Annotated in this window: 53 protein-coding genes (1 of these 53 cut by a window edge); 34 read left to right on the forward strand and 19 right to left on the reverse strand. The window is 62.0% G+C overall.

What is annotated here, in order from left to right; all coding sequences use genetic code 11:
* The first annotated feature begins 13 nt into the window (after nt 1-13).
* From LJE63_00225 to LJE63_00235, 3 genes are all read left to right on the forward strand, one after another.
* Nucleotides 14-613 carry a flavodoxin family protein gene (locus LJE63_00225; protein ID MCG6905016.1) on the forward strand — a complete coding sequence of 200 codons (600 nt, stop codon included), beginning with the start codon at nt 14-16 and terminating at the stop codon, nt 611-613.
* 607 nt (nt 614-1,220) lie between these two features.
* Complete coding sequence (locus LJE63_00230; GenBank protein MCG6905017.1) at nt 1,221-1,484, forward strand: type II toxin-antitoxin system Phd/YefM family antitoxin; 264 nt, start codon at nt 1,221-1,223, stop codon at nt 1,482-1,484.
* Nucleotides 1,481-1,759 (forward strand): type II toxin-antitoxin system RelE/ParE family toxin, encoded by a 279-nt coding sequence (locus LJE63_00235; GenBank protein MCG6905018.1) that lies wholly within the window; start codon nt 1,481-1,483, stop codon nt 1,757-1,759. The genes LJE63_00230 and LJE63_00235 overlap by 4 nt, the downstream gene beginning before the upstream one ends.
* 66 nt (nt 1,760-1,825) lie before the next feature.
* On the opposite strand, the gene polA is transcribed toward LJE63_00235, so the two are convergent.
* The gene (gene polA / locus LJE63_00240; GenBank protein MCG6905019.1) at nt 1,826-4,537 is read right to left on the reverse strand and encodes a DNA polymerase I; all 2,712 of its coding nucleotides are present in this window, start codon (nt 4,535-4,537) and stop codon (nt 1,826-1,828) included.
* A 208-nt stretch (nt 4,538-4,745) separates the two neighbouring features.
* Between polA and LJE63_00245 the strand changes: the two genes are divergently transcribed.
* The 3 genes from LJE63_00245 (at nt 4,746) to LJE63_00255 (ending at nt 5,942) form a co-directional block, all read left to right on the forward strand.
* Nucleotides 4,746-5,213: a CoA-binding protein gene (locus LJE63_00245; protein ID MCG6905020.1), complete on the forward strand. Its 468-nt coding sequence runs from the start codon at nt 4,746-4,748 to the stop codon at nt 5,211-5,213.
* Nucleotides 5,194-5,418, forward strand: a complete 225-nt coding sequence (locus LJE63_00250) for a hypothetical protein (GenBank protein ID MCG6905021.1) — start codon at nt 5,194-5,196, stop codon at nt 5,416-5,418. The genes LJE63_00245 and LJE63_00250 overlap by 20 nt, the downstream gene beginning before the upstream one ends.
* A gap of 65 nt (nt 5,419-5,483) precedes the next feature.
* Nucleotides 5,484-5,942, forward strand: a complete 459-nt coding sequence (locus LJE63_00255) for an iron-sulfur cluster assembly scaffold protein (protein MCG6905022.1) — start codon at nt 5,484-5,486, stop codon at nt 5,940-5,942.
* On the opposite strand, the gene LJE63_00260 is transcribed toward LJE63_00255, so the two are convergent.
* On the reverse strand, nt 5,917-7,155 hold the full coding sequence (locus LJE63_00260) for an MFS transporter (GenBank protein MCG6905023.1): 1,239 nt from the start codon (nt 7,153-7,155) through the stop codon (nt 5,917-5,919). The two genes, LJE63_00255 and LJE63_00260, sit on opposite strands and share 26 nt — an antisense overlap.
* A gap of 181 nt (nt 7,156-7,336) precedes the next feature.
* Between LJE63_00260 and LJE63_00265 the strand changes: the two genes are divergently transcribed.
* The 7 genes from LJE63_00265 (at nt 7,337) to nrfD (ending at nt 15,049) form a co-directional block, all read left to right on the forward strand.
* On the forward strand, nt 7,337-9,076 hold the full coding sequence (locus LJE63_00265; GenBank protein MCG6905024.1) for a cobalamin-dependent protein: 1,740 nt from the start codon (nt 7,337-7,339) through the stop codon (nt 9,074-9,076).
* 242 nt (nt 9,077-9,318) lie between these two features.
* Nucleotides 9,319-9,843: an RsbRD N-terminal domain-containing protein gene (locus tag LJE63_00270; protein MCG6905025.1), complete on the forward strand. Its 525-nt coding sequence runs from the start codon at nt 9,319-9,321 to the stop codon at nt 9,841-9,843.
* A gap of 195 nt (nt 9,844-10,038) precedes the next feature.
* Nucleotides 10,039-11,067 (forward strand): sulfate reduction electron transfer complex DsrMKJOP subunit DsrM, encoded by a 1,029-nt coding sequence (gene dsrM, locus LJE63_00275; GenBank protein ID MCG6905026.1) that lies wholly within the window; start codon nt 10,039-10,041, stop codon nt 11,065-11,067.
* A gap of 3 nt (nt 11,068-11,070) precedes the next feature.
* On the forward strand, nt 11,071-12,720 hold the full coding sequence (locus LJE63_00280) for a (Fe-S)-binding protein (protein ID MCG6905027.1): 1,650 nt from the start codon (nt 11,071-11,073) through the stop codon (nt 12,718-12,720).
* Nucleotides 12,713-13,102: a sulfate reduction electron transfer complex DsrMKJOP subunit DsrJ gene (gene dsrJ, locus LJE63_00285; GenBank protein MCG6905028.1), complete on the forward strand. Its 390-nt coding sequence runs from the start codon at nt 12,713-12,715 to the stop codon at nt 13,100-13,102. The genes LJE63_00280 and dsrJ overlap by 8 nt, the downstream gene beginning before the upstream one ends.
* On the forward strand, nt 13,102-13,884 hold the full coding sequence (locus LJE63_00290; protein MCG6905029.1) for a 4Fe-4S dicluster domain-containing protein: 783 nt from the start codon (nt 13,102-13,104) through the stop codon (nt 13,882-13,884). The genes dsrJ and LJE63_00290 overlap by 1 nt, the downstream gene beginning before the upstream one ends.
* 7 nt (nt 13,885-13,891) lie before the next feature.
* Entirely contained in the window at nt 13,892-15,049 is a 1,158-nt protein-coding gene (nrfD, locus tag LJE63_00295; protein ID MCG6905030.1) for a polysulfide reductase NrfD, read from the forward strand.
* Between the two features lie 130 nt (nt 15,050-15,179).
* On the opposite strand, the gene LJE63_00300 is transcribed toward nrfD, so the two are convergent.
* A complete protein-coding gene (locus tag LJE63_00300; protein MCG6905031.1) occupies nt 15,180-15,983 on the reverse strand; it encodes a formate dehydrogenase accessory sulfurtransferase FdhD in 804 nt (267 codons plus the stop codon).
* 279 nt (nt 15,984-16,262) lie between these two features.
* On the opposite strand from LJE63_00300, the gene rplU reads away from it, so the two are divergent.
* From rplU to LJE63_00340, 8 genes are all read left to right on the forward strand, one after another.
* Complete coding sequence (gene rplU / locus LJE63_00305; protein MCG6905032.1) at nt 16,263-16,571, forward strand: 50S ribosomal protein L21; 309 nt, start codon at nt 16,263-16,265, stop codon at nt 16,569-16,571.
* 270 nt (nt 16,572-16,841) lie between these two features.
* On the forward strand, nt 16,842-17,096 hold the full coding sequence (rpmA, locus tag LJE63_00310) for a 50S ribosomal protein L27 (protein ID MCG6905033.1): 255 nt from the start codon (nt 16,842-16,844) through the stop codon (nt 17,094-17,096).
* The gene (obgE, locus tag LJE63_00315) at nt 17,093-18,103 is read left to right on the forward strand and encodes a GTPase ObgE (GenBank protein MCG6905034.1); all 1,011 of its coding nucleotides are present in this window, start codon (nt 17,093-17,095) and stop codon (nt 18,101-18,103) included. Before rpmA ends, obgE begins: the two co-directional genes overlap by 4 nt.
* Nucleotides 18,087-19,229 carry a glutamate 5-kinase gene (proB, locus tag LJE63_00320; GenBank protein MCG6905035.1) on the forward strand — a complete coding sequence of 381 codons (1,143 nt, stop codon included), beginning with the start codon at nt 18,087-18,089 and terminating at the stop codon, nt 19,227-19,229. Before obgE ends, proB begins: the two co-directional genes overlap by 17 nt.
* Before the next feature lie 73 nt (nt 19,230-19,302).
* Nucleotides 19,303-19,971, forward strand: coding sequence for a nicotinate-nucleotide adenylyltransferase (gene nadD, locus LJE63_00325; GenBank protein ID MCG6905036.1), 669 nt, complete (start codon nt 19,303-19,305; stop codon nt 19,969-19,971).
* Nucleotides 19,968-20,366, forward strand: a complete 399-nt coding sequence (gene rsfS, locus LJE63_00330) for a ribosome silencing factor (GenBank protein MCG6905037.1) — start codon at nt 19,968-19,970, stop codon at nt 20,364-20,366. The genes nadD and rsfS overlap by 4 nt, the downstream gene beginning before the upstream one ends.
* Complete coding sequence (gene gpmI, locus LJE63_00335) at nt 20,359-21,903, forward strand: 2,3-bisphosphoglycerate-independent phosphoglycerate mutase (protein MCG6905038.1); 1,545 nt, start codon at nt 20,359-20,361, stop codon at nt 21,901-21,903. The genes rsfS and gpmI overlap by 8 nt, the downstream gene beginning before the upstream one ends.
* A 44-nt stretch (nt 21,904-21,947) precedes the next feature.
* On the forward strand, nt 21,948-22,502 hold the full coding sequence (locus LJE63_00340; GenBank protein ID MCG6905039.1) for a type I restriction enzyme HsdR N-terminal domain-containing protein: 555 nt from the start codon (nt 21,948-21,950) through the stop codon (nt 22,500-22,502).
* A 17-nt stretch (nt 22,503-22,519) separates the two neighbouring features.
* Here the strand turns inward: LJE63_00340 and LJE63_00345 are convergent, their stop codons facing one another.
* Nucleotides 22,520-23,203 carry a zinc ribbon domain-containing protein gene (locus LJE63_00345; GenBank protein ID MCG6905040.1) on the reverse strand — a complete coding sequence of 228 codons (684 nt, stop codon included), beginning with the start codon at nt 23,201-23,203 and terminating at the stop codon, nt 22,520-22,522.
* Between the two features lie 497 nt (nt 23,204-23,700).
* On the opposite strand from LJE63_00345, the gene LJE63_00350 reads away from it, so the two are divergent.
* Complete coding sequence (locus tag LJE63_00350) at nt 23,701-24,768, forward strand: GGDEF domain-containing protein (protein MCG6905041.1); 1,068 nt, start codon at nt 23,701-23,703, stop codon at nt 24,766-24,768.
* A gap of 97 nt (nt 24,769-24,865) precedes the next feature.
* Here the strand turns inward: LJE63_00350 and LJE63_00355 are convergent, their stop codons facing one another.
* The 9 genes from LJE63_00355 to glpA form a co-directional block, all read right to left on the reverse strand.
* Nucleotides 24,866-26,599 carry a glutaconyl-CoA decarboxylase subunit alpha gene (locus LJE63_00355; protein ID MCG6905042.1) on the reverse strand — a complete coding sequence of 578 codons (1,734 nt, stop codon included), beginning with the start codon at nt 26,597-26,599 and terminating at the stop codon, nt 24,866-24,868.
* A gap of 28 nt (nt 26,600-26,627) precedes the next feature.
* On the reverse strand, nt 26,628-26,843 hold the full coding sequence (locus LJE63_00360) for a biotin/lipoyl-binding protein (GenBank protein ID MCG6905043.1): 216 nt from the start codon (nt 26,841-26,843) through the stop codon (nt 26,628-26,630).
* A 73-nt stretch (nt 26,844-26,916) separates the two neighbouring features.
* Nucleotides 26,917-28,032 carry a sodium ion-translocating decarboxylase subunit beta gene (locus tag LJE63_00365; protein ID MCG6905044.1) on the reverse strand — a complete coding sequence of 372 codons (1,116 nt, stop codon included), beginning with the start codon at nt 28,030-28,032 and terminating at the stop codon, nt 26,917-26,919.
* Between the two features lie 181 nt (nt 28,033-28,213).
* Nucleotides 28,214-28,606 carry a carboxymuconolactone decarboxylase family protein gene (locus LJE63_00370; protein MCG6905045.1) on the reverse strand — a complete coding sequence of 131 codons (393 nt, stop codon included), beginning with the start codon at nt 28,604-28,606 and terminating at the stop codon, nt 28,214-28,216.
* Nucleotides 28,607-28,667: 61 nt separating this feature from the next.
* A complete protein-coding gene (locus LJE63_00375) occupies nt 28,668-29,831 on the reverse strand; it encodes an acyl-CoA dehydrogenase family protein (protein MCG6905046.1) in 1,164 nt (387 codons plus the stop codon).
* A 49-nt stretch (nt 29,832-29,880) separates the two neighbouring features.
* A complete protein-coding gene (locus tag LJE63_00380) occupies nt 29,881-31,083 on the reverse strand; it encodes a CoA transferase (protein MCG6905047.1) in 1,203 nt (400 codons plus the stop codon).
* Complete coding sequence (locus LJE63_00385) at nt 31,055-31,891, reverse strand: IclR family transcriptional regulator (protein MCG6905048.1); 837 nt, start codon at nt 31,889-31,891, stop codon at nt 31,055-31,057. The genes LJE63_00380 and LJE63_00385 overlap by 29 nt, the downstream gene beginning before the upstream one ends.
* 236 nt (nt 31,892-32,127) lie before the next feature.
* Nucleotides 32,128-33,426, reverse strand: a complete 1,299-nt coding sequence (glpB, locus tag LJE63_00390) for a glycerol-3-phosphate dehydrogenase subunit GlpB (protein MCG6905049.1) — start codon at nt 33,424-33,426, stop codon at nt 32,128-32,130.
* A gap of 65 nt (nt 33,427-33,491) precedes the next feature.
* A complete protein-coding gene (glpA, locus tag LJE63_00395; protein ID MCG6905050.1) occupies nt 33,492-35,042 on the reverse strand; it encodes an anaerobic glycerol-3-phosphate dehydrogenase subunit A in 1,551 nt (516 codons plus the stop codon).
* A gap of 227 nt (nt 35,043-35,269) precedes the next feature.
* On the opposite strand from glpA, the gene LJE63_00400 reads away from it, so the two are divergent.
* On the forward strand, nt 35,270-35,845 hold the full coding sequence (locus LJE63_00400) for a manganese efflux pump MntP family protein (GenBank protein ID MCG6905051.1): 576 nt from the start codon (nt 35,270-35,272) through the stop codon (nt 35,843-35,845).
* 128 nt (nt 35,846-35,973) lie between these two features.
* On the opposite strand, the gene LJE63_00405 is transcribed toward LJE63_00400, so the two are convergent.
* Nucleotides 35,974-37,359: an aspartate kinase gene (locus LJE63_00405; GenBank protein ID MCG6905052.1), complete on the reverse strand. Its 1,386-nt coding sequence runs from the start codon at nt 37,357-37,359 to the stop codon at nt 35,974-35,976.
* A 141-nt stretch (nt 37,360-37,500) separates the two neighbouring features.
* Between LJE63_00405 and LJE63_00410 the strand changes: the two genes are divergently transcribed.
* Nucleotides 37,501-38,409 carry a CoA ester lyase gene (locus LJE63_00410; protein ID MCG6905053.1) on the forward strand — a complete coding sequence of 303 codons (909 nt, stop codon included), beginning with the start codon at nt 37,501-37,503 and terminating at the stop codon, nt 38,407-38,409.
* Between the two features lie 78 nt (nt 38,410-38,487).
* On the opposite strand, the gene cadA is transcribed toward LJE63_00410, so the two are convergent.
* On the reverse strand, nt 38,488-40,620 hold the full coding sequence (gene cadA, locus LJE63_00415) for a cadmium-translocating P-type ATPase (protein MCG6905054.1): 2,133 nt from the start codon (nt 40,618-40,620) through the stop codon (nt 38,488-38,490).
* 153 nt (nt 40,621-40,773) lie between these two features.
* The gene (locus LJE63_00420; protein MCG6905055.1) at nt 40,774-42,300 is read right to left on the reverse strand and encodes a YifB family Mg chelatase-like AAA ATPase; all 1,527 of its coding nucleotides are present in this window, start codon (nt 42,298-42,300) and stop codon (nt 40,774-40,776) included.
* Between the two features lie 224 nt (nt 42,301-42,524).
* Here LJE63_00420 and lpxC point away from each other — a divergent pair, with 224 nt between their 5' ends.
* The 8 genes from lpxC to LJE63_00460 all read left to right on the forward strand — a co-directional run bounded on the left by lpxC (nt 42,525) and on the right by LJE63_00460 (nt 52,245).
* Entirely contained in the window at nt 42,525-43,433 is a 909-nt protein-coding gene (gene lpxC / locus LJE63_00425) for a UDP-3-O-acyl-N-acetylglucosamine deacetylase (GenBank protein ID MCG6905056.1), read from the forward strand.
* Nucleotides 43,434-43,442: 9 nt separating this feature from the next.
* A complete protein-coding gene (locus tag LJE63_00430) occupies nt 43,443-44,015 on the forward strand; it encodes a DUF4390 domain-containing protein (GenBank protein ID MCG6905057.1) in 573 nt (190 codons plus the stop codon).
* A gap of 40 nt (nt 44,016-44,055) precedes the next feature.
* Nucleotides 44,056-46,293 (forward strand): HAMP domain-containing protein, encoded by a 2,238-nt coding sequence (locus tag LJE63_00435; protein MCG6905058.1) that lies wholly within the window; start codon nt 44,056-44,058, stop codon nt 46,291-46,293.
* Between the two features lie 43 nt (nt 46,294-46,336).
* Entirely contained in the window at nt 46,337-47,689 is a 1,353-nt protein-coding gene (locus tag LJE63_00440; protein ID MCG6905059.1) for a sigma-54 dependent transcriptional regulator, read from the forward strand.
* An 87-nt stretch (nt 47,690-47,776) separates the two neighbouring features.
* A complete protein-coding gene (gene rsmD, locus LJE63_00445) occupies nt 47,777-48,331 on the forward strand; it encodes a 16S rRNA (guanine(966)-N(2))-methyltransferase RsmD (protein ID MCG6905060.1) in 555 nt (184 codons plus the stop codon).
* 35 nt (nt 48,332-48,366) lie between these two features.
* Entirely contained in the window at nt 48,367-48,864 is a 498-nt protein-coding gene (gene coaD / locus LJE63_00450) for a pantetheine-phosphate adenylyltransferase (GenBank protein ID MCG6905061.1), read from the forward strand.
* 157 nt (nt 48,865-49,021) lie between these two features.
* Nucleotides 49,022-49,936, forward strand: coding sequence for a LysR family transcriptional regulator (locus LJE63_00455; GenBank protein MCG6905062.1), 915 nt, complete (start codon nt 49,022-49,024; stop codon nt 49,934-49,936).
* 140 nt (nt 49,937-50,076) lie between these two features.
* Complete coding sequence (locus tag LJE63_00460) at nt 50,077-52,245, forward strand: vitamin B12-dependent ribonucleotide reductase (protein MCG6905063.1); 2,169 nt, start codon at nt 50,077-50,079, stop codon at nt 52,243-52,245.
* Between the two features lie 15 nt (nt 52,246-52,260).
* Here the strand turns inward: LJE63_00460 and LJE63_00465 are convergent, their stop codons facing one another.
* From LJE63_00465 to LJE63_00475, 3 genes are all read right to left on the reverse strand, one after another.
* Nucleotides 52,261-52,842 (reverse strand): DedA family protein, encoded by a 582-nt coding sequence (locus LJE63_00465; protein MCG6905064.1) that lies wholly within the window; start codon nt 52,840-52,842, stop codon nt 52,261-52,263.
* Between the two features lie 3 nt (nt 52,843-52,845).
* A complete protein-coding gene (locus LJE63_00470; protein MCG6905065.1) occupies nt 52,846-53,502 on the reverse strand; it encodes a protein-L-isoaspartate(D-aspartate) O-methyltransferase in 657 nt (218 codons plus the stop codon).
* A 138-nt stretch (nt 53,503-53,640) separates the two neighbouring features.
* A complete protein-coding gene (locus tag LJE63_00475) occupies nt 53,641-54,228 on the reverse strand; it encodes a 5-formyltetrahydrofolate cyclo-ligase (GenBank protein ID MCG6905066.1) in 588 nt (195 codons plus the stop codon).
* 251 nt (nt 54,229-54,479) lie between these two features.
* On the opposite strand from LJE63_00475, the gene serS reads away from it, so the two are divergent.
* On the forward strand, nt 54,480-55,754 hold the full coding sequence (serS, locus tag LJE63_00480; GenBank protein ID MCG6905067.1) for a serine--tRNA ligase: 1,275 nt from the start codon (nt 54,480-54,482) through the stop codon (nt 55,752-55,754).
* Nucleotides 55,751-56,992 carry the 5' portion of a threonine synthase gene (gene thrC, locus LJE63_00485; protein MCG6905068.1) on the forward strand. It continues 270 nt past the right edge of the window, so the window shows 1,242 of its 1,512 coding nt (coding positions 1-1,242); it begins with the start codon at nt 55,751-55,753; its stop codon lies off the right edge, out of view. Before serS ends, thrC begins: the two co-directional genes overlap by 4 nt.

Genomic DNA, 56,992 nt, shown 5'->3' on the forward strand with positions numbered 1-56,992 from the left:
GAAGGAGACCATTATGTATGCATTGGCGGTAAACGGGAGCCCGCGCAAGGAAGGAAACACCGAACTGCTTCTGAGGGAAGTCCTCACCGAACTGAAAAATGCCCGCTGGGAAACGGAACTGGTAAAGGTTGGCGGAACGTCCATTCGCGGTTGCATTGCCTGTCAGAAGTGCTTTGAAAACAAGGACAACGAATGCTCCGTCAAGAAGGACAAATTCAACGATGTCTTTTCTAAGATGCTCAAGGCCGATGCCATGATTTTGGGCTCGCCAACCTATTTCGCGGCTGTATCGGCTGATTTGAAAGCCCTGATCGAACGGGCGGGTTATGTGGCCTATGCCAACGATCACGCTTTTTCCGGAAAAATAGGGGCGGCGGTGGTGGCGGTCCGGCGCGGCGGCGCCACCCATGTGTACGACACCATCAACCACATGTTCCAGATGTCCAGGATGATCATCCCCGGCTCGACTTACTGGAATATGGGTTTTGGCCTGGGCAAGGGTGAGGTTCTGAAAGACGACGAGGGGTTGACCAACATGCGCCATTTGGCGAAATGCATCGATTGGCTTGGCAAGGCCATTGTGCCCCATATGGGCAACTACCCACGGTCTTGACGGTTCCGCAAAAATTCCAATTTCTGCGTTGCGCTGCATCTCGAGGTCGCTGCGGCGGCATAGAGATGCACGCCTCACTCCTCGAGATTTGCACGCCTTGAAATTGAACTCTTAAGCAACTCAACCGTCAATCCCCGCAGATAGGACGTTTTTTTAAGAGGACACCCGGATTTAGACCGCCTGGTGAAGCAGGTGTTTTATGTCCCGTCGTCCCGGGCCGAGCATCGCAGCAGCCGGCGATAAAAGCCCTGTGGCTGTCTGAGCGCAAGCGAGTTCCACAGGGCCCGCCGGCTAGGAGAAGCGCAGGGCAGCCCGCAGGGCCCCGGGACGCGGGCGGCTTCTTTTGGTTCCTTTTCTTGTCCGCACAAGAAAAGGAACACAGACCAATGGGAGTTGTAAATCCCGGTCTATTGCCGGGATGCCCGGCAAAGTTCCTTTCCGACAAACACCGCACGGTCGGGGTGAAATGTTTTTTACGATAAAGTCTGATTTTTGACTTACCGCTTTCTCAAAATTGACAGCAAGCGCAATTCGTTGTTGAATGTATCTAAATTAAGATCTATATTCGGTACTAAAAACAAACCCGAATTGATCCAAAGGTGCCAAAATGAAACCCCTGAGTGTTTCCAGGAATATCGTTTCACTGTCGGAATTTAAAGCCAAAGCTTCTCAAATACTCCACGACGTACAGAGCTCGCATCATCCACTGGTCATCACCCAAAACGGCAAAGCAGCCGCCGTCCTGATTTCACCAGCCGATTTCGATTTCCTCACGGAAAAGGCCCGTTTCATCAGCGCCGTCCAAAAGGGCTTGGCGGATGTTGAAAATGACCGGATCGTGCCGGATGAAAATCTGGACTTGGAGATATGAAGCTATTTTGGACCGAAACAGCCCAACGGGACCTTCAGAAAATCCGAAGGTATATTGCCGCCGACAATCCGACCGCAGCCAAACGATGGGTCGAAAAATTGAGGAATCGCGCGGTGCAGGCCCTCACGGCGCCGCTGAGCGGCCGCAAGGTGCCAGAATTTTTGCGGGACGACATCCGAGAGCTGATCGAGGGGAACTACCGCATCGTATATCAGGTGTTTTCAGATCGTCTGGTGATCCTGACCGTTTTTGAAGGGCACGCGTTTTCCCAATAGAGCGTTTGGAGGATTCCGGCGTCGATTGATCCGTCCGCCGCCTGCTAACGGCCGCTGGGGCTCCGCTCAGTGCGCCTCGGTCCAGTTCCCGCCGTGGCTGATGTTCACCTTGAGGGGCACGCTCAAGTCCCAGACCCCTTCCATTTCCGCCTGCACCACCGCCGTGAGCGTGTCCATTTCCTCGGGGGGCACCTCGAAGACGATTTCGTCGTGGACCGAGAGCAGCATGGCGCTCTTGAGCTTGCGCCCCGCCAGGGCGGCGTCCACCCGGATCATGGCCAGCTTGATGAGGTCCGCGGCGGTCCCCTGGATGGGCGTGTTGATGGCCATCCGCTCTGCAAACCCGCGGACCACCTGATTCTTGCTGTGAATTTCGGGCAGCAGGCGGATCCGGCCGAGCAGCGTACTGGTCCTGCCGCTGACGGCGGCCTCGGCGATGGTCCGGTCGATGTAGGCCTTGACCCCGCTGTAGCGCGCGAAGTAGTGCTCGATGTAGGTCTTGGCCATTTTCTGGCTGATGTTGAGCTCCTTGGCCAGGCTGAAGGGGCTCATGCCGTAGATGATCCCGAAATTGATCACCTTGGCCTGGCGGCGCAGATCCGGGGTGATGAAATTGGGCAGGACCTCGAAAACCTCGGTGGCGGTGCGGGTGTGGATGTCCTCGCCTTCGCTGAAGGCCTTGATCAAAATCTCGTCCTGCGAGACATGGGCCAGTATGCGCAGCTCGATCTGAGAGTAATCCGCCGAGACCAGCTGCCAGCCGGCGCGGGGGATGAAGGCGCTGCGGATCTCGCGGCCCTCCTCGGTGCGGATGGGGATGTTCTGGAGGTTGGGGTCCGAGCTGCTCAAGCGGCCGGTGGCCGCCACGGTTTGGTTGAAGGAGGTGTGAATCCGACCGGTTTCCCGGTTGACCAGCTCCAGCAGGGAATCGGTGTAGGTGGATTTGAGCTTGGCCAGGGTGCGGTGCTTGAGGATCAGGGCGGGCAGCTCGTGGTGGAGCGCAAGCGCGGTCAAAACCTCCACGTCGGTGGAGTAACCCGTTTTCTTCTTGGTTTTTTTCTGGGTCGGCAGCTTGAGCTTATCGAACAGGATCACCCCCAGCTGCTGGGAGGACTTGATGTTGAAGGTTTCGCCGGCCTGGGCGTAGATCTCCCGCTCCAGCAGCTCAAGCTGGTGTTCGAAGTCTTTGGAGAGCGCCCGCAGGCGTGCCTCGTCCACGCGGATGCCGGCCATCTCCATTTTGACCAGGACCGCCACCAGCGGCATCTCCACCGTTTCGAAAAGCTCGGTCAGCCCGATTTCCGCCAGCTGCGGCTGCAAAACCCCGCAGGCCTGCAGGGTGACATCGGCGTCCTCGCTGGCATAGACCGCCGCCTGGTCCAGGGGCACCTGGGAGAAATTGATGGCGTTTTTGCCCGTGCCGGTCACCTCCGCGTAGGAAACGGTCTTGTAGTCGAGAAAGTCCAGGGCGATCTGGTCCAGGCTGTGGGCCCGCTTGGAGGGGTTGATGAGGTAGGAGGCCAGCATGGTGTCAAACACCACCCCGGCCAGCCGCACCCCATGGCGCGCCAGGACCATCCAGTCGTACTTGATGTTCTGCCCGACCTTGGGCACGGCCGGGTTCTCCAGCAGCGGCTTGAGCCGCGCGAGGACCGTTTTCAGGGCAAGCTGGGGGGGTACGCCGGGGTAGTCGTGGCCGCAGGGGATATAGAAGCCCTGGTCGGGCTGAACGGCAAACGAAAGACCCACCAGACGCGCCTGCATCGGGTACTGGGAGGTGGTTTCGGTGTCCAGCGCCACCCGCTCGGCTTTTTCCAGGCGGGCCACCAGCGAGTCCAGGGCCTCATCGTCGAGAACCAGGCGGTAGTCCTTGCGCGAATGGTCCGCCCCCTGGGGGTAGTCCTTCTGCAGCTGGCGAAATTCCAGCTCCTTGAAAAGCCCGGCCAGGGCGGCGTTGTCCGGCCCCCGGAGGCGATATTCCTGCGGATCGAAGGCCAGCGGGGCGCGGGTCTCGATGGTGGCCAGCTCCCGGCTCAAAAAGGCCTGCTCGCGGTATTGGGACAGTTTCTCCTGCTGCTTCTTGGCGCTCAGCTTGCCCAGGTCGGCATAAAGGGCCTCCAGGCTGCCGAAAGATTGGATCAGGTTCTGGGCGGTCTTGGGCCCGATTCCCGGCACCCCGGGGATGTTGTCGCTGCTGTCGCCCGCAAGGCCCATGACATCCACCACCTGCCCGGGGTCGATGCCCATAGCCGCGCGCACGGCGGCGCGATCGACGGTTTTCTCCTTCATGGGGTCCCAGATTACCGCCGTGTCGGTCACCAGCTGCATGAAATCCTTGTCGCCGGTCACCATGACGACGAAGAAGCCCTCCTCCTGGGCCTGACGGGCCAAGGTGCCGATCAGATCGTCGGCCTCAAAGCCCGCCATCTCCACCAGCGGCAGGTTGAAACCGCGGGTGACGCGCTTGATCAGCGGAATCTGGACGGCCATCTCCTCGGCCATGGGGGGCCGGTTGGCCTTGTAGGCTTCGTAGCGTTCATGGCGGAAGGTGGGCCCCTTGGCGTCGAAGAGCATCGCGGCGTATTCGGGCCGGCGCTCGGCCATGAGCTTGATCAGCATGCGCGTAAAGCCGAAAACGGCGTTGGTGGGCAGCCCCTTGGAGTTGGTCAGACCGCGGATGGCATGGTAGGCGCGGTGGATGTAGGCGGTGCCGTCGATCAGGTAGAGGGACGGGGCGCCGTTGCGGGGCGCAACGGCCGGGTCTGACGTTGAGGTCATAGGGGTCCTCGTGGGTGTGGGGTCAGAGCGGCGCCCCCGCGGCCGGGAAGCGGGCGACCGTCGCAGGTCCGCCGCGTTGGGGGCGTTGACAGGCGGCGGGGACTTGGGCTAAAAAGGCGTCCGGCAGCAATCGGTGAGGGTTTCATACCCCGGCCCACTGCAGCACAATCGGTTCTTTGCGGACCACTTTAAAAAGGTAATCCAGTCCATGTCGGTCCCCAGCCATAACACGCCCACCGCCAAACGACAAGACGGCCGCGAGGGCCGCCTGGTGACCGACGACGGGGACATCCGGCGCCTGCTAAAGGCCACCGCCACCATCGCGGTGCTGGGACTCAGCCCCAAGCCGGAGCGCGACTCGCACCGCATCGCGGTCTACCTTCAGCGGCAGGGATACCGCATCATCCCCGTGCGCGCCGCGCAGCGGGAAATTCTGGGGGAAAAAGCCTACGGCTCGCTGGGGGAGATTCCCGAGCGGGTCGACCTGGTGAATGCCTTCGTCAATCCGGTCCGCATCCTGCCCCATGCCCGCGACGCGCTCGCCCTGTCGCCCCGTGCCTTCTGGATGCAGACCGGCATCGAAAACCGGGAGGCCGCCGAACTCTTGCGGCAGGCGGGCATCGACGTGGTCATGGACCGCTGCATCAGAATCGCCCATGCCTTCCTCTGCATATAAGCCGCGGCCTCCGCGCCGCACCCGCCGTCAACGCAACCCGGTGTGCCACTGCTGCGCAAAGCAGGTGCCCTTCTGCTGGACCTGCCGCTGCGGCTTTGCCATCTGCCAGGAGTGCATGCTGGAGAATTTCTGGGGGCTTTCCTGCAACGGCATCACCTGGCAGTGCCCGGACTGCGGCCAGCAAAACGGTTTGGGCAACCAGTAGCAGGCCGCCGGCGGACAGCAGCGCCGTTTCGGCGTCTCAATTCGATCAACCCGAAAGAAGAAAACATGCAGCCTGAGCCATCATCCCAACGGCCCTTCGACTTCTGGCAGGACCACTCGTGCAATTTTCTGGAAATGGCCTTTCGCCACGACCGCCGCGAAAGGCTTCACAACCCGGACGGCTACGGCAAACGCACCGGCGAGTGCGGCGACACGGTGGAGATCTTCCTGATGGTCCGCGAAGGCCGCATCCAGACCGCGGCCTTCGACACCAACGGCTGCCTGCACACCACCGCCTGCGCCAACACGGTGGTCGAGATGGCCGCCGGCCGCCCGCCTGAAACGGCCTGGGAGATCACCCCCGAGGCGGTTGGCGCGTTTCTCGAGACCCTGCCGCGCGACCATTTTCATTGCGCCGAACTGGCCGTGGGGGCCCTCTACCTGGCCCTGGCAAGCCTCAAAAACGCCCCCGCCCGGGCGGGCGCCGCACCCAGCGCAATCAGGAACGCGGCGTGTCCCGAGTAAACCCGTAGAGCGCGGCCACCCCCAGCAGGCAGGCGCCGCAGAGGACGAGTGCCGCCTTGAAGGCCGCCGGCCCCAGAGCGGCTTCGGGGTAAAGGGCCTGCATCAGCCCGCCCATTCCCTGCAGGAAGGCGGCCGCCCCGATCATGGTGAAGAAATTGATCCCGGTCATGGCGGTCCCCGCCATCTCGATGGGCATCAGCTCCTTGATGTGGGTGTACATGATCCCGCCGGCGCTGGCGAAAAAGCCGAAGCCGAAAAAAAGCGCCGCCAGCAGCCCGGACCCGGCAGCGGCCGGGATGACCGCCAGGGCGCCGATGTCCGCCGCCAGGCAGGCCAGGCCGGTGATGATCACCCCTTTGCGGGTTCTGAAAACCGTGTCCGAAAGCCGCCCCCAGAGCGGTCCGCCGAGGATCATGCCGATGTTCAAGAGAAATATGAGGTTGCCCGCCACCAGGGCCGAACGCCCCATGACGGTCATCAGAAAAGGCCCCGCCCAGAGGGTCTGGACCGCGGCAAAAATCCCGTAGCGGCTGAAGGTGCCCAGGGAGATGATCCAGAAGTCGCGGTTTCGCAAAAGCCGGCCGAGGTCGGAGAAAAAGCCCGGGCCGGCGGCGGGCGGCGGGAGAGCGGCCGGGGCCGCCGGGGAAGTTTGCGGCCGGTCGCGCACCACCACGAAAAAGGCCACGGCCAGGGCCAGGTTGAGACCGGCGAAGAGCGAAAACGTCCAACGCCAGCCGACCCAGCCCACCAGGAGCGCGAGCGGGGTGGTGGCGGTGAGATTGCCGATCGTCCCGATGGAAACCACCAGCGCCGAGAGGGTCGCGAACTGCAGCGGGCTGAACCAGAGGGTCAACAGCTTGAAGGCCCCCATCAGGTTGCAGGCCATCCCGATGCCCAGCAGCACCCGGCCTGTCGCCAGGGCTGCAAGGCTATCCCCCCAGGCGAAGACCAGCGCCCCGGCCACGGCCACCACCGAGAGGGCGGTCATGGTGCGGCGCGGCCCGATGCGGTCCAGGAATATGCCGATGGGTATCTGGGTCAGGGCGAAGGCGTAGAAAAAAGCGGCCGACATCAGGCTCAGCCCGCGGGGATCCAGGCCCACATCGGCCATCAGGCGAGGGCTGATGACCGCGATGGAGGCCCGGTAAAACTGCGAAAATACGAAAAGCGCCGAGGCGATCAGGAAGATCGCCCAGCGGCGGGATGACCCCATGGGCAGCTTCTCCGGTCAAGGCGAATTGCCGCGCGGCCGGGCGCCGGCACTGCGCCCAGGCCGCCCGGGTGGCCATCCCTAACAACCGCACCACCGAAAGTCAAACGCCCGCCCGGCGGCCGACCAGCCCGCTAAGAGGCCAGCCGCCGGGCTTGGTTCCCGCCGCTACCGAGCCGAGACGATGAAGGTCCTGCTGATCTACCCCTACTGCCTGGAAGAGCGCCTCCATCAGGAGGACGTTTACGTGGCGCCCATCGGGCTTTACTATATCGGCGCCCTGCTGAAGGCCAAGGGCCACGCGGTGGAGATTCTCAACCTGCAGGGGCTGAAAGATGCCCCGGAGCGGATCCGCGCCCTGCTGGCCGACGAGCAGCCGGATGTGATCGGCTTTTCGATCCTAAACGCCAACCGCTGGGGCGGCATCGAGGTCGCGCGCCTCGCCAAGGCCCTCAACCCGGCCGTGGTCACGGTTTTCGGCGGGGTAACACCCACCTTTCTGTGGCGCCATTTCCTGACCCATTTCCCGGAAATCGATTACGTCGTGGTCGGCGAGGGCGAGTTTCCCCTGCTGCACCTGGTGCAGGCCCTTGAGAAGGCGCCGGCCCCGGATCCGGCGGCGATCCAGGGCCTGGCCTGGCGCGACGGCAGAGGCCCGGTCTGCAACCCGGCGCCCAAACCGATTCGCAACCTGGACGTCCTGCCCCAGCCGGCCCGCTATTTCCGGTTTCAGCACGTGGCGCTGACCCGCGGCTGCCCCGGCAACTGCACCTTCTGCGGCTCGCCGCTCTTCTGGGGGCCTCGGGTGCGGTTTCACTCCAGCGGCTATTTCGTCGACCAGTTGGAACTGCTCTACCGCCAAGGGGTGACGTTCTTCTACGTCTCCGACGACACCTTCATGGTCAGCGCCAAGCGCGTCATCGCCATCTGCCGGGAAATCATCCGGCGCCGGCTGCCCATCAGCTGGGCGGCCATCTCGCGGGTCGACCTGGTGCAGCCCGAGGTGCTGGCCTGGATGCGGCGGGCCGGCTGCACCCAGATCAGCTACGGAGTGGAAAGCGGGTCGGCGGCCATCCGCCAGAGCCTCAACAAACCGCTGGAAACAGAGCAGATCAAACGCGCCTTCGACCTCACCGTGCGCCACGGCCTCTTCAGCCGGGCCTACTTCATCTACGGCTGCCCCGGCGAAAGCGACCACACCATCGCCGAGACCCTGGCGTTGATCGCCGCCATCAAGCCGCTGAGCGTCATCTTCTACGTGCTCGACGTTTTTCCCGGCACGGCCTTGTACGCCGATTTCTGCCGCCGCTTCGGCCTGGACGACGACATCTGGCTGAACCGCATCGAGGACATCATCTACTGCGAGTACGACCCGGCGCTGACGCCCGAGCAGGTGAAACGCTGGGGCCGGCAGCTGCGGGAGGGGTTTTACCGCCTCCTGCCGGATATCGTGGCAAACATCCGGCTGCTGGAAGACCCCGATTTCGCCCCCCTGCACGCCGATTTTCTGTCGCGCCTGGCCATGACCTTCAGCCACGGCGACTACGCCCGGATCGGGGCCATTGCCGATCGCGGCGGCCTTGCGGCCCGGCTCTACGATCGCGCCCTGGCCTATCACCCCGACCCGCGGGCCTTTCTGGGACGTGCGATCCTTTACCAGCAGGCCGGGGCCTTTGACCAGGCTGCCGCCCTGCTGGAGCAGGCGCTTTCACACTTTCCCCAAAACGAGGCGCTCAACATCTGCCTGGGAATCAACTTCGTCAACCGCAACCGGCCGCAGGAAGCGATCGCGGTCCTGCGCAAATATCCGGACGCACCCCAGGCGGCCGCCGCGCTTGCCGCCTGCTACACGGCCTTGGGCAACAGGGCCGCGGCGGACCGCTTCGCCCGCCGCCACCGGGATTTGACCGGCGGGGGCGATTGAGCGGCACCAGAGGCGGAGCGAATCCCCCCGGCCGCACCCTTAACCCGTTGAAAGTTTTTCAAAAGGGTAAAATTTAACTTGTCATCTTACCCCTTTATCCTTGACAGCCCAGATGAACTTGATTATAGAATTTGCCTTAATTTGGCACCTCGGCCAGGGGCCGGCCAGACCGGTTTGTCGTTTATTCCCGGTTTCACCTGGAGGCCCACCCCCGGTAACAAAATTCATTTCCTGGAGCAATTTTGAGTCAAAAAAACCTGGCGCTTTTTCTGGAGAAAAGAAAATCCGCGGTCGTCTCCAAATGGTTTGACGAGGTGGCGGCATCCTATGCCCCCGACGCCGGCCAATTTCTCAAGAAACAGCAGGACCCCTTCAGCAACCCGGTGGGCATGAGTTTTCGCGACGGGTTGAGCGGGCTTTTCGACCAGGTTGTCCACGGCATCGACCGCGAAGGCGCGCTGCCTTTTCTCGACCCGCTGATCCGCATCCGGGCGGTCCAGGCCTTCACGCCATCCCAGGCAATTGCTTTCATCTTTTCGCTCAAAACAGTACTCCGTCGCAATTTCGGCAAGGAAATTTACGCCCAACAACTGCAGGAGGCGCTGGTTGAGCTCGAAAGCCGCATCGACACGCTCGGCTTTCTGGCCTTTGACCTCTTCATGGAGTGCCGCGAGAAGATCTACCAGCTGAAGGCCAATACCGAGCGCAACACCATATACCGTGCATTCGCAAGAGCGGGCTTGATCAAAGAGGACCCGGAAAATTAACCCGGTTCCCGGGGATGTTAACGTTTAATTTTTCAGGAGGCTCACGGTACGGCAGAGGATATCCGGCGTTTGCGCCGCGGCGGCCCGGCCATGAAATCACGGGTGCCGGCGCGGTTCCGGCCAGGACCCGTGGGGGGACAGACGCGCGGGCACGCCCACTGCTTTATCGGGGGCAAGGCAGAGAGGTTACGCTAAATGAATGTGAACTATCTATTTTCTCTCGTAGCAGTCCTTCTGCTGTTCGCACTGGCCTATCTGGGCGTCAAGGTCCCGGGAGGCCAGCTGCTCTTCGGCATCATCATCCCCTACGTGGCTTTCATCGCGTTTCTGGCCGGTTTTTTCAACCGGGTGATGGGCTGGGGCCGCTCGGCCGTTCCGTTCCGGATTCCGACCACCTGCGGCCAGCAGATGTCGCTGCCCTGGATCAAGCAGAACAAGATCGACAACCCCACCACCACCTGGGGCGTGATCGCCCGGATGTTTTTTGAAATCGTCACGTTCCGTTCGCTTTTCCGCAACACCCGGGCGGCCAAAAAGGACGGCGACCGGCTGCAGTACAAACTGGAAATCTTCCTGTGGATCGGTGCGCTCGCCTTTCACTACACCTTCCTGACGGTCCTGATCCGCCACCTGCGCTTTTTCACCGAGCCTGTGCCGGGTTTTGTCCAAATGATCGAACGCGTGGACGCCTTCTTCCAGTTCGGGCTGCCGGTGGTCTATCTCTCGGGCATCGTCCTGCTGGCCGCGGTCCTCTACCTCTTTCTACGGCGCATTTTCATTCCCAACGTCAAGTACATTTCGCTGGCCTCGGACTACTTTCCGCTGTTTCTGATCGGCGGGATCGCCCTCACCGGCATCATGATGCGCTACTTCACCAAGGTGGACATCACGGCCGCCAAGGAGCTTACCATGGGCCTGGTGACCTTCCACCCCACGATTCCCGAAGGCGTCGGCAGCATCTTTTATGTCCATCTGTTCTTCGTCAGCGTTCTTCTGGCATACTTTCCCTTCAGCAAGCTGATGCACCTGGGCGGCGTTTTTCTCAGCCCGACCCGCAACCTGCCCACCGATACGCGCGCCCGACGGCATGTCAACCCGTGGAACTACCCGGTCAAAGTTCATACCTACGAGGCCTATGAAGACGAATTCCGTGAGAAAATGATCGAGGCCGGTCTGCCGGTGGACAAACAGCCGGAACCCCAGGCGCCAGAGGAAAAGGAGTAAGTAATGAGTGATCTTCCGAAATCAGACGAATATTTCAGCCAGATCGACCACAAGCCGCCCAAGCTGACCGGCTGGATGGACACCCCGATCAACATCCGCAAAGGCATGTACTGCTATGCGTCCAACCCCAAAAGCGTCGAGACCCTGGGGCTGCCCTACGCCCGGCCCTGGAACCCGCTGGAGGACGACTGGCAGCTGCCCGAAAACTGGCAGCAGATAATCCACGAGGGCCTCAAGGAGCGCCTGGAGCGCTTCCGCAGCTTCAAGATCTTCATGGACATTTGCGTCCGCTGCGGGGCCTGCGCCGATAAATGCCACTTCTTCCTGGGCACCGGGGACCCCAAGAACATGCCGGTCCTGCGGGCCGAGCTGCTGCGCTCGGTCTACCGCAACGATTTCACCGCCGCCGGCAAAATTCTCGCCAAGGCGGGCTTCGGCAAGCAGATCGGCGCCCGCCCGATGACCCTGGATGTCCTCAAGGAGTGGTGGTACTATTTCTTCCAGTGCACCGAGTGCCGCCGTTGCTCGGTTTTCTGCCCCTACGGCATCGACACCGCCGAAATCACCATCATCGGCCGCGAGCTGCTCAACCTGCTGGGACTGAACATCGACTGGATCGCCACCCCGGTGGCCAACTGTTACCGCACCGGCAACCACCTCGGCATCCAGCCGCATGCCTTCAAGGACATGCTGGAGTTCTTCGTGGACGACATCGAGGAGATAACCGGTGTGCGGGTGGATCCCCAATTCAACAAGAAAGGCGCCGACATCCTGTTCATCACCCCGTCGGGGGACGTCTTCGCCGACCCGGGCACCTACACCTGCATGGGGTACATGATTCTCTTCCACTTCCTGAAGGAGAAATACGGGTTCGACGTCACCTGGAGCACCTACGCCTCGGAGGGCGGCAACTTCGGCTTCTTCACCTCCCACGAAACCATGAAGCGCCTCAACGCCAAGATGTACCTGGAGGCCAAGCGCCTGGGGGTCAAGTGGATTCTCGGCGGCGAGTGCGGGCACATGTGGCGCGTGATCAACCAGTACATGGACACCATGAACGGGCCGGCCGACTTCCTCGAGGAGCCCGTCTCGCCGATCACCGGCACCAAGTTCGAAAATGCCAAGTCCACCAAGATGGTTCACATCGCGGAGTTCACCGCCGACCTCATCAAACACGGCAAACTGGATCTGGACGTCCGGCGCAACGACCACCTCAAGGTCACCTTCCACGACTCCTGCAACCCCGCCCGCGGCATGGGGCTGCTGGATGAACCGCGCTACGTCATCAAAAACGTCTGCAACCATTTCTACGAAATGCCGGCCAACACCATCCGCGAGCAGACCTTCTGCTGCGGCAGCGGCGCGGGCTTGAACGCCGGCGAGGACATGGAACTGCGCATGGCCGGCGGCCTGCCGCGGGCCAATGCGGTCAAGCACGTCCACAAAAAGCACGGGGTCAACATGCTGGCCTGCGTTTGCGCCATCGACCGCGCGGTCCTGCCGGCCCTGATGGAGTATTGGGTGCCGGAAGTCGATGTCACCGGCCTGCATGAGCTGGTCGCCAACGCCTTGATTCTGCCGGGAGAAAATGACCGAGAGACAGACCTGCGCGGCGAACCGCTGCCGGGAACGGAGGATGACACGAATGAATGACAAAAAGTATATCATCGCCGGATTAGCGATATTCGTGGTGCTCATGACCTTCCCCTTCTGGTTCAACATGGGCAAGGCCGCCCCGCCGCCGGAGGTGATCCTGACCCCCAAGGCCAAGGCCGCCAAGGAGTGCGTGCGCCCCACGGAATATATGAAAGTGGAGCACATGCAGCTGCTGGACGTCTGGCGGGATACGGTCACCCGTGACGGTCGGCGTGTCTACGTCAACGAGCAGGGCAAACAGTTCACCATGAGCCTTTCCAACACCTGTCTGGATTGCCACTCCAACAAAACCGAGTTTTGCGACCGGTGTCACAATTATGCCTCGGTGAGCCCTTACTGCTGGGACTGCCATATCGATAATCCGAAGGAGACAAAGTGATGGAAGACAGCAGAAGAGATTTCCTGAAGATCGCCGGCATTTCGGCGCTGGGCCTGGGCGCCAGCCCGGTCCTGGACGCTTTTGCGAAAGAAGAGGTTTTGCACGCCCCCCAGATGATTCAAGGCGAAACCGCGCTCAAGGGCACCCACTGGGGCATGATAGTGGACACCCGCAAGATCCACTCGCCGGAAGATCTCGAACCGATGATCGCGGCCTGCAACAAGATCCACAACATTCCGGAGCTTAAAACCGAAAACCACGAAATCAAGTGGATCTGGGCGGAGGCCTACCACAACGCCTTTCCCGAAAAAGAGACCAACTTCCTCAACGAGCATCTCGAGCATATCGCCCTGCCCGTGCTCTGCAACCATTGCGAGGATCCGCCCTGCTGCCGCGCATGCCCCACCCAGGCGACCTTCAAACGGGAATCCGACGGCATCGTGATGATGGATTTTCACCGCTGCATCGGCTGCCGCTTCTGCATGGCGGCCTGCCCCTATGGTGCGCGCAGCTTCAACTTCCGCGACCCGCGGCCGTTCATCAAGGAAACCAACCTGCAATTCCCCACCCGGATGAAAGGTGTCGTCGAAAAGTGCAACTTCTGCGCTGAACGCCTGGCGGTGGGCCAACAGCCGGCCTGTGTGGAAGCCTCCAACGGGATCCTGACCTTCGGCGACCTGGACGACGCGGAATCGGAAGTGCGCAAGGTCCTGCGGGAAAACTATACGATTCGCCGTAAACAGAACCTGGGCACCGGACCCAGCGTCTATTACATCGTGTGAGGTGATCATGCTTGAACTCGCGATAAAAGGCAGCAAGAGATACTGGGGGTGGATGACCCTGCTGGCCGGCGTGGTCGGGGTGGGCTTCCTGATTTACCTGCAACAGCTGAACTTCGGCTTGGGCATTACCGGCATGAGCCGGGATGTCTCCTGGGGCTTCTACATCGCCAATTTCACCTACCTGGTCGGGGTGGCCGCCGGCGGCGTGATGGTCGTTTTGCCCTACTACCTCCACAACTACAAGGCCTTCGGCAAGATCACGATCCTGGGCGAGTTCCTGGCGGTGGCCTCGCTGGTGATGTGCCTGCTACTGATCCTGGTGGACCTGGGCCAGCCCATGCGGATGTTCAATGTCCTTTTCTACCCCTCGCCCCGCTCGGTGCTTTTCTGGGACATGATCGTCCTCAACGGCTACCTTTTTCTGAACATCGTCGTGGGTTGGAACGTCCTGGAAGCCGAACGCAACGGCACCTCCTACCCGCCCTGGCTCAAACCGTTCATTCTGCTTTCCATCCCCTGGGCGATCAGCATTCACACGGTCACGGCCTACCTCTACAGCGGGCTTCCCGGCAGGGGCTTCTGGATGACGGCCATCCTGGCGCCGCGCTTTTTGTCATCGGCCTTCGCCGCCGGCCCGGCACTTCTGATTCTGCTCTGCCTGGTGGTGCGCAGGATGACCAACTTCGACCCCGGCCGGGAGCAGATCCAGTCCCTTGCCAAAATCGTGGCCTACGCCATCTGCATCAACGTCTTTTTCTTCCTCTGCGAGGTGTTCGTGGCCTTCTACAGCAACATCCCCGAGCACACCGCGCATATCAAATACCTTTTTGTCGGCCTGCACGGCAAAGGGGCGCTGGTGCCCTGGATGTGGACCTCCATGGGGCTGATGGCGGTGGGCATCATCCTGCTGGTCAACCCGGTCACTCGCAAGCAGGAAGGGGTGCTGGCGGTGGCCTGCGTTGCGGTTTTCGTGGGCACCTGGATCGACAAGGGACTCGGCATGATTTCCGGCGGTTTCGTGCCCTCCCCGCTGCACCATGTCAACGAGTACGCACCGACCATCCCCGAGATCCTGATCACCCTGGGCATCTACGCGATGGGGGCCCTGGTCCTGACGGCGCTCTTCAAGATCGCGATTTCGGTCAAGGAGGAGGCCGCCGGGTAACCCCGAAACCTCCCGATACGGCAGCATCCAGAGGGGCGATTCAGGTTGGATCGCCCCTTTGGCTTTTGGGTTGCGCCCGGAAAATATCCGTCCGGCCGGCCCCCAGGGCGCCTTCAGCGGAGGGCGCTGACTACCACCGGATGCGTTCTTGGCCGCAAAAAACCAGCAGACCGGCCGGCCGCGCCAGACAGGCGAGGGTCATGTTGAGCCATAGAGCGGTCTGAACCGCCAGGCGGGTGGGGCGGGACATGGAAAAAATGACGGCCACGCCGGCGCGGGCCGCCTTCTGAACCAGATCGAAGCTGATCCGGGAGGAGAGCACCAGCAGGGCGGCGGCACCCAGGGTGCCCCCCAGCAGGAGCCGACCGACGGCCTTGTCCAGGGCGTTGTGCCGCCCGACATCCTCGACCGCGGTCAAGAGGGTCAGATCGGCACTTAACAAGGCGGCGGCATGCGCCGCGCGCGTCCTGCCCCGCAGGGGCTGCAATTCGTCCAGCCGCTGCAGGCAGTCCAGCGCCAGCCGCCCGTCCAGGAGACCATCGGCGGCGGGAAAGCGCGGCACCTGGTCCGCCAGGGCCGCGATCAACCGGTCGCTGTCCACCTCGGCCTGGCCGGCCCGGGCGCCATCCCGCCCTTCAAGGCGATCGGCCACGGCCGCCCAGCGTGCCGCGCTGAGGGTGACGTCGACGATGGCATCCACCCCCTTTTGGGCATAGTCCAAATGGGTGATATCGCCCGCGGCGTCGACAATCCCCTCGGCAAGGCAGAAACCTGCGGCCTGGGGAATCTCATCCCCCGGTGTGCGCATCCCCAGGGATGCGCGCCGCCCCTGGACCCGTATCAAGAGCGGGGCTTCCCCGATCAGCGTCAGGGAGGCCGCACGGATGCCATGCGCGTCGCAGTGATGGGCTTCAAAGCTGGTAAAGGGCTTCATTTCAGACTCCTTTCGATGCCCCAACGGCCGTTTTCGGATGGAAAAATCGGTCATCAGGGGTGCTCGGGCGCCAAGCCGCTCGGGGACTTCGCGCCCCGTGAGCCCCCACCCCCGGCCGGGCCGGGCGCGGACGGACGGCGGAATATTTTTCTTGACAAAATTTCGGAATTAATTACTATTTGGAGCTTTTTAGCGCATCGTCAAATTTTTATTGATCACCAATCAACCCGCGATTACGATTTTGCAGGTATCCCAAAGATATAAAGGAGGGTCAAGCCGATGTACGCTGTGGTGAATTCAGGCGGAAAGCAATACAGAACTCAGCCGGGGGAAACCTTACGGGTGGAGAAGCTGCCCGGCGAGGTCGGGACCCCCGTAACCTTCGACGTCTTGATGTACTCCGACGGCGAGAATGTCCGGATCGGCCAGCCGCTTGTGGAGAACGCCGCGGTTCACGGCCACATCGTCGAACAGGCCAAGTCTTCCAAGGTGCTGGTCTTCAAGTTCAAACGCCGCAAGGGCTATCGCCGCAAAATGGGACACCGGCAGCCTTTCACGGCGGTCAAAATCGACCGCATCGAGGTGTAGTCGCCGGTCTTCCCGTCGGATGCGCCGATGGGGCCGGGACACCATTGACGGTTCCGCAAAAAGGCCAATTTCTGCGTTGCGCTGCATCTCGAAGTCGTTGCGGCGTAAAGCATTACGCCTCACTCCCAGAGATTTGCGCGCCTTAAACTTGGCGCTTTTTTCGAAACCGTCTGGTTTTTAACTTTTTACTGCTTCATCACTACTACCATTTGCCGAAACCGCGTCCGACCGGGGACCGGTGGCAGGTCTTATAATTGAAGGAGTTTCACAATGGCACATAAAAAAGCAGGGGGCAGTTCCAAAAACGGTCGTGACAGCGCCGGTCAGCGGCGCGGAGTCAAGTGTTTCGGCGGTCAGCCGGTCAGGGCCGGCAATATCCTGGTGCGCCAGGTGGGCACCAAGATCCACCCCGGAACCAATGTTGGCATGGGCAAGGATTACACCTTGTTCGCCAAAATTGACGGGGTTGTAGCGTACGAGCGCCTGGGCCGCTCCCGAAAAAAGGTCAGCGTTTACGCAGATTGAAATTCATTGACGAGGCCACGATCAGCGTGCAGTCCGGAGACGGCGGGCGCGGCTGCGTCAGTTTTCGCCGGGAGCGCTTCATTCCCCGGGGCGGGCCGGACGGCGGCGACGGGGGAAAGGGCGGCGATGTCCTGCTGCTGGCCACTTCGCGCAAACGGACGCTCCACCATTTCAAATACCAGCACAGTTTCAAAGCCGCCAACGGCGCCGGCGGCGAGGGCGCGCAGAAAACCGGTAAAAACGGCGCAGACCTCGTCATCGAGCTTCCGCCGGGAACCCTGGTCTACGATGCCCGCACGGGAGAGCTTTTAAGGGACCTGACCGCCGACGGCGAGAATTTTCGGGTCGCCCGGGGCGGACGCGGCGGACGGGGCAACAGACGCTTCGCCACCGCCACCAACCGGGCCCCCCGTTTCGCCCAGCCCGGAGAGCCCGGCGAAGCGCACCAGCTCAAGCTGGAACTCAAGCTACTGGCCGATGTGGGAATCATCGGCCTGCCCAACGCCGGCAAATCCACCCTCATCGGCGCCATATCCGCCGCGCGCCCTAAAACCGGCAGCTATCCCTTCACCACGCTCGAACCCAACCTGGGGGTCGTCACCACCGACTGGGGCGCCCCCTTCGTGGTGGCCGACATCCCGGGGCTGATTGAAGGGGCGCACCAGGGTGCCGGTCTGGGGATTCAGTTTCTGCGGCACATTGAACGCACCCGCCTCCTGGTTCACCTGATCGACGCCGGCACCATCGATTCCCGGCAGCCGCTGAGGGACTACCACGCCATCAACGCGGAACTGCGGTCCTACAAGCCCGAACTGGCGGCCAAACCCCAGATCGTGGTGCTCAACAAGCTGGACCTGCCGGAGGCCAAGCAGAAAGCCGCGGATTTTCAACAAGCCCTGCCCGAAATCGAGATTGTGTGCATCTCGGCGGTGACCGGCGAGGGCCTCCCAGCGCTAAAATCCAAGGTCGTCTGCCTTCTGGACAAATGCGATGAACAGTTACCGTAAAGCGTGTTTCGACCGGGCCAAGCGCATCGTCGTCAAGGTCGGCAGCAATGTCCTGACCGAAGACAACGGCCTGAATCTCAGGGCGCTGCATGCCATCAGCCATCAGATCAGTCAGCTCTGCAACCGCGGGCTGGAAATCATCCTGGTTTCCTCGGGGGCGATGGCCTCCGGCATGAAGAAAGTGGGCCTCGCCCGACGCCCCGAAGCGATCCCGGAACGTCAGGCGATTGCCGCCGTGGGACAGGCCACCCTGATTCGGGAATATGAAAAGGCCTTCGAAAAGGACAACAAAAAAGTGGCCCAGATCCTGTTGACCAGCGACGGCCTGGCCAACCGCAAGCGCCACCTGAACGCCCGCAACACCATCAATACCCTGCTGGAATGGCAGATCATTCCCATCGTCAACGAAAACGACACGGTGATGGTCCAGGAGATCCAGTTTGGCGACAACGACAATCTGGCCGCCATGATCACCCTGCTGATGAACGCCGATATTCTCATCAATCTGACCGACATCGACGGTCTCTACGACAAGGACCCCCGGCGCCACCGGGATGCCGCCCTCATCCCCCAGGTAAGCACCTTCAAACGTGAGATCGAAAAATTTGCCAGCGACATTCCCGGCGCCCTGGGCACCGGCGGCATGCTCAGCAAGATCAAGGCGGCCCGCAAGCTCACCACCGCCGGGGTGCCGATGGTGATCGCGCGCGGTGAAAAACTCGACATCCTGCTGGCGCTCTTCGCAGGCGAAAACCACGGCACCTTCTTCGTTCCCAAACAGGAGAAGCTCGCCAGCCGCAAATGCTGGATCGGCTTCAACCTCAAACCCCAGGGGGCGCTGCAGATCGACGCCGGCGCAGAAGAGGCGGTCCTGCACAAGGGCAAGAGCCTTTTACCCAGCGGCATCGTCGCGGTCGAGGGCGAATTCGGCATCGGGGCGCCGGTGGAATTCAAACGGGGCAACAGCGACGTCCTGGGTATCGGCCTGGTCAACTACAACTCGGCCGACATCCGCAAGATCATGGGACTGCGCTCCAACCGGATCAAGTCGGTGCTCGGCTACAAACCCTACGACGAGGTCATCCACCGCGACAACCTGGCGCTTACCGGCGAATTCGCGCTCTGAAGGCCCGCCGCCCACACAACCCGCACCAGGCTATCGCCCACCTTCCGGCAGCGCGGCAGATTAAGGGGTTTCGGTGAACCGCATCGGCCTTTTCGGAGGAACCTTCAACCCGATCCACCTGGGGCACCTGCGCTCGGCCCAGGAAGTGCTCGAAGCCTTTGACCTGCAGCGGATCCTGTTGATCCCCTCCGCCCTCCCGCCCCACAAGCAGCCGGAGTTTCTGGCCAGCGCCACGGATCGTCTGGCCATGATCCGCCAGGCCACCCGGGGGCACACCGGCCTCAGCGCGTCAAGCGTCGAAATCAAGCGCCCAGGCCCCTCCTACACCATCGACACGGTGCGGTTTTTCAAGCGCAAATTGCCGTCCGCCACCCGCTTGTTCCTGGTGGTGGGTCTGGACGCCTTTCTGGAGATCGACTCCTGGAAGGCCTGCCGCGATCTGTTCCGCTTAACGCCCTTTATCGTCATGATCCGGCCCGAAGCGGCAGCGGAGACCGACAATCAGACGTTCAAGCGGGTGGAGACGCTGCTCCAGGCGGCCATCTCGCCGTCTTACGGTTTTCGGCCCGCCCCCGACCGGCTCGCGGATGCCCACTTCCAGCCGGTCTATTTCATGAACGTGACCCCCTTGAGCATTTCCTCCACCCGCATCCGGGCGGCCCTGCGGCAGGGGCGCTCGATCCGCTACCTGGTGCCCGAGCGGGTTGAGGCCTATATCAGAGAAAAAGGAATTTATCGATGACGGCTGCCCAGGATACGCATATCGACCCTTTCGTAAAGGCCATTCTGGCCCGCAAGGCGCTCGGCCTGGTGGTGCTGGATGTCCACGACCTGACCTCCCTGGCCGATTATTTCATCATCTGCAGCGGCAAATCCAACCGCCAGGTGAGCGCCATTGCCGACCATGTTCAGCGGGAGCTGAAAAATGCGGGTATTCGCCCGCTGAGTGTCGAGGGGGCCCGGGAGGGCCATTGGGTGCTGCTGGACTACGGTTACGTGGTAATCCATGTCTTCTACGAACCGATCCGCCAATTCTACGATCTGGAGGGGTTGTGGGCCGACGCCCCGCGCGTTAAAATCGAGCGCCTGACGGACATCCAGACGACCTGCGGGGACAAGGAGGTGTGCCATGACTAGACCGAAACCGTGTCTGCTGATGATCCTGGACGGCTGGGGAATTCGGTCGGAAACCGCCGGCAACGCGGTCGCCATGGCAAAAACGCCCCATCTGGCGGCGCTTCAGGCCGCCTACCCGCACACCCAGCTGCAATGCGCCGGGCAGGCCGTCGGCCTTCCGGCCGGCATCATGGGCAATTCCGAGGTGGGCCATCTGAACATCGGGGCCGGCCGCGTGGTTTACCAGGACCTGCTGCGTATCGACCGCGCCGTGGAAAGCGGCGACCTGGCCCGCAATCCGGTAGTGCTGGACCTCTTCGGCCGCATTCGGGCCGGCGGGGGGGCGCTGCACCTGATGGGGCTGGTGTCCGACGGCGGCGTCCACAGCCAGCTGCGCCACCTCCTGGCGCTGCTGGAAACCGCCGCGGCGCAGGGGCTGACACGGGTTTTCGTCCACGCCATCCTGGACGGTCGGGACACCCCGCCGGACAGCGGTCTCGCGTATCTGGAGCAGCTGCAGGCGCATATTGCGCGGCATGCCTTCGGCGCCCTGGCCACGGTTTGCGGCCGTTTTTACGCCATGGACCGCGACAGCCGCTGGGAGCGCACCGAGATCGCCTACCGGCTCTATACCGAGGGCGAGGGGCGCAGCGCCCGCGACCCCCTTGCCGCTGTGCGCGAGTCCTACGGGGCGGGGGAAACCGACGAATTTGTCCGCCCTATCGTCCTCACCGACCCGACCGGCCGCCCGAGGGGGCTGGTGTCCGACGGCGACGGGGTCCTTTTCTTCAACTTCCGGGCCGACCGGGCGCGCCAGATCACCCGGGCCTTTACCGACCCGGCTTTCGACGGTTTCCTGCGCCGGACGCTGCCGGCCCTGTGCGGCTATGCCTGCATGACCCGCTATGACGAATCCTTCGACCTGCCGGTGGTTTTCCCGCCGGAAAAAATCCGGCGGGTTTTGGGAGAGGTCCTCAGCCGTGCTGGATTGACCCAACTCCGGATTGCGGAGACCGAAAAATATGCCCACGTGACGTATTTTTTCAACGGCGGCGACGAAACGCCCTTCGCCGGTGAAGACCGCTTCCTGGTACCCTCCCCCAAGGAGGTGCCGACCTACGATTTGAAACCCGAGATGAGCGCTCTGGCCGTCACACACGAGGTGCTGGCGCGGATCGCCGGCGGGCGCTACGACGTGATCGTGCTCAACTTCGCCAACATGGACATGGTGGGGCACACGGGGGTGCTGCCGGCGGCGATCGCCGCCTGTGAAGCGGTGGATGCCTGCGTGGGCCAAATCGTGGGCGCGGTCAGAGCAGCCGGCGGGGTGGTGCTGCTGACAGCCGATCACGGCAACGCGGAGCTGATGGCCAACGCCGACGGCAGCGTCCACACGGCCCACACCCTGAATCCGGTGCCGTTTATTTTGATCGACGACCGGCAACGCTCAGCGCGCCTGCGTCCGGGATGTCTGGCCGATATCGCCCCGACCCTTTTGTCCCTGCTGGAGATCGAGCGGCCGCCGGAGATGACCGGAGCGTTGCTTTTGGAGCGGTAAACCCCGGAAACTTCCCCGCAAAGGGTGTCCGGGGGAAGTGGGAGATGCTGGAAATGAAGGAGAAAGAGGTATTCGATGACACGCTGGTCGATTTTGTGACCGGCCAAACGGTCGGCGATATCGGGGCCGAGCGCAACCGTCAGGCGCTGGAGCGCTTCCTGGTGACCGAGAAGGGGTTCGCCAAAAGCGATATCGCGGTGGACCACGCCTTCGAAGTGACCGTCCAGGGGGAGCCGTACCGCTCCCGCATCGATCTTTTGGTCAGCGTGGACGGCGTGGGCTTCATGGCGGTCAAGTGTCCCGCCGGGTCCCTGGGCTCATGGGAGCGTGAAATCACGGCCGCGGCGCGCCTCGTCAACCGCCGGCAACTGCCGCTGGCGGTGGTTTGCGACGGCGCCGCAGCCGTTGTCATCGACACGGTTTCAGGCCGGAGAATCGGCAAAACAATGGCCGCCATTCCTTCCAAAACGGCGGCCCGGGAGTACCTGAAATCCACCCCGCTGCAACCGCTGGCGGCGGAGCGACGGGAGCGCGAGGCGATTATTTTCAAATCCTACGACATGATGCGGGTGAACGTTCAACACCCGCAGAGGGCTTGAAAGCCCCTCCGCCCGGACTATAAGCCGGCCACCTCCTTGCCGCAGTGCTTGCAGACCTTGGCCCTTTGCTTGATGATCTCGGCGCAGAACGGACACTCGCGGGTGAAAAAGCGCTGGTGGATGTGACCGATGGCGCTGTTGACTTTTTCCTGCAGGATCTCGTTTCCGAATTTCAGGTTGCGAAGGGGTTCCACCACCTCCAGATCACCAAAATCGCCGATCATCTCGGCCGCCTTGACCCGAACCCGGACCGGCTCGGTGGGGTCCAAAAGAATGCGTGAGACCGTCAGCCAATCTTTTGACGTATAGCACCCGGCCAACACCGAAAACCCGCGCTTGATGGCCTCCTTGAGGGCCTCCTGGGCCGCCAGGACTTCCTCGTCCACCACCTGGCCCTGGCCTCCCATGGAGCTAAAGACCGGCATGCATTCGAATTCTGGGGTTCCCGACCCGGGATAGCACACGGTCCGGTATGAGGAGTTGGAGCCGTATGTGTCTTTCATGTGCTCCCAGCCGCCTTTGTAAGCCGGGCAGTCGTCGTTGAAGCAGACGAACAGGTAGGGAACCCCCCAGCCGAGCCCATCGCTGAAGGCCACCGGCGGTACCTCCCAGATGCTCATTTCCTGACCGCAATGGGGACACTTGGGTTTTTCCTGGTTCAGGATTTTTTCGAGAACTTCCTCTTTGGTTTCAAAAGCCATGTAAGATTCTCCTCTTGATGCGCCAGTTGGCGCGACGGTGCAGCAAGCGTTGCCGATTTGGGGTGGCTAAGGGGGGTTTAAAGCTTGCCCCCGCGGCCTCTCGGCATACAACGCTAAGGACCTTTGCAGGGGTTGTCAACCTTGCCCCAGGTGCGTGCCCAGCCGGTTTCGAGCCGCACGCGGCGGCTGCGCACCCAGCGGCCCGCCGGGCGGTCGTCAACCTTTTGACGCCCCGTTGGCGCCGTTCCCATGGCCTGGCTGCGCCCCGGGCCCCCACCCGCTTGCCGGCCGACGGCGGGCGAGAAGCTTCGGCGGCCGCCCAGAACATTTTGCCCGCCACGCCCCCGGGCCAATTCAGCACCGGGGCAGGTTTTGCCGCCCATCGTCCCTCGAAATCTTAAATATTAAACAAATTCATAGTTTTATAATTTTGGTACGAAAAATGCTGTGCTTTACGGCAGGCCGCTGGCACTCATCTGAAGCAAGGACACAGGATCATGCCAAACCAGGAGACCAGATCGTTTCGCCGCCACACCTTGGCGCTGCTGAACCTCTTTTGGGGCCTGAAAAAAGGCGCGGATTACAAAACCCTCAACCACTACAGCCTCAAAATCAACCAGGCCCGCAGCCTGGAGGGCCTTCTGCTGGAGCTCGGGGGGTGTCTGAAAGCGCTTTTGAACTACAAGATGTTCGCCTTCGCGATGCAGGACGAGGAAAAGCTCACCGCCTGGGTCGACCCGCGGTTGGGCCGGCCGGCGCTGCAAAACATCCTGCAAAAGGATTTCAGCCAGACCGGCGCCCTGGAGATCCGTCCGCTGCGACAAGGGACGGAGGCCCTCCGCGCCCCGGTCACCTTCCAGACCACCGACCTCCTGTCCTACGTGCTGTTGGACGGCGCGTGCGTCGCGCGGCTCTACGTGCTGCCCAACCGACACATGTTCGCCTACCACAATGAGATTCTGCAGACCCTGATCAAGACCCTGGGCGTTGCCCTGTCCCATCTGATGACCGTCAAAAGGTTGGAAAATGCGGCAGCGGTGGACCCGTTGACCAACTGCTACAACCGCCGGGTCATGGACCGCCAGCTGGCCCACCAGGTGGCCAATGCCCAGCGCTACGGCCAGGAGGCCTCCCTGATCATGTTCGACCTCGACCATTTCAAGCAGGTCAACGACCGCTTCGGCCATCAGGCCGGGGACCGCGTTCTGCAGAAAGTGGCCGCGACCGTTCTCGGCACCATCCGCAAGGGGGATTACCTGTCCCGCTACGGCGGGGAGGAATTCGTGGTGATCCTGCCGCAAACCAAAAAATCGCACGCCATGGAATTGGCCGAACGGCTGCGCTCCAAAATCGAGAATCTGACCATCGGTCTTCCCGAGGGCCGCAGCCTTTCGGTGACCGCCAGTTTCGGGGTTTCCGCGCTCCGCCGCGATCTCGACGAGGCGGGGCTGCTGCGGGAAGCCGACGCCATGCTCTACAAGGCCAAAGCGGCCGGTCGCAACACGGTCATGCCCGGCCTCAAGCTCTGCGGGGCGGCAGCACGGTGGAAGGAATCGGTTTGCTGAACGGCGGCAAGGCGGCAGCCAAAAGCTTGGCAGCCGTTGGCAGCGATGAGACCAAACTGGACGGGACCCCGTATCGACGGGGCCCCGTCCGCCGCTTTCAGCCCTTGATGATTCTGGGCAGCAGCATGTGGTGCTGGGGGCAGATGGAGCGGGGATTCTGGTAGACCGCGCCGGCAAAAGCCACCAGATAGCTTCGCAGATCGGAGATCGGAACGATCTCGTCCAGCATCCCGGTCTTGGCGCAGAAAAGCGGCCGGGACTTGTCGTGGTAATCCCGGGCCAACTGGTTCATCTTCTCGATCACCGGCTCCAGCGGCCGCCCCGCCTCTTTTTCCTTCACCAGGCGGCGGGCGTAGGTGGCCACGGCAGCCGTCTCGCCGTGCATCACGTAGATTTCCGAGGCCGCCGTTCCCAGGGAAAAGGCGTTGTGGCGGTTGGCGGTGGGGCCCCCCATCACGTAGTGCGCCGCCGCCGAGCCCTTGCGCAAAACGATCAGCATCATGGGGACCTCGGTCTGCTGGATGGAATAGATCAGGGACTGCCCCAATCCCAGCAATTCGGCTTTTTCGGCGACATCCCCGACATCGATGCCGGAGGTGTCCTGTAGCCAGACGATGGGCAGGCGGTCGCGGCCGCACAGGGTCACGAACTCGTTCATCTTGATCAGCCCCTGGCGATAGAGCTTGCCGCCGATGCCGGGGTAATCGGCATACTCCGGGTAGCCCTTGCCCAGGTAGCCCTGGCGGTTGCCGATGCAGCCCACCAGAAAGCCGTCGATCTTGCACAGCCCGGTGTAGACCTCGGGGCCGTAGTCGGGCCGAAATTCCAGGTGCTCGCTGCCGTCCACCAGCCGCGCCAGGATCTCCTCGAAATCGTAAACTTTCTTGGGATCCAGAGGCAACAGCCGGTAGATGTCATCCACCGGAAAGCGGGGCTCCCGGGGCTCCGCCACCCGGAAAAACTTGGGGTGGTAGGCGGGCATGCCGGCCATGAACTCCTTCAGGCCGTCCAGCACCCCTTGCTCCTCTTCGTAGACATACCGGAAAAAACCGGTCTGGTCGTAATGAATCTTGACCGATCCGGGCGGTTTGGCTTTGAAATGTTTGGCCTTTTCGATCAGGGTTTCGGCCATTTGGGTGTCAAAGCCGCCCTTGGGGGCCATCCCGGAGACGATCCCGGCGCCGCCCACGGCGATATTGCAGTTTTTGTGGGCAAAAAGGATCGTCGGGCTGACCCCCTGGTAGCCACCGCCGGCCGGGTTGGTGCCGTAGATTCCCGCCAGAACCGGAATGCCCATCTGTTCGAGCTCCGCGTGCCGGAAAAACGGGGTCCCGGCCCCGCGCCGGTTGGCGTAGAATTTCTCCTGCTCCGGCAGCTTGGCGCCGCTGCAGTTCACCAGCCAGACCAGCGGCAGGTTGAAACGCTTGGCGAGATCGGTCACCCGCAGGATGTTCTCGGACTGGCCGGCCAGCCAGGCGCCGGCCATCACCTTGTTGTCGAAACCGACGATCACGGCCCATTTGCCGGAAATTTTGCCCAGGCCGTCCACCACATTGGTGGTGCCCTCCTCGTTGTCCAGGGGGTTGAAGAGGGTGTGCAGCGGGCACCACGTGCCGGGCTCCACCAGGTACTCCAGCCGCTGCCAGACGGTCATCTGGCCGCGGGCGTTGATCTTTTCAGTGGGGAAGCCGGCATTCTTGACTTTCTCCACGGCCTGGGCCACCTCGGCTTCCACTGCCCTGAGCTGCGCCACGTTTTCGTCGGTGCGCTTGAAAGCGCCTTTTTTCAACTCACGGCCGAAATCGGCCATCTTTTCAAAATACGGTCGCATCTTTCACTCCTGTGGTTGGATCCGCTGACTATTCGATCACGGCCAGAACATCGTCCTCCTCGACCTCAGCGCCTTCCTTGACCCGGATCTCCTTGATGGTGCCGTTGCAGGGGATGAACACCGGCGTTTCCATCTTCATGGCCTCGATCACCATGGCCTCCTCGTCCTCCTCGACCGCATCCCCGACCGCGATATTCACCGCAACCACCTTGCCCGCCAACGGGGCTAAAATTTCTTCTGCCATTTCAAATCCCTCCATAATTTGGAATTGAGTTTCATCAAACGCGATGGACGCCGCTGTGATGAGGGCTGGTCTCTTAGCCCAACAGCGTCAAAAATATGCCGGCCGCCACCACCGTACCGATCACCCCGGCGACATTGGGACCCATGGCGTACATCAGCAGGTAATTTTTCTTGTCCGCCTCGGCGGCCACCTTGTGCACCACCCGGGCGGCCATGGGCACCGCCGAAACCCCGGCGGCGCCGAGCAGCGGGTTGATCTTGTTGCGCGAAAAGAGGTTCATCAGCTTGGCCAGCAGGATGCCGGTGGCCGTGCTGAACATGAAGGCCGAAAGCCCCAGGAAAAAGATGAAGATCACCTTGGGTTGCAGAAAATTCTCGGCGTTCATGGTGGCCCCCACGGGCAGGCCCAGGAAAATGGTCACGATGTTGAGCAGCTCGTTTTGGGAGGCGTGCGTCAGGCGCTCCACCACCTTGGCCTCGCGAAACAGGTTGCCCAGCATGAACATCGCCACAAGCGGGGCCGAGGCCGGAACCAGCAGAATGATAACGATCGCCGCCACGATGGGAAAGACGATTTTTTCCAGGGGTTTGACCTTGCGCCCCTTCTGCATGCGAATGACGCGCTCGCTGCGGGTGGTCAGGAGCTTCATGATGGGGGGCTGAATGATGGGCACCAGCGCCATGTAGGAATAGGCCGCCACCGCGCAGCTGCCCAGCAGGTGGGGGGCCAGCTTGGTGGCCAGGAAAATCGTCGTGGGGCCGTCGGCCCCCCCGATGATCCCGACGGTCGCCGCCTCCTTGAGATCAAAGCCCATGGCGTAGGCCACGAAAAAAGTGAGGTAAACACCGGCCTGGGCGCCGGCCCCCAGAAAAATCAGCCGCGGGTTGGCCAGCAGGGGCCCGAAGTCGGTCAGGGCCCCCAGCCCCAGGAAAATCAGCGGCGGGATCACTTCCCACTGGATGCCGTAGTGGTAAAAGCGCCAGAGCAACCCCTCGCCGGGCGTCATCAGGCCGCTCAGGGGCAGGTTGACCAGCAGGATGCCGAATCCGATCGGCAGCAGCAGCAGGGGTTCGTAGTCCTTGGCAATCGCCAGGTAGATCAGGACCAGGGCGATGACCCACATGATCAGCATGCCCGGCGTCAGGTAGAAGACACCGGATGTCTTGAAAAGCGCGATGAGGGTGTGCATTTACTTTTCCTTACGGCCTCCGATCTTGTCGGTCACCCGGGATGTCAGCCGAATGGCGCCGTAGAGCACCGCCATGGCAACAAAAACGCCGGCAAGGCCGGAGATGAAAATGGTGATCGCCTCTTCCATCGCTGTCCTCCTTTTTTTCATACTTCCCGGCGGGTGTCGCCCAAGTGCCGGCCTATGGGGTCAGGGGCCACTGGCCGCGCTCTTCCAGGACCGCCTGGAGGGTCTTCAGCGCGGCGTTGGTGGCCGGCATCCCGCCGTAGATGAAGGTCTGAAAGATGGTTTCGGCGACCTCCCGCGGGGTGCAGCCGACGTTCAGGGCGGCCTGCAGGTGCAGCTTGAGTTCGTCCAGGCGCGAGAGCACCGTAAGGGCCGCGACGGTGATCAGCTGGCGGGTTTTGTGCGGAATTTTTTCCCGCCCGTACATCTGCCCGGTGATGAAAAGCGACAGGTCCCGGGCGAGTTCCTTGTCAAAGGCCTTCCACAGCTCGTAGGGCTTTTCGCCCTGGACCCCTTCGAAATAGAGGGCCGCCACTTTCCGGGTTTTCTCCACAATCTCCTGGCTCACGGCAATCTCTCCTGGATGGTTTGAATGTCAACGGCCTCCCCCGGCGGAAAGGCCGCCCCTGCTAGCGGTTGGCCTTGCGGATCCCCAGCTGATCCTGGGCGATGATCCATTTGCAGATATTCGAGGAGCCTTCCACCATGGTATAGGTCGGCGCATCGCGGTAGAAGCGGGCCACCGGGTACTCGGTGGAATAGCCGTAGGCCCCCAGAATGCGCATGGCGTAGTTGGCGCACTTGGTGACGGCCTCCCCGGCGAAGTACTTGGCCATGGCCACATCCAGCCCGTTGTTGAGCTTGCCCTGATCCTTGGCCCAGGCGGCCTTGTAGACCAGCAGGCGGGCGGCCTCGATTTCGGTGGCCATCTGGGCGATCATGTCCTGGTTCATCTGGAAGGTGCCGATCGGTTTGCCGAACTGCTTGCGGTCGTTGCAGTATTTGATGGCGGTGTCCAGACAGGCCTGGGCCAGGCCGACGGCCCCGGCGGCGGCGGAAAGGCGGGTCTGGTTGAGCGAGCTGAAGACGATGCGGGCGCCGTCGCCGGGCTGGCCGAGGATGTTCTCCTTGGGAATGCGCGTGTCGCTTAAGAAAACCTCACCGGTGGGGCTGGAGTGGGAGCCCATTTTGTCCAGCCCCGAGGTCTTGACGCCGTTGAAGTTCTTGGGTTCCAGAACGAAGGCCGAAAGCCCCCGGGAACCCTGGGAGCGGTCGGTGTAGGCGTAATAGATCAGCACGTCGGCGACGTTGGCGTTTGAAATCCAGGTCTTGGAGCCGTTGAGCAGCCAATGGTCGCCCTTGTCCTCGGCGGCGGACTGCATGGCCATGACGTCGGAGCCCGCATCCGGCTCGGTGATGGCAAACCCGCCGATGTATTCGGCGCTGACCAGCTTGGCGATGTACTTCTTGCGCAGTTCCTCGCTGCCGTATTTATAGATGGTGAAGGCGCAGCCCAGGGTCTGCATGTTGACCTGGACCCGCAGGGAGCTGGAAGCCCGCGCGATCTCCTCAGTGACGATCATGGCCGCCAGCCAGCCCATATCCTCGCCGTTGTAATCTTCAGGGATCACCGTGCCGAAAAACCCCAGCTCACCCATGGGCTTCATGGCCTCCTTGTAGGGCAGGTAGTGGTTGGCGTCCCATTCATCGGCGTTGGGGGCGATTTTCTTGGCGGCAAATTCCCGCACCGCATCCCGCAGCATCTCTAAGTCTTTGGAAAGTTTGAAATCCATGGCGTCCTCCTGGGTGAAGTTGGGTGTCAAAATTGCTGGCGGCCGGGGTTCAAATCACCCCGTTTTGCCGCAGGCTTTCGATTTCAGCGGTGCTCAGGCCGAAGCGCGCCTGCAGAAGCTCCTCGGTGTGCTCCCCCAAAAGCGGCGGGTGCCGTTTGATGTCGCAGGGGGTTTGACTGAGCTTCATCGGGCTGGCCACCATCTTGACCGTCCCGGCGGTGGGGTGCGGCACCTCGGCGAGCATGCCGCGAAAAAGCAGCTGGGGATCGGAGAAGACCTTGTCGAAGGTGTTGATCGGACCGCAGGGGATCTTCAGCTTGCCCAGTTCGGCCAACCACTCCTCCGCCGGCCGTTTGAGCATGGCCCGGGCCACTAGCGGGATCAGCGTGTCGCGGTTTTTGACCCGTTCGGGGTTGGTGGTGAAGCGCGGGTCGTGGGCCAGATCGTCCAGCCCCGCCAGCTGGCAGAATTTCTGCCACTGCTGGTCGTTGCCCACCGCCAGGGCGATATAGGTGTTGTCCCGGGTCAAAAACGGCTGGTAGGGCACGATGTTGGGGTGGGCGTTGCCGTAGCGTTTGGGAAGCTCGCCGGAAACAAGGTAGTTGCTGCCCACGTTGGCCAGCCAGGCCACCACCGAGTCCAGCAGGGCCATGTCGATGTACTGGCCCTGGCCGGTTTTTTCGCGGTGGCGCAGGGCCGCCAGGATGGCGCTGCAGGCAAACATCCCGGTGGTAATGTCCACGATCGCCACGCCGACCTTCATGGGCGGTCCTTCGGGCTCCCCCGTGAAGCTCATAACCCCACCCATGCCCTGAATCATGAAGTCGTAGCCGGGCTGATCCTTGTAGGGGCCGTCCTGGCCGAAGCCGGTGATGGAGCAGTAGATGATACCGGGGTTTTCCTTGCGCAGGTCCTCGTAGCCCAGCCCCAGCCGGTCCAGGGTGCCGACCATGTAGTTTTCGATGACGATATCGCTTTGACGGGCCAGTTTGCGGATCAAGGCTTGCCCCTCGGGGTGCTTGAGGTTGACCGTCAGGCTGCGCTTGTTGCGGTTGACGCACAGATAGTAGGCCGCCTCGCCGCCGGCCTCCGGCGGCCCCCAGCGGCGGGTGTCGTCTCCCACCTGCGGCCGTTCGACCTTGATCACGTCCGCCCCGAGATCACCCAGCATCATGGAGCAGTAGGGTCCCGCCAGAACCCGTGAGAGGTCCAAGACGGTGATGTCACTCAGCGGTTTTGGATTCGCCTGCATTGATGTCTCCTTTTTCTGACGTCCTGCCTTGCAATTCCCCATCGTGGCCCATGACCTGGGAGAACTCACGGGCGGTCTGACACAGCTCCTGAAGGCAGAATTCCCGGTGCCGGTCATCCTTGTAGCGAATCTCCGGCAGGGCGAGGCTGAGGGTCGCCAGCAGCTGGCCGCGGTGGTTTAAAACCGGCGCGCTCAGCGACCCCAGGCCGGGGTTGCGCTCCCCCAGGCTGACCGCGTAGCCCTGGGCCGCGATTTGCGCCAGTTCCGCGCGCAGGGCGTCCAGATCGGTGACGGTGTGATGGGTCAGGGGGGGGATGGCGGTCAGGTTCTCGAGATACTGCTCCCGGAATTCCGCTTCACAAAACGCCAGCAGGCACTTGGAAGACCCCCCGGCGTAAAGGGGGGAGCGGCTGCCGATGGGCATCGTGGCCTTGAGCGTTTGGGGGGATTCCATGTTGTCGATGCACACCCGGTCGGTGCCCTCCCGGATATTGAGGTGCACAGTTTCCCGGGTGCGGGTCACCAGGCGCTGCATGAAGGGCTGGCTTGCCCGGGTGATGGGGTAGGTGCCCTTGAGCGCGTGCAGAAAACCGTAATAGACAAATCCCAGGCGATACTGGCGGGTGGCGGCGTCCTGCTCCACGAAACCGTTGGCCTTGAGGACCTGCAGGATCCGCTGGACGGTGGCCGGGCTGAAGCCCAACTGCGCGCTGAGCTCGCGGACGCCCCAGGAGGTGCGCTCGGCCTGGAAAGCCAGCAGGATTTGCAGGGCTTTTTCGATGGAATTGAAATGGGCAGTTTGTTTCATATATCAAAACACTGTTTTATTTTTTTCTTCGTATGCCAGCCTGAAACCGGTTTGTCAAGAGGAATCTGCAGGCGCTCAAACCGGCCGGGAAGGCCTGTGGTGGAGATGGCGCGGAGGGGCTCGCTGGGCGGCCTGGGCGGGGAGAAGGTTCCCGCCCTGGTGACGAAATCCGCGGCCGGAAAGGGGTGCCCGGCCGGTGATGGGACCCGGAAAAAGGGCCCAGCTGGGAATGAATGCTAGTCCAGGGTGCCTGCAAGCGCCCGGCGGCAGGCCCTAACGGCGCCCAGGGCGGTGGCGAGGGCCAGGCCGCTGCCGCACTTCATGCGCATCCAGTCCTGGTGCGCCAGAATGGCGCCGGCGGCGAAGAGTTGCCTGAAGGCCGGCCGGCCGGTGGTGGCGAGGGGCCGGAAGTGGCGGTCGGTCGCGATGCCGGCCTGGTTGACGGGATGGCCCCGGGAGTCCAGAAAATCGCGCCGATGCCACTGCCGCCGATCCTGGGGCTGAAATACCGGCAGATCAAGCAGCGTTTCACGGATGCGGCCGCGCTCGGCGCGCAGCCCCGCGCCCAGAAACCGGCCGGTGGCCATCAGCAGGCTGCGGCACGTCAGGCGTGTTTGAAAGCCTGGCCGACCGGCCACCTGAAGCGCAAACCCCCCGTCACCCAGGGGTTGCACTTCCGTCACCCGCTGCTCCAGAAAAAGCCGCACCCCCTTGCGGGGCAGGTGCTGTTCACAGGCTTCCTTGAGCCGCAGGCCGGGAACTGAAGGCGGAATCGAAGGGATTTCAAAAACCGGCCGCTCAAGGGCCGTCGAAAGCGCTGCGGCCACTGCACGGCAGCCGCCGACGCCGAGAATCGACGGCAGCCCCACCACCTCGGCCCCATCCAGGTGCGGGCGGATGGCGGCCGCCAGGTCTTCGATGGCGGCGGGCAGTTCCATGGCACGGGCCATCTTTTCGGGGTAGACCTCCCCGCCCTGGGCGCCGGGAAAGGCCACCGTTGCGGCGCGCAGGTGCGGCCAGGACGCTGCCAGGCTGGCCGCCATCTGAGGCGCACTGAAACCCTTGAGGCCCTTGATGGCCACGATGAGACAGCGCCGGCCGGCCGCCCGCGCCGCGACCCCCGGCTGCATGCTGGCCGGCAGGGCATAGGTAAGTTTGAAGGTCCCCAGGGATGTCAGCACCGGGCTGTTGCGGCCCGGGTCGATCCAGTAGGGCAGGCCGGCATCGGCCAGGAAGGCGCAGAACTCGGTGAACGCCCCTTGGATGTCGGCCTTGGAAAGCCGGGCGTACGGGTGCCGGGGAAGGTCCCGGCGGAGGGCGTCCACAGCCGCCCAGGGGTCCCGCCAGATTCTGCCCGTGGCTATGGGGTGAACCCCCAAGAGGTCCAGCAGCCCGCTGGCAAAAATGATTTCAGCGCTGCTGCCCACCTGTGCCACGGTCAGGCCGCGGTTGACCGCCAACAGAGCGGCGGCCATGCCGGCCATGCCGGCCCCGATGACGATCAGGTCAACCGGCGCTGAATTCTGGTCGCTCATGTTTTCTCCGTTCCTTTACTTGGGGGCGGCCGGCACCGGTCTGCCTGTCCGCGAGTCGCGCCGATTCAAAGCTCCAGCCCGAAAAGACCGCAGTGCAAGGCCTCCTGCAGTTCCTCCTGGACCAGAGAGCGGCCCCACAAGACGGGCCGCAACCCCTTCCAGCGGCTGGCGAGAAAGGCCCGGATGTCGGCCGGCCCATCCCCCGCCCCGAGCAGACCCCGGTCGCAGAGGTAGGCGGCCAGCCGCACGGCACAGAAGGCGCCCTGGCAGGTTCCCTTGCCGATGCGGCTGCGCAGCCCGATGGCGCGGATGTCGACCACCGCCTTCTGACGCCGGATGGCATCGACGATCTCGTCAACGGCGCTTTGGGGCACCATTTCACACTCGCACAGCAGCAGATCGTCGGGATCCTGGGCTTTGAGCCACAATCGGGGCGCCAGCCCGGGCGCCGCCCAGCGGCTGGCGCCACCCGACGCCAGGGGCTGGACAGCGGTCCGACAGGCCGCGGCGACCCCCAATTTGGCGCAGACCAGATCGGCGGTTTTTTCGGCCATCTTACGGTAGGTGGTCAGCTTCCCCCCGGTGATGGTGACCAGGTTGTCACACCCTTCGGCGGCATGATCCACCAGGGCAAACCCGCGGCTGACGGCACGGTCGTCATGCGGGGTCTTGGCGCCGACCAGCGGCCGGACACCGGCATAGGCCCGAATGAAGCGGGTCGCCGCAAGCACCGGCACCATTTTTGAGGCGGCGTCGATGATCCGGTCGATCTCCGGTATGGTCGGCCGGCAATCTTCCAGCCGGTCAAGCCGCACGGAGGTTGTACCCAGCAGCGAGACTGTGCCGCCGGGCACCAGGATGTCGGCGTCGGCGGAGGACCGCAGCCGGTTGATGACCCGCCGGGCCAGGCGCCGTTCGGTCACCAGCAGACTGCCCTTGGAATACAGCATCGGGATTTCAAGGCCCGCCAGGGCGGCGACCTCCGCGGCCCAGGCTCCGGCGGCGTTGACAAACTGGGCGGCCTCGACGGTCAACGCCGCACCGCTTTGCATGTCGCGCAGAAGCGCGGCTTCAAGCCCCCGGCGACACCGCCGGAAGCCCGTCAACCTGGTGTGGGGCCGCACGTCGGCCCCCAGGCTCAGGGCCTCGTCGATATTTTCGAACACCAGTTTGAATGGATCGATGGCCGCATCGGGCACCTTGAAGGCCGCGATCAGTTTTTCCGAGAGAACCGGCTCCATTTCCCGGGCCTCCCCAAGCGCCAGCGGCTCGCAGGCAACACCGCACGTGTGGCAGTGGGACGGAAAATCAGCGACATAGCGCTCATCATCCCCTGCCACCGCCGCGAACAGGCCCCCGGTGTCCTCGATGCAGCCGGCCGCAACCTTTTTCAGAATCGCCCCTTCCACCGCGCATTCCATTGCCGCCTGCGGGTCCTTGGCCACGTAGCGCGCGCCGCTGTGCAGCAGCCCGTGGTTGGCGCCCGATGCCCCCGCGGCGATGTCGCCGCGTTCAACCAGCAGGCAGGGCACCCCGCGCAGGCTCAAATCCCTCGCAAGCCCGGCGCCGGTCGCTCCGCCGCCGATGATCAGCACCTGGGTTTTGAGCAGGGTCATGGGAGCCTCCTTACTTTTTGTATAATGGAAAACTGGCAGCACCTGCAAGATCCGATCGCCGGGCGAATTGCCAGCGCCCATCTGCGAGCATTATGTTTTCTGATCAAGATATGGTAGTTTTAAAAAATAGAGGGGGAAGGCCTCTGACCGACATCAATCTGCTCGGATTTTAGACAGTTATTCCGAAAAACCCGATTTTCCAGCCCGATGAGGTATCAACCGTGCAAATGCTCAACATCGCGGCCCTGGCCGTGGCGCTGGCCATGGATGCCTTTGCGGTGGCGATTGCCGCCGGTGTGACCCTTAAAAAGATCAGCTTTCGTCAGAACTTCCGGCTGGCCTGGCATTTCGGGTTGTTTCAGGCCATGATGCCGGTTATCGGCTGGGGGGCGGGAATCCACATCAGGCACTGGATCGAGAGCTTCGACCATTGGGTCGCCTTTGGCCTGCTGGTCTTTGTCGCCCAGGGAATGCTGCGGGCGGCGTTCCGAACCGAAGCGCCGGACCAGGAGCGCAAAGACCCCACCCGCGGCGCCACCCTGGTGATGCTTTCGGTGGCGACCAGCATCGATGCCCTGGCCGTGGGGTTGAGCCTCTCGCTGATCAATATTTCCATCTGGACGCCGGCCCTGATGATCGGCCTCGTGGCGGGCGCCTTCACCACGGCGGGAATGCATCTGGGAAAAATGATCGGCGCCGCCCCGTATCTGAGCCGCTACGCCGAGGGTGCGGGCGGGATCGTGCTGGTGCTGATCGGCATCAATATTCTGCACGAGCACGGCGCGCTCGGGTTTTTGAGCTGATCCGAGGGCGCCGGTGCCCTTGGCTTTTAACCCTGCCCGGTGAGCGAAGCTCTACCCAGTGGGGCGCTCTGACGCGAGACGGCGGCTGCCCAGCGCCGCTTGCCCTGCCGCGCGGGGTCCTTCCGGCATCAGAGAAGACAGCGCGGCTGGGAGAAAAAGGTGCTGTGAATCGCGGTCACGGCCTTTTGCAGGTCTTTCAGCCGCACCAGAAAATAGAGCGCCACGCGCGAGGGCCCGAAGGAGATCATCTCAACGTTCACGCCGCAGGCCTCAACGGCCGCGAAACAGCGCGCCGCGATGCCCTTGCGCCGGGCGATGCCCTCCCCCACGATGCTGATCAGGGCGACCCCCGCCACCTTTTCCAACTTGCGGTAGGGCCGCGGCGTGAGGCCCTGCAGCGCCTCCTGGGCCGCATCGAGGTCCCTCAGGGAGAGCAGCAGGCTGATGCAGGTCTGGGAGGTGACCACAGACTTGATGTTGATCCCGGTTGCGGCCAGACAAACCGCCACCTCGGCCAGAATACCGGGGCGGGCCCCCACCCCGGAGGCATGGATTTTGAGAATCCCGATGTCGGTCTGGTGGGCCACGCTTTTGATCACGGTCTTCGCCAGAAGACGCTTGGCGGAGATCAGACTGCCGGGGGCGTCCGGGTTCAGGGTGTTTTTGATGGCGATCTGGAGTTTCCGGCGTCGAAGGGGCTCCACAGTCCGGGGGTGGAGGATTTTGGCGCCGAAGTAGGCGAGCTCGGCGGCCTCGTCGTAGGAAATCCGGGGGATCAGCTGCGCCTCGGGGATGATGGTCGGGTCCGCGCTCATAAAACCGGCGACGTCCTTCCAGACCTCCAGTACCTCAGCGCCCATGGCCGCCGCCACCACCGCGGCGGAATAATCGCTGCCCCCGCGGCCAAAGGTCGTGATGGCGCCCAGCTCACTGACCCCAAAAAAGCCGGGGATCAACAGGACCATCCCGTTTTTAAGCAGGGAGGCCAGGTGGTGCTGGAGGTTTTGGGCGGTGGGGCGCATCTTGACGGTGGCATCGCCGAACTTGCCGTCGGTGACCAAACCGATTTTGTGGGGCAGCCGGTAGCCGGCCTGCAGCCCCCGGCTGCGCAGCACAAAGGCCAGCAGGGCGGCTGAAAAACGCTCCCCGTAGCTGCAGATCACATCCCGCAGCCGGGCGGTGATTTCACGGGTGAAATTCAGGCCGTAGAAATAGCGCTCCAGTTCGGCCAACTGCCGGGTCAGCTCCCGGCCGTATTTTTGGACCGCCTGACTGTCGCTCAGGAGATGGCGGGCCACCAGCAGGTGACGGCTTTTGAGGCGACCGATGATGCCGGGGATATTTTCTTCATCGGCCAGGGCCTTGGGGATGCTCTCGATCAGCAGGTCGGTGATGCCGCTGAGCGCCGAGACCACCAGGATATTGCCGCGCCCCCGAGTGGCGATCAGCTCCAGGATCCGGCCGACGGCCTGTTTGTCCTTGAGACAGCCGCCGCCGACTTTGATGACTTTCATGCGCCGCTTCCTTTCCCGCCCCGGGCGGTTTGAAGGCCCGCCGATATTCTGATATAGGCCAGGGGGTCACCCATCAAACGCCAGGCTGCGGCCCGCGGCGGGAATCCGCCGCCGCGGACGGCAAAGCCGGAGAGATATGCCATGAAACCCCGACGCTCGACCTTGTCCGTTCCCGGCCACGTGTTGAAAATGCACCCCAAAGCAGCGGCCAGCGCCGCCGACGTCGTCATGCTGGATCTGGAGGACAGCGTTCCGCTGGACGCCAAGGACGCGGCCCGGCGGCAGGTCATCGACTCCCTGCAGACGATCGACTGGGGGTCGAAGACCGTGACGGTGCGCATCAACGGATTGGACACGGCCTACGCCTACCGGGATCTGCTGGAAGTGGCGGAAGCGGCCGGCGACCGCTTGACAAGCATCGTGATCCCCAAAGTCGATCACCCCCGGGACATCCACTTCGCCGCCCGCCTCCTGGACGGCATCGAGCTGCATTGCGGCCGGGAGCAGCCCCTGGGGCTGGAGGCCTCAATCGAAACCGCTGCCGGGCTGCAGCAGGTGGCGGCCATCGCCGATGCCAGCGACCGCATCCAGACGCTGGTTTTCGGCATCGCCGACTACTCGGCCTCCATTGGCGCGCGCCTGGTCTCCCTCTCGGGCCACGGGGAAGGGGAGGAGGCGCTCTATCCCGGTCACCGCTGGCATTTCGCCCTCAGCCGCCTGGTCATGGCCGGCAAGGCCCGCGGCCTGATGGTGATCGATGCGCCCTTCGGCAATTTCAAGGACGCCGAGGGGCTCCAACGCGCCGCGGTCACGGCCAGCGCCCTGGGCTGCGATGGCAAATGGGCCATCCACCCCGACCAGATAGGGACCTTAAACCGAGTGTTCAGCCCCTCCCCCGAGGAGATCGCGCGCGCCGGCCGGATTCTGGACGCCTTCCAGCAGGCCCGGGGACGGGGTGCCGTCGCCGTGGACGGCCGCATGGTGGACCAGGCGACCGTGCGCATGGCCCGCCAGCTGTGGGAGCAGGCCCGGCACCTGGAGCTGGTGTGAGAAAACCGACGGCGCGGTATTTTGGTTCGTCACCACGGCGCAGGTCTCGACGCCCGGCGGAATCTGTGTCGGGCGCCCTCAGGAGGCTTTCTCACGAAAGGCCCGTGTTGCGTTGAGCAAGGCCAGCAGGGCGGTACCCATATCGGCGAAAACAGCCTCCCACATGGTTGCCAATCCGAAAGCGCCGAATGACAGGAAAACCCCCTTGATGAAAAGCGCCAGTGCGATATTTTGGACAACAATTTTTCGGGTATTCTTGGCGATTCCGACTGCTTCGGCCATCTTGGATGGCGCATCGGTCATCAGCACCACATCGGCGGTTTCAATGGCCGCATCCGACCCCAAAGCCCCCATGGCCACCCCCACATCGGCCCGCGCAAGGACTGGCGCATCGTTGATGCCGTCCCCCACGAAAGCAACTTTTTCATCTTTCGGGGCTTCCGCAATGATCTCTTCCAAAACACGGACTTTATCTTCCGGCAGCAATTCGGCATGAAATCGGTCCAGGCCGAGCGCTGTGGCGACGCTTTGGGCGGCACAGGCGTTGTCGCCCGTCAGCATCACCAATTTGCTAACGCCTCTGGAGCGCAACCTTGCCACGGCCTGTTTTGCATCTGGTTTCAGCAGGTCACCAATCCGGATGTGGCCGGCATACTGCCTATCCACCACCACGTGAACGACGGTGCCGTCAAAAACACATCGTCCGTGATCGATTTCTTTCTCATGTAAGAGCGCGTCGTTTCCAACTGCGATATTTTTTCCATCATAGACGGCTGCGACCCCCTTTCCGGGAATGGCGACATGATCGCTGATCCGGGAAGCATCGATGGCCGATCCCGTTTCCTTTACTGCCGCAACAATCGATTTGGCGATGGGGTGGTCGGAATGAAACTCCGCGGCGGCAGCCATCTGGAGCACTTGCTCGGAGGTAAAGCCATCGGCGCTTACAACCCGATCCACTTTGAAAACACCCTGCGTCAGGGTCCCGGTCTTATCAAAAACCACCGTTTTTACCTTCGCAAGAACATCTATGAAAAGCGACCCCTTGACCAGGATACCTCTTCGCGATGCGCGGCCGATCCCCCCGAAATACCCAAGCGGAATGCTGACCACCAGGGCACACGGGCAGGAGATCACCAGCAGCACCAAAGCGCGATAAATCCAGGTGGAAAATAACGCATCCGCCAGGATCAACGGCGGCAAGAGGGCGATGGCCACCGCGATGGCCACCACCACTGGGGTATAATACCGGGCAAATGTGGTGATAAACTTTTCGGTGGCGGCCTTGCGGGAGGTCGCGCTTTCCACCAACTCCAGCACGCGGGCGATGGAAGACGCCTCAAATGGTTTTTCGACGCGTATCGTCAGCGCCGATGCCGCATTGATGCAGCCGGCCATAACCGGATCACCCGGACGCACCCGGACCGGCACCGGCTCGCCGGTCAAGGGCGAGGTGTCCACCTGTGAAACGCCCGCGACCACCCTGCCGTCCAAGGCGATTTTTTCGCCGGGCCTCACCAGAATGATATCGCCAATCTTCACCCTCTCGGGCGCCGTTTCCTTCAGCCCCCCTTGGGTTTTCAGCAAAGCCCGGTTGGGTCGAGCCGCCAGCAAGCCCCGCACCGAGCGCCTTGATCTGGAAACCGCCACCTCCTGGAGCAGCTCGCCAATCTTGAAAAACAGCATCACACCGACTGCCTCTGACAGCGCGTGGATGGCCATGGCTCCGAGCGTGGCAACCACCATGAGCACGTTTTCATCGAAAAACTGCCCGCGCCTCAGGGTTTGCAGTGCGCCTTTGAAAACTCGCCAGCCAGCCAGCAGGTATGCGCTGATTACAGTTGGATAGGCCACCCAGACCCAGAGGCCCCGGTACAACCGATCTTCAAAAACAAGGTGAACCGCGAAGATAATCCCAGCGATTGCGATAACCCCGATCTGCTTCTTAAAACCGGTTGCCTCTGTTGCAACGCTATCTTCGACTTCAAACTCCTGGCTTGCGGCTGCGATCTTGACGTTGGGTTCTATCCGCCTGACCGCCGCCATAGCCTTCGGTATGTCGGCGGCCTTTATGCGCAGGGTAAGCGTTGCAAAATCCAGGGTTGCCGCCTCGACCCCTTCTGTTTTCAGCAGTTCGCGCTCGATTCTGGCCGCACAAGTTGCGCAATCTATATTTTCAACCCTGAATTTTCTTTCTTCCATGGCCTGCATGCAACGCTTCCCTCTTGGTGGAACCCAAAGAAAGTGGGAATCGGTCAACTTGTGATCGGGGTTATTCGATTCGCGGAAAAATCAATACCCGCTTATTCACGGAGATGGCGGCATTCGGCGAGCCGAGGCAGTGTCCGAATATGATTTTTTTCGTTAAACGTTCCGATCCAAATTCCTGTACTGAATCGCCTCGGAGATATGATTGGTCCCGATCGTCTCCGACCCCGCCAGATCGGCGATGGTCCGGCTGATCTTGAGGATGCGGTTGCAAGCCCGGGCCGAGAGGCCCAGCCGGTTCACGGCGGTCTCCAGAAGTGTTGATGATTTCGCGCCGATGGTGCAGTGCTGGCGGATGTGGCGGGAGCCCATTTTGGCGTTGCAGTGGATGCCGGCGCGCTTGAACCGCAGCGTTTGGACCTCACGCACCCGTGAAACCCGCTCCCGGATCGCTGAGGAGGGCTCACCCGCTCTGCCGCCGGTGAGGTCCTTGTAAGGCACGGCCGGCACCTCGACGTGGATGTCGATCCGGTCCAAAAGCGGCCCGGAGATCCGGGAGCGGTAGCGGTTGACCTGGGCCGGGGAGCACCGGCATTCGTGTGCGGCGTCCCCCAGATAACCACACGGGCAGGGGTTCATGGCCCCGATCAGCATGAAGCTGCAGGGGTAGGTAAGGGTCGATGCCGCCCGTGCGATGGTGACCTGGCGGTCCTCAAGCGGCTGGCGCAAGACTTCCAGGACATTCTTTTTGAACTCGGGCAGTTCATCCAAGAAGAGCACACCGTTGTGCGCCAGGCTGACCTCGCCGGGTTTGGGCACATGCCCACCGCCGATCAGCCCGGCATCTGAAATGGTGTGATGCGGCGCCCGAAAGGGCCGCTGCCGCACCAGGGCCTGCCCCCGCTGAAGCATCCCGGCAACGCTGTAGATCCGGGTGGTTTCGATGGCCTCCTCAAAGGTCAGGGTCGGCAGGATCGTCGCAATCCGCCGCGCCAGCATGGTTTTGCCCGAGCCCGGCGGCCCGATCATCAGGAGGTTGTGCCCCCCCGCAGCGGCAACTTCCAGCGCCCGCTTGACGTGCTCCTGGCCTCTGACATCGGCGAAATCGACGCCGGCCGGCTCATCCGACAGCAGTTCCTGCCCCACCGCGGATTCGTGGGGCGCAATGGATGTCAGCCCCCGCAGAAATTCGGCGGCCTGGGAAAGCGTTTCAACCGGGATGACCGCCACCCCCACCACCACGGCCGCCTCCCGGGCGTTGTCGACGGGAACGATGATCCCCGCATACCCGGCGTCGCGGGCGGCCAGGGCGGTGGAAAGGGCGCCGGTGACCGGTTTTACGCGCCCGTCCAGGGACAGCTCGCCCAGCACCAGGTAGCCGTCCAGGGCCGCCTGATCGATGACCCGCGTGGCCGCCAGGAGGCCCAAGGCGATGGGCAAATCGAAGCCGGTGCCCTCCTTCTTGATGTCCGCCGGGGCGAGGTTGACGGTGATGCGGTCATCCGGAAATGTGTAGCCCGAATTTTTGATGGCCGACTTGACCCGGTCCTTGCTCTCCCGGACGGCGGTTTCCGGCAGGCCGACCATATTGAAGACCGGCAGGCCGGCGGCGATGTCCACCTCCACCTCCACCGCGTATGCTTCGATTCCGATTACGGAGCTGCTCAATACTTTGGCCAGCAAGGATTATCCTCGATTCCAGGGGTCAACCGCCACACAGCCGAGCACACCCTATAGCAGGGATCGCGGCTTTGAACAATTCCTCGATCCACCCGAAGACTGCGGGTGGGACGTGTCAAAGGAAGCGCGCCAGGAGGTTTAAATCCCCCATCAATTGTGATAGTGTACCAAAAATTCCATCCGCCACCCGCACGCTTCCGAGAAGGCCACTAGGAATTCAACCGATTATGAGCATCGAAACCCGCCAGCACACGCTGGCGCGACCGGTTAAGTGCACCGGCATCGGGGTGCACTCCGGCCGTCAGGTGAACTTGGAAATTTTGCCGGCGGCCATCAATCACGGCATCAAGTTCGTGCGCACCGACCTTCCCGGAAAACCGGTTGTCAGCGCGCATTTCAACAGCGTGGTGGACACCAGTCTGGCCACTGTGATCGGCGCCGAGGGCGTGATCGTCTCCACCATCGAGCACCTGATGGCAACCTTTTCGGGGCTGTACATCGACAACGCCCTGGTGGCCGTCGACGGCTACGAGATTCCGATCATGGACGGCAGCGCAGCACCCTTCACCCGCCTGCTGCAATCCGCCGGGGCGGTCCGCCAGGAAGGTCCGCGGTGCTATTTCATCATCAAGCGCCCGATAACTCTGCGGGACGGCGACAAGGCGGTGACGGTATCGCCCGCCGCCCACTTCCGGATCAGCTACGCCATCGACTTCGATCACCCGCTGATCCGGTATCAGGATTTTTCCCTGGTGGTGACCCGTGAGAGCTTCGAGCGCGAAATCAGCCGGGCCCGCACCTTTGGATTTTATCATGAGATCGAATATCTTAAGCGCTTTGGACTGGCCCGCGGGGGCTCCCTGGAGAATGCCATCGTGATCGATCGGAAACGCATTCTGAACGCGGGCGGGCTGCGCTTTGCGGACGAATTCGTGCGCCATAAACTCCTGGACTGCATCGGTGACTTTTCCCTGCTGGGAATGCCGATCTTGGGCCACATCGTTGTGAAGCGCTCGGGTCACGCTTTCAACCACGCTTTTCTCGAAAAGTTTTTTGCCAGCAAGGACTGTTGGGAAACCAGAACGTTCGATGTCGCGCCGCAAACCCAGGCACAACCCAAATCGGTGGCCCTCTGAAAAAATGCCATGAATTTCCCCCGCAAGCCAAAAACAGCCGCCGCGCTGCTCCTGATCCTGGTCCTCTGCTGGCAGACCGCCGCCTTATGCCAGGAGGCCCGCCTGACCGACATCATCGTCACCAACACACGCGATGACCTGCTGCTGTACCTCAAGGTCGAGGGGGCGTTTAACGAAAAAATGGAAACTGCCATCCAGAGTGGGGTGCCGACCACCTTCACCTTTCTCATCGATCTCAACCGGGTGCGCCCTCTCTGGCCCGACAAGCGCATCGCGGCCCTCAGGGAGACCCACAGCGTCGTCTACGACACCCTCAAAAAGGAGTATACGATCGTCCGCTCCTGGGACAGCGCCGGAAGCGTGACGACCCAGTCGTTTGCGGAAGCCCGGAGACTGATGAGCGAGATCGACAGTTTAAAAATCGTCCCCCTGCAAAAACTCGTCAAGGGCGCGCAGTATCAGATTAAAACCAAGGCCGAGCTGAGCAAGCTCAAACTCCCCTTTTACCTCCATTATGCCCTGTTTTTCATATCCTTTTGGGATTTTAGAACCGATTGGTACACCATCGACTTTGTCTTCTGAGCACCCCGCTCGCCGCGTGCATCTTGAAATCACGAAAGCCATGAACCGCAGCAGACCGATCACATCCGAAGCCCCGGTCAAGGCCGGGGATCGCAGCCGCCGCAAACGCGAGCTGATGCTGATTGCAATCTGCCTGGCGGCCATGGCCCTGTTGACCTATGCGGAGACCCGGATCATCTACTTCGGGGTGGATTTTCCGATCTCCAACACCATCCTGATGTTCATCCTGATCAACTTCAACCTGTTGCTGCTGCTGCTGGTCATTTTCCTGGTCTTCCGCAACCTGGTCAAGCTCCTCTACGACCGCAAACGCAAGGTGCTCGGCTCCCGGCTGACCACCCGCCTGGTGTTCTCCTTCATCACGCTCACACTGCTGCCGACGACGGTGTTGTTTTTTTTCTCGTTGAACTTCATCACCACCAGCATTGATTACTGGTTTAACGTGCCGGTGGAGCAGGCCCTGGAAAACTCGCTGCAGGTCGGCCGGCGCGTCTACGACCAGATCGAGGCGGGCAACCGCTTTTTTCTGGAGAGAATCGCCTACCAGATCAAAGCCAAGAATCTATTGCAGTCCAAAAACCAGAAAGCATTGGCGCACTACCTGGAGGTGGTGCAACGCTCCTTCAACTTGCAGGCGGTGGAGGTCTACAGCACCGGCTTCAAGCGGCTGGCCCATGCCGTGGCCCCGAGCCTGGCGGAAAACGACGGGCTCCCCCAGCTCGACGCGGACGGTCTGCAGCCAGAGACCAGCGAGGCCCAGGTCCGGAGCGTGACCCGCAAGAGCAAGGACGGGGAGCTGACCCGAACCATCGCCACCGTTCCTTTCGGGGTCCAGCCCGCCCAGGCCGAGGCATTCATCACCGCAGCCAAACACATCCCCTTCCAGCTTTCCGAGGAAATGACCTCCATCTCCCGCGGGGTGGCGGAATACCACCAGATCAAGCTCCTCAAGCAGCCGATCAAAATCACCTACTACATCACGCTGTCCACCGTGGCGCTGCTGGTGGTTTTCTGCGCGATCTGGTTCGGCTTTCACCTGGCCAAGTCCATCAGCATCCCGATCCGCGACCTGGGCGAGGCCACCCGGCGGGTGGCCGAGGGCGACCTGAGCTTTCGGATCATGCCGGTGGCCGACGACGAGATCGGCCGGCTGGTGGACTCCTTCAACCAGATGATGCGCGATCTGCAGGTCAGCCGCGCCCAGCTGGAGCAGTCCGCGCGCAAGCTGCGCGAACAAAACAGCGAGCTCGAGGAAAAGCGGCGCTACATGGCGATCGTGCTCAAGAACGTCTCCGCAGGGGTCATCAGCCTGGACGCCGACGGCCTGGTTTCCACCATCAACACCGCGGCCGAGAAAATGCTCAACCTGAAATTCGATGAAATTATCGGCCAGAGCTACCGCAAACTGCTGCGCGGTCAGCACCTCAATCTGGCCGACGAGGTCATGGACAGTTTGGCCACCTCATCCACCAATGCCATCGCCCTGCCGCTGCGGCTGGCGGTCGACGGCAAGCCCCGCAGCTTCATGGTGCACATCAACGCCCTCAAAAACGACGCCGGCGAGCATATGGGCATCGTCATGGTCTTCGACGACCTCACCGATCTTGAAAAGGCCCAACGCATGGCCGCCTGGCGGGAGGTGGCGCGCCGGATCGCCCACGAGGTCAAAAATCCGCTGACCCCCATCAGCCTCTCGGCCCAGCGGCTCAGCCGCAAGTACGGCGCCCAGATCAACGAGACGGTGTTTGACGAGTGCACCCGCACGATTATCGACCACGTCGAGCTGATCCGCAATCTGGTGAATGAATTCTCGGCTTTCGCCCGCTTTCCCACCGCCGACCCGAACCTCGCCGACCTGCCGCCCATCGTGGAGGAGACCATCGCGCTCTACCGGGAGGCCCACCCCAACATCGATTTCAAATTTTCCACCGCAAACGCCATCCCCCGCTTGAAGCTCGACCGCCAGCAGATCAAGCAGGCCCTGATCAATCTCGTGGACAACGCCGTGGCCTCCATCAAAAAAGAGGGCAGCATCAGTATTCACCTGGACCACGATCCCATCCTGAAAAGCGTTCGGATGGAGGTCGCGGACACCGGTGAAGGCGTTTCCGACGAGGACAAGACCCAGCTTTTCGAACCCTATTTTTCCACCAAAAAATCCGGCATGGGATTGGGCCTGACAATTGTCAGCAGCATCATCTCGGATCACAACGGCATGATCGGCGTCCGGGACAACAAACCCCGGGGCGCCAAATTCGTGATCGAACTGCCGGCCTGAAGCAGGCGGCGGCCCAACCCGGCGCGCAAAGGAGCCTTTGCCCATGTTTCCATCCCTTTTGATCGTTGACGACGAAGCCTCCATCCTCCAAACCCTGGGCGGGCTTCTGGGCGACGAGGGATTTGAGGTCGCCACGGCCACCAACGGCTACGAAGCCCTCAAAAAAATCGAAAGCGAATCCCCCGACCTGGTCCTGCTGGATATCTGGATGCCGGGCATCGACGGCATCGAAACCCTGAAGGAGATCAAAAAGGCCGCTCCCCAGGTCCAGGTGATCATCATCACCGGGCACGGCACCATCGAGACCGCCGTCAGGGCCACCAAACTGGGGGCCTTCGATCTGATCGAAAAACCGTTGTCCATCGACAAGGTCCTGGTGGCCATTCACAACGCGCTCAATTTCCGCCGTCTGGAGGAAGAGAACCGCTACCTGCGCAAAAAGACCATCGAAAAACACGCCCTCAGCGGCAGCAGTCCGCGGACTTTGGGACTCAAAAAACAGATCGAAACAACGGCTGCCAGCAACGCCTGGATTCTTATTAAAGGTGAAAACGGCACCGGCAAGGAGCTGGTGGCCCGCAACATCCATCACCTCAGTCCACGCGCCGAGCATCCGCTGATCGACGTCAACTGCGCCGCCATTCCCGAGGAATTGATCGAAAGCGAGCTTTTCGGGCATGAAAAGGGGGCCTTCACCGAGGCCACCGTCAAGAAGCGCGGCAAGTTCGAACTGGCCAACAACGGGACCCTCTTTCTGGACGAGATCGGCGACATGAGCCTCAGGACCCAGGGCAAGATCCTGCGGGTTCTGCAGGAGCAGAAGTTTCAGCGGGTGGGCGGCGGGCGAACCCTGACGGTGGACGTCCGGGTCATCGCGGCGACCAACAAGGACCTCGAAAAAGAGATCCGCGACGGCAATTTCCGGGAGGATCTCTATTACCGCCTGAACGTGATCCCCATTGAAGTGCCGGCGCTCAGGGACCGGATTGAAGACCTCCCGGTGCTGGTGGAGATCTTCCTGGCGGAATGCGCCCGGCAGCACAAGACCCGGCGCAGGATGTCCCCCGCGGCATTGGCGCTGCTGCAGCGCTACCCGTGGCCGGGGAACGTGCGGGAATTGAAGAACCTCGTCGAACGCCTGGCCATCATGGGGCGCAGCGAGCTTATCGACGTCGCGGATCTGCCCGCGCTTTACAACCCGGGGGCGCCGGGGGGTGCGGCGAGCATTGAGAACGGTCTTTTTGCGATTGACAGCCTGGCCAAGGCCAAAAGGGCTTTTGAGCAGGCCTATCTGCAGCACAAGCTCAGCCAACACGGCCACGATTTGGCCGAAACCGCCCGGGCCATCGGCGTGCAGACCGCCGAGCTTGGCAAGCTGGTCAAAAATTTGGGGTGAAATCAGCGGTCAGAGGGGCGTGCCGGCGGCCGCCTGGCCCCCATGTCCCGGCAACTGCACCCCAGCCAGGGGAAAGCGGCAGGCATCATGCGCGTGATCGCCGGTGAACTGAAAGGCAAACGGCTGGTTTCCTTTACGGGACGTTCTATCCGCCCAACTTCCGAGCGCGCCCGGGAGGCCGTTTTCAACATTCTCGGCGACCGGGTCCGGGGGGCGGTGGTGCTGGAGCTTTTTGCCGGCACCGGCGCTTTCAGCATCGAAGCCCTCAGCCGGGGCGCCGCCAGCGCCGTCATGATCGAACGTTCGCGCGAGGCCCTCCAACTGATCGGGCGCAACCTGGTGGCATGCCGGCTGGCGGCGCGCGCCCGGGTCATCCGCTGGGACATCACCCGCAACCTCGATTGTCTGCGGCACCTGCCCGACCGGTTCGACCTGGTGTTTATCGACCCGCCTTACCAGCAGGGGGCTATCGGGCCCTGCCTGCAGCACCTGATCGCCTGCGGCGCCCTGGCCCCCGGGGCCAGCGTGGTGATCGAACACGCCCCCCGGGAAGTGCTGCCGGCGGAATCCGCCCCGCTGCGACTGAGCGACCGGCGAAAGTACGGGAAAGCCCTTGTTTCCTTTTTTACCTATGTGCTATAAGGCCCAGAAATTTCGACTATATAGGGGGCAGGCGGATGCAGCGAATAGCCATTTATCCCGGATCCTTTGACCCGGTCACCAACGGACACCTCGATATTGTCGAGCGCGGACTGACGCTGTTTGACAAAATCGTGGTCGCGATTCTCCACAATCCCGCCAAGAACTCCCTCTTTTCGGTGGAGGAGCGCATTGAAATGCTGCAGGCCAGCACGGTCAAATTCAGCGGGGTGGAGATCGACTGCTTCAACGGGCTGCTGGTGGACTATGCCAGCCGCAAAAACGCCCAGGCCATCTTGCGTGGCATGCGGGCGGTTTCCGATTTCGAGTATGAATTTCAGTTGGCCCTGATGAACCGCCGCTTGAATCGCGAGGTCCAGACGGTGTTTCTAATGACCGGTCTGCGCTGGATTTTTACCAGCTCCTCGATCATCAAAGAGGCGGCCAGCTTCGGCGGCGACATTTCAGACATGGTGCCCGAAATCGTGGAGCACAAGCTGCGCGAAAAATTCGACTCCAAACCGAAAACAGATTAACCAGTAAAACCTCAAAATCCGGACAGTTTCGTAAAAAGGTCAAGTTACGGCGCGCAAATCTCGAGAAGTGAGGCCTACTTATGTACGCCGCAGCGACTTCGAGATGCAGCGCAACACAGAAATTGGCCTTTCTACGGAACTGTCAAAACAGGCTGAAATGGACCTGTGGCAGCTGCATATCTTCTGCAAGGTCGTCGAACACAAGAGCTTCTCCAAGGCCGGCAAGGCTGTTCACCTTTCCCAACCCACGATCAGCAGCCACATCCGGGACCTCGAAAATCATTTCGGTTGCCGCCTGATCGACCGCCTGGCCCGCCTGGCCGCACCCACCAAGGCCGGCGAGCTGCTCTACACCTACGCCCGTCGGCTGATCGCCCTGAGGGAAGAAACCGAGACGGCCCTGGCCGAATTCCAGGGCCGGATCAAGGGCCGCCTGGTGATCGGCGGCAGCACCATCCCGGGGACCTACATTCTGCCGCGCCTCGTGGGGGACTTCACTCGCACGCACCCCGAAACAACCGTAGCGCTGCGCATCGGCGATACGGACAGGATCATCCAAGAAACCCTCGAGGGAAAAATCGAATTCGGGATCGTCGGGGCCAAATCCAAAGACAAGCGCATCGCCCAGGAAAAGGTGATCGAGGATGAGATGCGCCTGATCGTGCCGGCCACCCACCCCTGGGCCGACCAAGAATCCATTCCCGTCAACCGGTTGCTGGCCGAGCCGTTCATCTGCCGCGAACGCGGCTCCGGCACCCTCAAATCCATCCAGATCTGCCTGGCTCGCAGGGCGGTTTCCATGGAGGCCTTCACCATCGTCGCCGAAATGGGCAGCACCGAGGCCGTCTGCCAGGGGATCAAAAACGGGGTGGGAATCTCCATTCTTTCCACCCTTGCGGTGGCCGAAGACCTGCAGGCTGGCAGTCTGAAAGCGCTCTCGCTGGAGGGCATCGATCTCAAACGGGCCTTCTACCTGACCACCCACAAGTCCCGCAGCCCCTCACCGCTGTGCAAGGCCTTCCTGAAGTTCATCCGCCGCGAAACCCCCCGGGTGGACCCCGTTCGCGATTAGCGGCGCCTGCGCCGGCAGGCCTTTCTGGCGCCCGGTTTTTTGGGGGCAGCAGCCGGGTTGGTTGCGGCCAACCTTAAAAATCATTAAAATAATGACGAATTCTGATTAAGCGGTTCACCTCCGAAGGCAAGGAAACGGCCATGGGCATCTCCCTCTCCCCCCACGCCAAGCTGGTGCTGCAAAAGCGCTATCTGCGGCGGGACCCCGGCGGCAAGACCATCGAAACCCCCGAGGCGCTTTTGGACCGGGTCGCCACCTGTGTCGCGGCGGTGGAAACCCGTTTCGACCCCGCGGCGGATATCGCCGGCACCCGCGACCGGTTCTATCGCCTGATGGCAAGCCTCCGCTTTCTGCCCAACTCCCCGACCCTCATGAACGCCGGGCGGCCGTTGGGGCAGCTGGCCGCCTGTTTCGTGCTGCCCATCGAAGACGACACCGACAGCATCTTCGAGACCCTCAAACACACTGCTCAGATCCATAAAAGCGGCGGGGGCACGGGGTTTTCCTTTTCCCGCTTGCGTCCGGCCAACGACGTCGTCTCCTCCTCCGCCGGAGTTTCCAGCGGACCGGTGGCCTTCATGGCGGTCTTTGACGTGGTCACCGAAACCGTCAAACAGGGCGGAACCCGCAGAGGCGCCAACATGGCCGTGCTGCGGGTGGATCACCCGGACATCGAGGCGTTTATCACGGCCAAAACCGACTTCGACCGCCTGACCAACTTCAATCTGTCCGTCGCCATGACCGACAGCTTCATGCAGGCCCTGGCCCAGGGCGGCGAGCACCGCCTGATCAACCCCCGCAACGGCCAGGTGACCAACAGCCTGCCGGCTCAGCAGATATTCGACCGGATCGTCGACTGCGCTTGGCGCTCGGGAGAGCCCGGCGTAATTTTCATCGACCGCATCAACCGGGACAACCCGACCCCACAGCTGGGGGCGATTGAAGCCACCAACCCCTGCGGCGAGCAGCCCCTTTTGCCCTACGAATCCTGCACCCTGGGATCCATCAACCTTTCGGCGATGGTGGTCAAAAACGAGATATCCTGGGGGCGCCTGAAACAGACGGTGCGCACCGCGGTCCATTTTCTGGACAACGTGGTCGAGGTCAACCGCTATCCCCTGGCGGTCATCGAAAAAATGAGCCTGGGAAACCGCAAAATCGGTCTCGGGGTGATGGGGTTTGCCGACATGCTGATCAAACACAACATCCCCTATGACTCCGAGGAGGCGCTCGCCCAAGCCGAGCGCCTGATGGCGTTCATCACCGCGGAAGCCCGCCAGGCATCGGCCGAGCTGGCCCGTCGGCGGGGAAACTTCCCCAACTATCCCGGAAGCCGCTTCGACACCCCGGAGACCCCGCTGATGCGCAACGCCACCGTCACGACCATCGCCCCCACCGGCAGCCTCAGCATCATCGCCGGCACCTCAAGCGGCATCGAACCGCTTTTCGCCGTGGCCCACGACCGCCGCGTGCTGGACGGCGAAACCCTCCACGAGGTGCACCCCCTGCTTGCCCAAGCCGCCCGCAAGCAGAATTTCCACAGCGCGGAGCTGATCGCTGAAATCGCCCGCTCGGGCTCGCTCCAGGGAATTTCGGGGGTGCCCGACGAGGTCAAGAAGGTCTTTCGAACCGCCCAGGACATTGCGCCGGAATGGCACGTGCGGCTTCAGGCCGCTTTTCAGAAACACACCGACAACGCCGTTTCAAAGACGGTCAACGTTCCCGCCACGGCCAGTCGGGCCGAAATCGCCCAGGTCTTTCTGGCGGCCTACCGCAGCGGCTGCAAAGGGGTAACCGTCTACCGCTACGGCAGCCGCGGTCGGCAGGTGCTGAATATCGGCCAACCCGACGGCGAACGCCCAGCAATTGCGCCGCGGCCCCGCCCCGAGCGCACCCGGGGGGTTACCGAACGCATCACCACCGGCTGCGGCAAACTGTATGTAACGGTCAACACCGATGGGCAGGGGCTCTGTGAGGTCTTTGCCAAAATGGGCAAAACCGGAGGCTGCGCCTCCTCGCAAATCGAAGCGGCCGGCCGCCTGATTTCACTGGCGCTGCGCTCCGGGATCAAGGTGGAATCCGTCGTGCGCCAGCTCAGCGGGATTCGATGCCCCGCTCCGGCTTGGCAGAATGGCCAAATGGTGCTCTCGTGCCCGGACGCCATCGCCCAGGTGCTGGGCAACGTGACCGGCGCCGAAATCCCGGCCGAAGGCTCGATGATGGGCGCCTGCCCGGACTGCGGCGCGGCCCTCACCCATCAGGAGGGTTGCCTGATGTGTCCTGCCTGCGGGTTTTCGAAATGCGGCTGAAGCATTTGGGCGGGTTTAAAACAGATAGCGGATCAGGATGAAACCGAGCACCAGCAGCACGCAAAAGACCACCGCCAGGGTGTTGAAATAGCGGTCGATGAAGCGTTGGATGCGCGGCCCGAAAGCGTAGATTAGCCCTCCCAGGAGAAAAAAGCGGGCCGAGCGCGAAACCAGCGAGGCGATCATAAAAACCCAGAAGTTGACCTTGAACATTCCGGCGGCAATGGTGAAAACCTTGTAGGGGATCGGCGTGAAGCCGGCGATCCCGACGGCCCAGGCATCGTAGCGCTGATAGACCTCTTCGATCAGGCGTACCTTGCCCTCCAGACCGTAAAAGGCGACAATCCGCTCGCCGATGGCCGCCATGAACTGCCAGCCGATGAGATAGCCCAGCGCCCCGCCCAGGACCGAGCCGACGGAACAGACCAATGCATAGCGGATGGCTTTGGCCGGAACCGCCACCGCCAGGGCGATCAACAGAATGTCCGGGGGGATGGGGAAAAAGGAGGATTCGCAGAAGGCCAGCAGGAAAAGGGCCCAGGTTCCGTAGGGGGTGTCGGCCCAGTGCAGAACCCAGTCGTAGAGGCGCCGCAGCATCAGTTATTTCTTCCAGCCATGCTCCCCCACCAATTTGACGAAGCGGCAGCCGCCCAAACTCACCTGGTGGATGCCGTCCTCGTCGCGGTAGAGCTTGACCAGATCCTGGGTGTACTGGTCCCCCACCGGGATGATCATGCGCCCCCCGGGGGCCAGCTGGCTGACGAGGGTTTTGGGGATTTCGGGCGCTCCCGCCGTCACCACGATGGCGTCGAAGGGGCTTTCCTCCAGCCAGCCGCTGGTCCCGTCGGAGTAGCGGGTGACGATATTGTGGTAATGCAGGCGATCGAAGATTTGTCGCGCCTTGACCAGCAAGGCATGGATGCGTTCGATAGTGTAGACGCGATAGGCGATTTCGGCCAGGATGGCCGCCTGGTAGCCGGAACCGGTCCCGATTTCCAGCACCCGGTCGTCGGCGTTCAGCTGCAGGGCCTGGGTCATTTCGGCAACGATATACGGTTGCGAAATGGTCTGCTGCAGGCCAATGGGAAGCGGAAAGTCACCATAAGCCTGGTCCATCAGTGCCTCGCTGACGAACAGATGCCGCGGCACCTTGCGCATGGCGGCCAGAACCTTGGGGTCCGTGATCCCGCGGGCCGCGATCTGGCGCTGGACCATCTCCTCGCGCTGGCGCTGGAATTTCATCGAGTCGGCCTTCATGGTGGACTTACCTATCGGAGCAGAAGGTTCAGGTCAAGAAATTAGCGGCATGCCCGGACACCAGCGCCACCGGGCGGCTTCCGGGACGCTGTCCGCCGGCGACGCGGCCCTTGACGTCGCGGTTTTTTTCGAACCGGGTCAGATCTTGTAGATCACCCGGTTTTCCGTAATGATGATGTCCACGTGTTTGTCGTGGGATTCCATCGGCACTTGGGGCAGGATCTGCGCCTCCAGTGAAAGGGCGACTTTGCGGGTCGTAACCGGCAGGCGCGGAATCAACCGGTCATAGTAGCCTTCGCCGGTGCCCACCCGGCCACCCTTTTCATCGAAGGCGATTCCCGGGACGATGGCGATATCCACCCGATCGATCGGCACCAGCTTGCAACGGGTGGGGTCGGGCTGGGGAATGCCGGCAGGCCCGGCAATCAAGTCTTTGCCCAGGTTGTCGACTTTCAGCAGTTTCATCCGGTGGCGGGCGGGATCCAGAGCCGGTAGGACCAGGATTTTGTTGCTCTGCAAACACCGCTTGAGAATCTTCTGGGAGGAGACCTCACCTTTGCGGCTGTAGTAAAGAAAGACAATCCTGGATTCGAGGAAATTCGCGAACTCAAACAGACGGACTTCGATGGCTTCATATCTTTTGGCGATCTCGTCAGAGGAAAGCGCCCCCAGCCTTTCACTGACCTCTCTGCGGATTTCACGTTTTTTTTCCTTGATATGATCCATTACCTAACTCCACGATGATTTCGGTTGTATGGCGAGCGCCCTGGACCGGTTTCAACCTGTAAAAATAATTGACCAATTTGACCGCTCGTGCTAAGGTTCCAAATTGCTTATCAAAAATTATCTAATCTGTTTCGCACCGATATCTGATTTTCTCGCAGGCCACCAGTCTTCCACCGGAAACCGGCTGACCAATAACAACCTGTTAATAAAGCCAAAATTTTTATCGCGCACTCAGGATAATAGGACTTTTTATGCTCGAAATCAAGCTGGTTAGAGAAAAATATTCTGAAATCGAAAAATCCCTTTCAAACCGCGGAGAAAAGATGGACCTGCCCGCGATGCGGGAACAGGACGACCAGCGTCGCGCGTTGCTGCTGGAAATCGAAGCCCTGCGGCATCGGCGCAACACGGTTTCCCAGGAAATCGCCGCGATGAAGCAAAAGGGCGTCGACGCGGAGCCCCTTGTTTTGGAAATGCGCACCGTTGCCGCCCGCATCAAGGAACTCGACGCTACTCTGGCGAGCTTGGACAAATCCCTGAACCACTTCCTGCTGCGCCTGCCCAATATCCCCCACGCCTCCGTTCCGGTGGGAAAAAGCAGTGAAGACAACCCGGTGCGCAAAAAAGAGGGGGCCGTGCCGGTCTTCGACACGTCACCCCAGGCGCACTGGACCATCGGCGAAAATCTCAACATCCTGGATTTCGAACGCGCGGCCCGGATCACCGGCGCCCGCTTTCCCCTCTATATCGGAGCCGGTGCCCGGCTGGAGCGGGCCCTGATCAACTTCATGCTGGACGTGCACACCGGCGAGCACGGCTATTGCGAGATTCTACCCCCGTTCATGGTCAACCGCAACACCATGACCCACACCGGCCAGCTGCCCAAATTCGAGGAGGATCTCTTCAAGCTGGAAGGCTGGGACTATTTCATGATCCCCACCGCCGAAGTGCCGCTTACCAACATCCACCAGGGGGAAATTCTTGAGGAGGACCGCCTGCCGATCTACTACACGGCCTACACCCCCTGTTTTCGCAGCGAAGCGGGCTCATACGGCAAAGACACCCGCGGCCTGATCCGTCAGCACCAGTTCAACAAGGTCGAGATGGTGAAGTTCACCACCCCGGAAACCTCCTATGACGAGCTGGAAAAAATGCTGACCAATGCCGAGGCCATTCTTCGGCGGTTGGGTCTGGCCTACCAGGTGTTGACCCTGTGTACCGGCGATATGGGCTTTTCCGCCGCGAAGACCTATGATATCGAGGTGTGGATGCCGTCCCAAGGGGTCTACCGCGAGATCTCCTCCTGCAGCAACTGCGAAAGTTTTCAGGCACGGCGCGCGGATATCCGCTTCCGGCGCAAGGGTCTGAAAGGCACCGAGCTGGTGCACACCCTGAACGGTTCCGGGCTTGCCGTGGGCAGAACCCTGGCCGCCATTCTGGAAAATTATCAACAGCCCGACGGCAGCGTCGTGATCCCGGAGGCGCTGCGACCCTACATGGGTGGAATGGAACGGATTGCCAAATGAAAATCGAGGATTTCCCTGCGGATATCCAGCCGCTTCTGATCCCTGAAGCCTCTGGTTCCCTGATCTACCGCTGCCTGGGGTGCGGCGCGCAGTACGACATTCAAAAATTGCTCTACACCTGCCCGCGGTGCGGCCAGGTGCTGCTGATCGACAACCCGGATTTCGAGCGGCTCAAAGCGGTCGGCCCCCGGAGCTGGCAGCGGCTCTTCGATTGCCGCAAGATGCTGACAGTCCCGGCCCTCAAGGGCATCTACCGCTATCATGAATTCATCGGCCCGGTCATTCCCCTGGACGCCGTCGTCTACCTCGGAGAAGGCCACACCCCCATCGTCGAGGCCAATGGAATCCTGCAGGAGCGCGCCGGCATCCGGTTTTTTTTCAAAAATGACGGCCAGAACCCCAGCGCCTCCTTCAAGGACCGCGGCATGGCCAGCGCCCTGAGCTACATCAACTTCCTGGTGCGCCAAGGCTACGTCTCGGATGTCCTGGCGGTCTGCGCCTCCACCGGCGACACCTCCGCTGCCGCGGCGCTTTACGCCGCCTACCTCAAGCCGCATGTCAAATCGGCGGTCTTGCTGCCCCACAAAAAAATCACCCCCCAGCAGCTTTCCCAACCGCTGGGCAGCGGGGCCGATGTATTTGAAATCCCCGGGGTCTTTGACGACTGCATGAAAGTCGTCGAGGCGCTCTCGGAGCGCTACGCGGTTGCCCTCCTGAACTCCAAAAACGCCTGGCGGATTCTTGGCCAGGAATCCTACTCCTACGAAATCGCCCAGGATTTCGAGTACGATCTGGCCGGCAAGGTCGTCGTGGTGCCCATCGGCAATGCCGGCAACATCACCGCGGTGATGAGTGGGTTTTTGAAATTTTACGAAGCGGGCATTATTGAGCAGTTGCCCAAGATCGTCGGGGTCCAGTCCGGCCACGCCAACCCGGTGGTCCGCTACTACCGTGAACAGGACCCCGCCAAACGCAAATTCGTGCCGGTCACCGTGCGCGCCAGCGTCGCCCAGGCGGCCATGATCGGCAACCCGGTTTCCATGCCCCGCGTGGTGCACCTGGTGGATCGCTACAATCAAACCGCCGGCGGGCAGCGGGTCTTTTTCGTGGAGGTCCCCGAGCAGGCCATCATGGACTGGGAGCTTTGGGCGAACCGCAACGGCCATATCGCCTGCACCCATGGCGGCGAATCGCTGGCCGGTCTGGTGGCCGCCCGCCAAAAGGGCGTGGTCTCTCCG

It is taken from the genome of Desulfobacteraceae bacterium (assembly GCA_022340425.1).
Classification (GTDB): Bacteria; Desulfobacterota; Desulfobacteria; order Desulfobacterales; family JAABRJ01; genus JAABRJ01.

Coding starts and splice junctions, on each gene's coding strand:
- LJE63_00225 (MCG6905016.1), top strand. CDS start 14: ATGTATGCATTGGCGGTAAACGGGAGCCCGCGCAAGGAAGGAAACACC.
- proB (MCG6905035.1), top strand. CDS start 18,087: ATGAACAGTTACCGTAAAGCGTGTTTCGACCGGGCCAAGCGCATCGTC.
- LJE63_00470 (MCG6905065.1), bottom strand. CDS start 53,502: ATGAAGGCCGACTCGATGAAATTCCAGCGCCAGCGCGAGGAGATGGTC.
- cadA (MCG6905054.1), bottom strand. CDS start 40,620: ATGCAGGCCATGGAAGAAAGAAAATTCAGGGTTGAAAATATAGATTGC.
- LJE63_00350 (MCG6905041.1), top strand. CDS start 23,701: ATGCCAAACCAGGAGACCAGATCGTTTCGCCGCCACACCTTGGCGCTG.
- LJE63_00255 (MCG6905022.1), top strand. CDS start 5,484: ATGCAGCCTGAGCCATCATCCCAACGGCCCTTCGACTTCTGGCAGGAC.
- gpmI (MCG6905038.1), top strand. CDS start 20,359: ATGACTAGACCGAAACCGTGTCTGCTGATGATCCTGGACGGCTGGGGA.
- LJE63_00385 (MCG6905048.1), bottom strand. CDS start 31,891: ATGAAACAAACTGCCCATTTCAATTCCATCGAAAAAGCCCTGCAAATC.
- LJE63_00300 (MCG6905031.1), bottom strand. CDS start 15,983: ATGAAGCCCTTTACCAGCTTTGAAGCCCATCACTGCGACGCGCATGGC.
- rpmA (MCG6905033.1), top strand. CDS start 16,842: ATGGCACATAAAAAAGCAGGGGGCAGTTCCAAAAACGGTCGTGACAGC.
- LJE63_00455 (MCG6905062.1), top strand. CDS start 49,022: ATGGACCTGTGGCAGCTGCATATCTTCTGCAAGGTCGTCGAACACAAG.
- LJE63_00250 (MCG6905021.1), top strand. CDS start 5,194: ATGCCTTCCTCTGCATATAAGCCGCGGCCTCCGCGCCGCACCCGCCGT.
- LJE63_00340 (MCG6905039.1), top strand. CDS start 21,948: ATGCTGGAAATGAAGGAGAAAGAGGTATTCGATGACACGCTGGTCGAT.
- LJE63_00360 (MCG6905043.1), bottom strand. CDS start 26,843: ATGGCAGAAGAAATTTTAGCCCCGTTGGCGGGCAAGGTGGTTGCGGTG.
- LJE63_00230 (MCG6905017.1), top strand. CDS start 1,221: ATGAAACCCCTGAGTGTTTCCAGGAATATCGTTTCACTGTCGGAATTT.
- rsfS (MCG6905037.1), top strand. CDS start 19,968: ATGACGGCTGCCCAGGATACGCATATCGACCCTTTCGTAAAGGCCATT.
- dsrJ (MCG6905028.1), top strand. CDS start 12,713: ATGAATGACAAAAAGTATATCATCGCCGGATTAGCGATATTCGTGGTG.
- LJE63_00465 (MCG6905064.1), bottom strand. CDS start 52,842: ATGCTGCGGCGCCTCTACGACTGGGTTCTGCACTGGGCCGACACCCCC.
- LJE63_00245 (MCG6905020.1), top strand. CDS start 4,746: ATGTCGGTCCCCAGCCATAACACGCCCACCGCCAAACGACAAGACGGC.
- LJE63_00280 (MCG6905027.1), top strand. CDS start 11,071: ATGAGTGATCTTCCGAAATCAGACGAATATTTCAGCCAGATCGACCAC.
- LJE63_00380 (MCG6905047.1), bottom strand. CDS start 31,083: ATGCAGGCGAATCCAAAACCGCTGAGTGACATCACCGTCTTGGACCTC.
- LJE63_00430 (MCG6905057.1), top strand. CDS start 43,443: ATGAATTTCCCCCGCAAGCCAAAAACAGCCGCCGCGCTGCTCCTGATC.
- LJE63_00460 (MCG6905063.1), top strand. CDS start 50,077: ATGGGCATCTCCCTCTCCCCCCACGCCAAGCTGGTGCTGCAAAAGCGC.
- LJE63_00355 (MCG6905042.1), bottom strand. CDS start 26,599: ATGCGACCGTATTTTGAAAAGATGGCCGATTTCGGCCGTGAGTTGAAA.
- LJE63_00290 (MCG6905029.1), top strand. CDS start 13,102: ATGGAAGACAGCAGAAGAGATTTCCTGAAGATCGCCGGCATTTCGGCG.
- polA (MCG6905019.1), bottom strand. CDS start 4,537: ATGACCTCAACGTCAGACCCGGCCGTTGCGCCCCGCAACGGCGCCCCG.
- LJE63_00365 (MCG6905044.1), bottom strand. CDS start 28,032: ATGCACACCCTCATCGCGCTTTTCAAGACATCCGGTGTCTTCTACCTG.
- LJE63_00405 (MCG6905052.1), bottom strand. CDS start 37,359: ATGAAAGTCATCAAAGTCGGCGGCGGCTGTCTCAAGGACAAACAGGCC.
- nrfD (MCG6905030.1), top strand. CDS start 13,892: ATGCTTGAACTCGCGATAAAAGGCAGCAAGAGATACTGGGGGTGGATG.
- serS (MCG6905067.1), top strand. CDS start 54,480: ATGCTCGAAATCAAGCTGGTTAGAGAAAAATATTCTGAAATCGAAAAA.
- LJE63_00260 (MCG6905023.1), bottom strand. CDS start 7,155: ATGGGGTCATCCCGCCGCTGGGCGATCTTCCTGATCGCCTCGGCGCTT.
- rplU (MCG6905032.1), top strand. CDS start 16,263: ATGTACGCTGTGGTGAATTCAGGCGGAAAGCAATACAGAACTCAGCCG.
- LJE63_00375 (MCG6905046.1), bottom strand. CDS start 29,831: ATGGATTTCAAACTTTCCAAAGACTTAGAGATGCTGCGGGATGCGGTG.
- LJE63_00475 (MCG6905066.1), bottom strand. CDS start 54,228: ATGGATCATATCAAGGAAAAAAAACGTGAAATCCGCAGAGAGGTCAGT.
- LJE63_00435 (MCG6905058.1), top strand. CDS start 44,056: ATGAACCGCAGCAGACCGATCACATCCGAAGCCCCGGTCAAGGCCGGG.
- coaD (MCG6905061.1), top strand. CDS start 48,367: ATGCAGCGAATAGCCATTTATCCCGGATCCTTTGACCCGGTCACCAAC.
- LJE63_00235 (MCG6905018.1), top strand. CDS start 1,481: ATGAAGCTATTTTGGACCGAAACAGCCCAACGGGACCTTCAGAAAATC.
- rsmD (MCG6905060.1), top strand. CDS start 47,777: ATGCGCGTGATCGCCGGTGAACTGAAAGGCAAACGGCTGGTTTCCTTT.
- LJE63_00345 (MCG6905040.1), bottom strand. CDS start 23,203: ATGGCTTTTGAAACCAAAGAGGAAGTTCTCGAAAAAATCCTGAACCAG.
- LJE63_00265 (MCG6905024.1), top strand. CDS start 7,337: ATGAAGGTCCTGCTGATCTACCCCTACTGCCTGGAAGAGCGCCTCCAT.
- LJE63_00410 (MCG6905053.1), top strand. CDS start 37,501: ATGAAACCCCGACGCTCGACCTTGTCCGTTCCCGGCCACGTGTTGAAA.
- LJE63_00400 (MCG6905051.1), top strand. CDS start 35,270: ATGCTCAACATCGCGGCCCTGGCCGTGGCGCTGGCCATGGATGCCTTT.
- LJE63_00440 (MCG6905059.1), top strand. CDS start 46,337: ATGTTTCCATCCCTTTTGATCGTTGACGACGAAGCCTCCATCCTCCAA.
- glpA (MCG6905050.1), bottom strand. CDS start 35,042: ATGACCCTGCTCAAAACCCAGGTGCTGATCATCGGCGGCGGAGCGACC.
- glpB (MCG6905049.1), bottom strand. CDS start 33,426: ATGAGCGACCAGAATTCAGCGCCGGTTGACCTGATCGTCATCGGGGCC.
- dsrM (MCG6905026.1), top strand. CDS start 10,039: ATGAATGTGAACTATCTATTTTCTCTCGTAGCAGTCCTTCTGCTGTTC.
- lpxC (MCG6905056.1), top strand. CDS start 42,525: ATGAGCATCGAAACCCGCCAGCACACGCTGGCGCGACCGGTTAAGTGC.